Here is a 57671-nt window from a genome sequence, read left to right on the forward strand (position 1 = left end):
ACTGATGTCCCGAAAAGGCGTCGAACGCCGCGATACAATTGATGGTCAGTTCTATACGCCGAAAGATTCCAAAGAACTGCCCCCCATCATCGATGCCTACATCGACCCGACGACACTCCCGGGTCTGGTCATTGATGACGAAAACAACAACGTACAGTTCGTCGGTACCTGGACCAGAGGGGAAGGTCTGAAAGGCTTTATCGGCAACCACTACGTCTATCATGGCAAAGGGAAAAAAGCCGAGATTCACTTTAAATTCCAGGTTGATAAAACAGGAAAATATGAAGTCCGTCTGGCTTATGGTCACCATGAAAATCGTGCTACCAACACTCCGGTTACCGTTCGCTCTCCTCAGGAAACGAAAACGGTGAAAATCAATCAGAGAATCAAACCACCATTAAAGAACGGCTTTATTTCTCTTGGCACCTTTGAATTTGAGAAAGGGCAACAGATTGAGGTCGTCATGTCCAATGAGGGAGTGGACGGGAATGTGCACGCCGATGCAATTCAGGTCCTGCCTGCTGACTGAGCTCATTCTCTGAGTCAGACTGCCGTTGCACCATTGTTTGAAATCAACACCAGAGAATAAACGACTCAGGCAAAGCAGACTGCCTGAGTTGATGAGAACAGGATGACAGACTTACCGCAAGCCGTGAAGCCTCAACGATCGAAACGGCGCGCCAGTCTCTTAAAGTCACTTTCTCTCAAGTTCTACCGGATGGCTCTCCTGATTCTCATTCTCTGTCTGATCAGGGATTACTTTGTGCGGCTGCGCGTCCAGGGCAAGGCTCCCATTGAACTTCAAGAAGTCCAGAAGATTCTACCCGCCGCTCATTCACTGCAGGTTGATCATTCGGACCGGATGGGACTGTTTGTCCTGAACCAGAGTCAGAAGCAAATCGGGTATGCGATTCGTACTTCACCGGTCTCCGATGGCATTATCGGCTACTGTGGCCCTTCTGACACCTTAATCGTATTTAGCCCGCAGACAGACCGCATCGCCGGCATCTCCATCCGCAGCAGCGGTGACACCACCTCGCACGTCAATGATGTCCGTCAGAATGAGTACTGGATGAACCTCTGGCAGGAATATGGCTGGAATAGAATCGCTGAGCTGGATCTCCAGTCGGGGGAGATCGAAGGGGTTTCCGGCGCTACCATGACCAGTATGGGCATCGCCCATGCCATCGCGCATCGGATTCGCATCTCTGAACAGAAAGCACAGGAAGATCCCCCGTTTGTATTCCGAGTGAAAGACGCAACCATTATTGGCTTTTGTATTGCCGCATGCCTGATTACTTTTACGCGTCTCAAGCGGATTCACTGGTTGCGAAAATTTTTCAAACTCGTCGCATTGATTTATCTCGGCTTCTGGACGGGAGACCTGCTGGCGGAATCGCTGTTTGCCGGCTGGGCCCGGTATGCGGTTCCCTGGAGAACGGTCTCGGGACTTGTCGTATTGGCTGCAGTCGCTGTGCTGGTTCCCTGGACGACCCGTCGGAATGTTTATTGTCAGAACATCTGCCCGCATGGGACCGCACAGGAATTTCTGGGAAGACTGCTTCCCGCACGGTCAAAGTGGAAAATCAGACCGGATATCAAACGGGCATTACGCTGGATCCCGGCTTTATTAATCGGGCTGATTCTCATGATTCTTTTTTTAAGAATCCCCGTCGACCTGGCGGAACTGGAAGCCTTCGATGCTTACCTGCTGGCATCGGCAGGCATTGCTTCGATCATTATTGCAGTGGCAGGACTTGTCGCTTCCCTGTTTGTCCCACAGGCTTACTGTCACTATGGCTGCCCCACCGGAGCCATTTTTGAATTTGTCCGATCGCATGGCAGCGCGGATCATTTTAGCAGAAGCGATCTGGTGGCCGGCCTGTTTCTGATTCTGGCAATGGTCTTGAACCAATACGCTGAACAATTACAGCAGTTACTGCTGAACTGACTCTACTCGATATTGATGTTCGAAGCATCGTCTTGAATCTGTTGCCTGATCAACGCTTTGCTGATCACATTCACCAGTTTTTGAGGTTTGTAGGGTTTTTTCAGAAAATGGACGATTTCGGACCCCTGCATCTGTTCCGAAATATCAGTCTCACTCAGTCCACTTGTAAGAATCACAGGGATGTCTACTCCCTTCTTCCTCAGCAGTTCAAAGGTCTCAACACCACTTAAACCTGGCATAGTCATATCCAGAAGAATCACGCTGATCTCGTCACGATGATTCTCATAAAGGTCCAGGCCTTCATTACCTGAATAAGCAGTCATCACGGAAAACCCAAAGCGTTGCAACACGCGATTCACCACTTTACACACTGCCAGGTCATCATCAATCACCAGAATGGAACCGGATTCCACCGGTACTTGCGATTCGGCACTGCCATCATCATCGAGATCGACAGACGCTTCGACTGCCAGAGGTAAAATTACGCGAAAGCAGGAACCTCGATCCGTAATAGACTCAACGTGTAACCCCCCATGGTGCCCTCTGATAATCCCAGAGACACCAGCCAGCCCCAGTCCCCGACCAGTAAATTTGGTTGTAAAAAACGGGTCAAACATTTTTGACTGGCAGTCAGCATCCATACCGCTCCCGTTGTCCTCCACTTCGAGAAAGACAAATCGACCTGGGGTTCCATTTTCACAGAAATAATATTCTGAGAATTCATCCTTACCCAACTCGCTGACACCGGTGCGAATCTTGATCTTGCCTGCTTCTGCCTGGTTTTGAATCGCTTCAGAAGCATTGGTCAGTAAATTCAGAACCACCTGCTCTATCTGACCTGTATCACCATGGATCATTAGTTCTTCAGCAGACAGATCCAGGTCAATGGGTGCATTCGGAGAAACAATCGATTTCATGATCTCTACTGTTTCCTGAATTACGCGATTTAAATTAAAAGTCATTGAGGCAAAGGTACGACGCCCGGAATAGGCCAGGAGCCGCTCGCAGATTTTCGCAGCATGACGCGCGGCCATTTCAATGCTTTTCACGTAGGGAGCCACTGGAGACTCCTCATCCAGTTCCATTAATACGAGATTCGTATTCCCTAATATTGCCAGAAGTAAGTTATTAAAATCATGGGCAACTCCACCAGCGAGTACGCCCAGACTTTCCAGTTTCTGGGCATGCAGCATCTGTGCATGCAGGTGATCTTTTTCTTCCTCAATCTGAATTCGATCTGTGATATCCCGGATAACCTTGATATATCCGGTAATCTGGTTATCAGATCGTCTGAGGGGGGTAACGATCGTCTCCCCCTGAAAACGGGAACCATCGGCACGTCGATACTCAACAATAAACGGTTTTAAAACACGGGTGTTGGGAAAGGAAACCCGGTTGAACTGCTCTTCATACAGACTGGAAGAGACAATAAGTTCGCGAACCGGCCGGCCCAGCAGATCCGCTTCTTGACAACGGAAGTGGATCTGAATCGACTCGTTACACATGACGATATTATGGCTGCGGTCAGTCACAATCATCGCATCTGTCACGGAGTGAAATATGATCTGTAATAAAATCCGTTGCCGATTCAGTTGCTCAATGGTTTTCTTTCGAACCGTCACGTCAATCGCCAGCCCGATACATCCGATAATTTCATCATTCATATTTCGTAACGGCTCGATATGGATATCCAGGTAGGTATTCTCGAACTGTTGTTCGAACCGTACAGATTCCCCTTTCAAGGTTCGCTGATGCATCGCCGTCATATTGACAGAAACATCCTGCGATTTATGGAAATTATAGATGCCTTTCCCCACCGTTTCTGCCGGTTGAATCCCCAACTGGTTCAGCCCTGCTCCGACGATAGATGTATATTGATTATCAAGGTCAGTCGTCCACAGAATCGCAGGGATCTGATCCATAATGATGCGCAGGCGCGCTTCACTTTCCAGACGAATCTGCTGGGAACGTTTCAGATCATCAATATCAATATGGGTACCGATAATCTGCAGAGGAACTTTTTGCGGGCTGTAAGCAGAGATTCTGCCACGTGTAAATACCCATTTCCATGTACCATCTTTTTTCTTGATCCGAACCTCAACATCATAAGAACTCGACTTACCTGAAATATAATCGTTGAGCGCTTTCACTGATGTCACATAATCATCCGGGTGGATCATTTGAGTCCACGCCTGATTGATTGCAGGCTCTAATTCCGCTGGTTCCTTCAGATCCTGCAACCTGGCAAACGCTTCGGGAAATTCGCCGGGACCATAACCCAGCATCGCATACCAGTGCTCATCGAAATAGACCTGTCCTGTCGTCAGGTCATATTCCCAGAATCCGATGGACGAACCCCGGGCAGCCATGGTGATGCGCAATTCACTTTCCTGCAGCTTCTTTTCGGCCTGCGCGCGACTGAGTTCAGCAGCTGCCCGATAAGTATAATTCCTGATGACAGGAAGTTTACACAAATCTTCAAAGACAGGGCGATCTCCCAGCAGCATCAAATGGCCTTGAACCTCTCCATCCTTATCGATCATCGGGAGACTGAAATAAGATTCAATGCCATTTTTGATGAGAAATTCGTCTTGCGGATACTGCCCGGAGACTCCCTGATGTACTGAATAGGGATCCTTCCCAATAGCGTGCTCACAGGGAGAGCCAACGATATCGTATTCAAAATCGGGCCCTGGTTTTCCATCAACAGAAACGCCAAAGGTTTTACATTTAGTACTCTGGTCTCTTTGATGCTGAACCAGACAGACATACTTCATTTTTAAAGCATGAGATAATTCCTGCACCAGACGTTTAAAAAATTCATCGCCGGTGACATCACTTGTCGCTCGAGTCAATCTTTTCAGTAATCGCTCATTTTGCCGCTGCGCGGAAATGCTGTTCAACAACCAAAGCTCTTGTTCCGGGTTGTTCGGCAGCTTGACTTCACACAAATGCTGAATACCATCGGCATGTTGAAACCAGATTTCCGCCTGATCTGGTTCACTGGAATCTGTTTTTAATTCAGCTTCAGTCTGCAATTCAAACAGCCGCCCCAGATTCGCTTCAAATAATTCTGGAGTTTCAATTGAGTTCCCCAGTAACTCTTCGGATCGCTGGTTGATAATCAGCGTTTCGCCCGCGCGGAATACCACCCCCGCGGGAATACTTTCGATTATTAATTTAATAGATGCATTGTCGGATACTTGAGGATAGGATTGTTTTGTTGAATCCGTCCTATTTTGCGTAGTATCTATACGGAACTGTTTAATGTTCCCTCTGGTGGAAGCGAAGTGGAACTTCATTCACTGAGACTCCCTGGAATGTTACTGATGTTCATAATGCTAGGTCATTCCTTACAACCCCTGACTTTGATTTGACATAGGTAGGGGTATGCTACAAAATCATAGTTGTAATCGATATGCCAAACACGCAATCCTGAAGAATTGACTCACAAATTTGCCCTCAGGGTCTCCTGCCTTTAAAAGTTCTAAAAGAAAGCCAACAGCAGTGAAGAAATCTCTAAATATTTTCCTGTGCCTGATCACAGCGATCCTTGCTGTAATATCATCAAACCAGCTCAGAGCAAACGAGCAGAAACTTGAACTGAAACCACACGATCATATTGTTTTCATCGGCAATACCTTTCCGGAACGCATGCAGGACGCAGGTTATTTTGAAACACTGCTGCACAGTCGCTTCCCCGATAAGGAACTCGTTGTCAGGAACCTGGGCTGGTCGGCTGATGAACTGACATTGCGTCCCCGCTCCAAAGATTTTCAGGATCACGGGCATAATCTGGAAGATCACAAAGCAGATGTCATTATCGCCTGCTTTGGTTTCAATGAGTCCTTTGCCGGAAAAGCAGGACTCCCCCAATTCGAAACAGATCTGAAGAATTTCATCGACACAACCCTGGCAGCCAAATACAACGGTAAATCACATCCGCGGCTGGTTCTCTTTTCCCCCATTGCTACAGAAAATCTGAACCGCCCTGGCCTCACAGACGGAAAAGAAAACAACGAACGCATTAAGCTCTACACGGACGCGATGCAAAAAATCGCTAAAGAAAAGAACGTGATCTTCGTCGATCTTTTCACGCCCAGTAAAAAACTGATGGAAGCTGACGACCACGCTTTAACATTCAATGGCATCCACCTGACTGACTACGGCTACCAGCAGCTTGCTCCCGTCATCGACGAAGCACTGTTCGGACCACGAGATACGTCAGGTTCAACCGTGGACATGAAAAAACTCCGCGCCGAAGTTCTGGAAAAGAACAAACAATTCTGGTACGACTATCGCGCCGTCAATGGTTACTATATTTACGGCGGCCGCAAAGAACCTTTTGGCGTGGTTAACTTCCCGTCTGAATTTGCCAAGCTCCGTAAAATGATCGCCAATCGCGACAAACGCATCTGGGCCGTGGCACAAGGGAAAACGGTCCCGGTAAAAATTGATGACAGCAACACTGGTGACTTCGCCGACATCAAGACCAACGTCAAAGACCCGGCTTCCATTAAAATCACTTCGCCTGAAGAATCACAGAAACAGTTCGAATTGCCCGAAGGCTTCGAAATCAATCTGTTCGCTTCCGAAGTCGAATTCCCCGAACTGAAGAACCCTGTGCAGTTCGCCTTCGACAGTAAAGGCCGCCTCTGGGTCTGCACGATGGCATCCTACCCGATGTACCTGCCAGGCAAAGAAGTCGATGACAAAATCCTGATCCTGGAAGACACAAACGGCGACGGACGTGCCGACAAACAGACGGTCTTCGCTGACGGCCTGCATCTGCCCACTGGTATTGAACTGGGAGACGGCGGAGTCTATGTCGCTCAACAGCCGAACCTGGTCTTCCTGAAAGACACCGATGGCGACGACCACGCTGACTACAAAGAAATCGTCCTGCACGGATTCGATTCCGCAGACTCCCATCATTCTATCAGCGCCTTTACCTGGGGACCCGGTGGCGGCCTGTACTTCCAGGAAGGAACCTTCCACCACAGTCAGGTCGAAACCCCCTATGGTCCACAGCGCGTCAAGAACGCAGGCATCTTCCGCTATGAACCGCGTACCGAAAAAACAAGTATCTTTGTCTCGTACAGCTATGCCAACCCCTGGGGGCACGTCTTCGACCGCTGGGGACAGAACTTTGTCGCCGATGCGTCCGGCGGAGCCAATTACTTCGGTACCGCCTATTCCGGTGACCTGGATTATCCTCGCAAACACGCCGGCATGAAACACTTCCTCAAAAAACAATGGCGGCCGACCGCAGGTTGTGAGTTCGTTTCCAGCCGCCAGTTTCCCGATGAACTTCAGGGGAATTACCTGCTCAACAACTGCATCGGCTTTCACGGCGTACTGCAGTACAAAATGAAAGATGATGGTTCCGGTTTCGCAGCTGATCCTGTCGAACCATTGGTCAAATCGACCGATACGAACTTTCGCCCTGTCGACCTGCAGTTCGGCCCCGATGGAGCGCTGTACCTGATTGACTGGTTCAACCCGCTCGTAGGACACATGCAGCATTCGATTCGCGATCCCAACCGCGATGCACAGCATGGTCGTATCTGGCGTGTTACCTATTCGAAAAAACCATTGCTCAAAGATCCGAATATCGCAGACGCTTCAATCCCTGAATTGCTCGACCTGTTAAAAACCTATGAAGATCAGGTTCGTTACCGGGTTCGTCGTGAACTGCGTGTCCGTGACACAAATCAAGTCATCGACGCCTTGAATCAATGGGTTGCCGGCCTGGATCCCCAAGAGGAAAACTATCAGCACAACCTGCTGGAAGCGCTCTGGGTCCGCCAGAGCCTGGATGTCGTCGATGTCGACTTCCTGAAAAAGATGCTGCAATCTCCCGAACCCAAAGCGCGGGCCGCCGCCACGCGTGTCCTTTGCTACTGGCGTGATCGTGTTGACAACTCTCTGGACCTGCTGCAGGTTCAGATCAATGATGAAAACCCAAGGGTCAGACTGGAAGCCATTCGTGCACTCAGTTTTTACAATGATCCGCGTGCACTTGAGATCGCCGTTGAATCACTGATTCATCCGCAGGACTATTATCTTGAGTACGCATTAAAAGAAACGATGGATACCCTCGAAAAACGCATGGAAGCCAACTAGTTTTTCGAGTCACACCTGAAGGAATTAAAAACCATCCCGGAGTCAATCAGTAATCCGGGATGGTTTCCCTCACCCTGAATTCCTTTGATGCCGGGCCACCTGACGGCCTGTCTTATTTTCTTACCTTATGCAGAGTTAGTTCATAATGAGAATTCGATCCCGTATCTTTTCCGCCCTTAGCATTACAGTCATCGCGATGCTGTTGAGTTTATCCTGCTCCGGAGAATTATCAGCCCAGTCCCAGAGTAGTGTCTCTCACATGATGAGACTTCTCAAAAGCGGCCGCATTCCTGCCTCTCGCCAGGGTACGATTATTGAACTGATCTGCCGCAAAGGAAATCCGGAAGAACTCGGTTTTATCTGGGAGCAAATCGTCAACGATAAGTTCCAGGGAGAAGTCAAAGAAAAATCGCTGCTCGCGCTGAAAGAAGCATTTCAGAATCGAAAAATCAAACCCTCTGGTTCCCTGGCTGACATCAGTAAACTGATCGACGCCAAACCGCCCGTCAATCAGATTGCAATCGAGCTGGCAGGTTTATGGAAAGTCTCCGGGGCAGCAGACAAATTACAACAACTGGCTCTCTCTGCCAAAACCGATGAGAAACTACGAACGGCATCCATTGACGCCCTGGTTTCCATTGGAGGTCCAGAGAGCATCAAAGCCATGCAGAAACTGACGGAAGAGAATTCCCCGGCTGATATACGCTACCTGGGTGCAGCCGCCCTGGTCACCCTTGATCTCAAGCAGGCTATCACCGCAGGCATCAAAATCATGGCCTCATCGAAAGCCGGTGATCCAACCCCGTTCATTGAAGCAATCCTCGATACACAAGGAGCCCCCGATCAGCTGGCAGCCGCACTTTCAACTCAAAAAGTTCCGGAAGATGTCGCCAAAAAGCAACTGCGTTACATGTACTCTGTAGGTCGCAGTGATAAAGCTTTGAGCGATGCTCTCAGTAAAGCTGCCGGGATGTCAGGCGAAGATAAAAAACTCACTGAAGAAGAATTCAAACAACTGCTCGCTGATGTCATCGCGCATGGCAATGCCGAACGGGGCGAGCAGATTTTCCGACGCGCCGACTTGAGCTGCATGAAATGCCACTCTGTCAGTAAAGCAGGCGGCGAAGTTGGCCCAGACCTGAGCCCAATCGGCGCCAGTTCTCCCGTGGATTATCTCGTTCGATCGATACTCTATCCCAACCAGGCAGTCAAAGAAGCTTACCAGACCTATGTAATCGTCACGATCGAAGGCAAAATCATTCGCGGAATCATTGTTGATCGCAATGAAGAACGTGTCATTCTCAAAGACGCCAACGGCAAAGAAATCGTCATTCCCGTTGATGACATCGATGATGAAGCGGAAGGCGGATCCCTCATGCCACAGGGCCTCACCAAATTCCTGACACGTGATGAACTGATTGACCTGGTGAAATATCTGTCTGTGCTGGGCAAACCAGGTCCGTATGCGATCCGCTCCAAACCGACGATTCAACGCTGGCTGGCAATGCGGGAGATCCCCAACCTGTTATTGACGAATGAGAACCCGGACGAAGAACTGTTCGAAGAACAGGTTTTGCGAGCATCCACAACGGCATTCGTTCCACAGTATGCGATGGTGGCTGGTCTACTCCCCTTCGAAGAACTCAAAAGTCTGAGCACTGACTCGAAAGTACTGCTGCAGGCTGAACTGGATGTCACCGAAGCGGGCACCGTTGGCATTCGTATCAATTCCGCTCAGGACACCAGCATCTGGATCGATTCACAGCGTCTGAAATCTCAAACAGAAAATGAACTTCAGCTCTCGAAAGGCGTTCATAAACTGACACTGCTGATCGACCTTGCAAACAGGAGTGATCAGGAGGGCGTACAGGCAGAGTTCTTTAAACCTGCCGGCTCCAAAGCATCATTTACGGTAGTCGGCGGTAAGTAATCGCGGTTCGATGGGCCCTACAGCGTCGGCTTAGGGGCTTCGATTGCTTCGTCCTGTTCAGCAGTCACATCCGGGACATACGGATGCGTCTTCTGCCATTCCTTCCAGAAGGGAGCGGCATGAGTATTCCGCCAGAGGGCCAGTGCATTTCCGACGTGACTGTAAAACGTGTATTTCTGCAGAATTTCCGCTTCAGTGTGAGAAGTGGTATTATTAATCACCCACTTCGCAGCTTTCACAATCTGCTCGTGCGGTGGATGCAGTTCTTTCGGAGCGATCGCCAGCCATTCCAGATGATGTCCCGTCGCAATTACATTTTTGTATTCGGGAATCACTTCAGTACTGGTCAATGCGGCCTTGCCTTCCATCCAGTTGGCTGGCCAGTGTCCATCTTCGTACTGACACTCACTGATCAAGTCTCGCACGCGTTCCAGGTAGGAGTACGCTTCAGCCCGTGCAGAATCGGAGAGAATATCGAATTCGTCATCCAGGCGGACCAGCAACATCAGAGAATAAACCCGATGGGTGCCGACACAGACTCCATACTTCTTATGTCCGCGAATCAGTCTCCGTGTTAATTGATCAAACGAAACAGTCCGACCATCGGTCGTCTCCCACTCTTTTACTGGAGGAATCCACAAGCCAAACGCCATGGCCGACCATTCGACTTCACGTTCATCCAGACGAAAATCTCTTAATGACTGCTGAATCACATCATTGATATCCATATTACGTTGAGCGGGCGCAAACACGGGCGCATCCCGATGAATGCCTGCTTCTGTTAAGGAAGCCAACCAGTGATCGTGATGGACAGAACCTCCCACCTGACTCCCCCAGCGAATCGAAATCCCCTGCGGTTGATCAATCAGCAGCGGCGAAGCTTCATCACCCCACGATGCCAGGTAGCGACCGTGGTCGGTGAGAAAATCACACATTTCGGCCCCCGAGACTACACTCGGATCCTGAAACGTAGAATGAATACTCCACGTACGTAAGGCATGTTCGACATGGTTGGGCTTCAGATGTTGGCGCGGAAACTTAGGGCGAACCTGCTTGAGCACAGCCGCCAGTTCCTCATCGGTAACCACAGAAGGATCGTCATACAAGGCGGAAATCCGCAGTGGTTCTTCCCGATCGATTTTCACTTCCGGGTAGTATGTCTGATCCAGAAAGGTGCTGTTAAAAGCCTGGCGGGTATCGCGTGAGCCCAATGTATAGGCTCCGCAAAAAGCGACGACCACCAGAACCTGAACCGCAATCATGGTTTTCGATGACAACTTGCGTGATTTCATGACAGATCTCTATCAATATTAAAATAGGAACAATGTAATTTAGAGAAGCAGCTTTGATGTCGTTTACCGAATCGGGTTGTTTCGTATCAGCACGACGCTACGATCATCTTTGTAACCCACACGCCATGCTCCGTCTCGCTCCAGACGACGCGTCAGGGTATTCCGTCGGGGTAAATCAAGTACCACCGTATTCACTCCGTAACGTTCCAGCAGCTCTTCCGCATCACCTGACGAATTCGCGATTCTGAGGTAATGATCCCAGACTTCGCGAGGCAGCAGATGCACGTGAGAGTCAGCAAAAACAGAAGCGTTCTCCGGTCCATCCCAGAGCAGGTAGTCTCCCAGTTCCATTGAGTTAAACAGCTGGCCTTCAATATTTTTCTCTTTGAGATAATCCGTAGCGCCGATGGGAGTGGAGGCGGAGACGCTCTTTTCGAAATCGACCTGTTTACCGTGCAGGATTTGCGAGCCGATCGGAGTAATCGCAAAACAGATCCAGACCATCCCCACAGAAACAACGGTCCATTTCCCGGCACAATACACCTCTCCTGCATCAGGATCAGCCAGTTGTCTGCGTTTCTGTCCCCAGATTGCTGCACCATGCAACGCCAGGTAATAGGCGGCGACAGGTGCCCACCAGAGAACCATGCGCGAACTCCACATGGCGGCTGCTCCCAGTCCCACCAGCAGCAGAACTTCTGTAGTCCCAATACGTCGCGGAGTAAAACGACTGGCAATCACAATCAGCAATGCCAGTACAGCCGCTGTCTTCCCCTGGAACATACGCAGGGTCAGCGGATTCCACTCGATGAGGGCCTCCAGATTGGGATTGGAAGAAAAGCTGAAGACTTCAGAATATAATTGTATTCCGTAGGGATTGAACAGAACGGCAACTGCTGAAAGCTCCAGCAGCAGAAAATAGCGACGCGTGACACTGTCTCCGAACATGGCTTTCCAGGAACCGGCTTTCCGGCCTACATCCACTGCGCGACCAACCAGAAAACAACCAATCAATCCCAGTCCCACCGGGAATGAGCCATGCAGATTCGCCCACAACGCAAATACCGCGGGAATCAGAAACCAGTAGAAATTGCGCCATTGGCGGGCATTTAATAATGTAAATAATAGAACAAAACTGAGCAGCCCTGCCAGTTGAGGCCTTACGATTCCCAGTTGTTTCCAGTCGCAGACCAGAAAGGCAGACACACAAACCAGCCCCCACCAGAAACTGCTGGTCCGCTTTTGTACGCGAAACAGCAATAGACCCAGGCAGGCTGTAATCGCAGCGGCATACAACAGTTTAATTCCTGCGACACCGAAGATTTCATATGTCTGGAAGGCAAAGATCTGAGTCAGCCAGGCGGTATCAATGAACGGGACTCCTGAAGACAACGGAACCAGAGGCTCCAGCGCAGGAATGCTGCCGGTCTCCCAGATCAGCTGACCATAAGTCAAATGCCCCCAGATATCGGTATGCCAGAGAGGCATCGAACTGAATAACACAAAAGTCACGGAAAGAACACAGACCGTGAAGAAAGTAAATCGCGAAACACGCAGCGCTTCGGGAAAGCGATCGACCAGGACCGCATCTTCAGTCTGTTCTTCTTCAGGATTCTGATTCGTGGAGTCGTTTTGGTTTTCCAAAGCTGTAGCCATAATATACAGATCGATATGAAAAGAGAATTAATTACATCATATGTTGCCCGAAGAGCTCAATCGAGAGAGATCAACAGATTCAACGTTTCTCTCTGCGAAAATACCTGCGGCGCAGCATCACAACAGATTTGTTTACGTAAAGAGTAGGTCAGGCAAGCCGCAGGTAGAAAAATGTCTTGCAGGAATCAGTGATGTCGCCAAAAAACGACATTTCAACTTGACCTTAATGACGGATGTACCAGTTTTAATGATTTTAACAATCAATCAGATCACTGGCGCATTTCACATCAAATACTCGTTCCCACTGCCCTTTGAGACGCTCCAGTAAAACGGGACTCAGCCTAAAGTGTAACACCTTCCACCGCGCTCTGAGGAGAGCGCGGATCAACGGGAGGCGCAGTCAGATCGCGCGGCTGAGGTGCCCCCCGGCGCTCCGTTTCTTTCAAAAACAGAAACTCATTCCCGGATTGATCTGACTTGGGTAAAGACACATCTGCTGACGCCACTGCGGATTGATCCAGTTTAAATCGCTCCAGCCAGGCATCGGATTCATCGCCGAATACTTCTGTGACAATTCCAAGCGCTTTCTGCTTCTGCTGTTCAGAGTTGAACTGTTTCCAGATTAGTCGCGTAATCTCGATCCCTTTATCATAGGAACGATTGCGTTCCAGCGATCGCAGCATGATCTCCCAGGAATGAAACGGAACTCCTTCCGTGCGAAACAGACTGAGTGCCAGTTCTGCCCCGATCTTAGGTTCACCAGGCGACAGTTCCATCCCCTTCTGCAGATAGACAATCTTTTGATTGGGATCGGTTTCATGCCGCGCCAGGTACCAGTAATACTTACCATTCCAGACCGGATGACATACCAGATAAGTACCAGGGATAATCAAAACCTGAGATAAGACAAACAGGAACCGGAGCGTCCCTGCAAAACGGGATCGATTGATGATGACGGCACCCGCCAGGATTCCATAGACAAATCCGGAAAGATGTGCTGCATTCGCAATATTCAGAATACCGAAATGTGTTAATACAAAACACAGAATCAGCCAGCCCAGTCCCCAGTTGACTTCACGATCAGTAAACACTTCAGCGATTTCAGGATGAATGCGGCGGAGCATCATCAGTAACCCGAACATCGCAAATGCGCCCCCCGATAAACCCACGGGATAATGTTCCAGAAAATATTCCGGCAGGAAGGAAACATAGGTCGCCAGGATCAGAAACGCAGCATATATCCAGTGTTTCATTACGGGCTCTATCAGCCGCCCTAAAAACCCGATCGCCAGGCAGTTCATCAGCAGATGCAACACATCGCCATGATGAAAGCCGCTGATCAGAATTCGCCACCACTCCCCGGACCAAAGATCAAAGGGACCACCGGTCGGGTATTCTTTCTCTTCAACCAGGGGATGGTCATGCACAAAGACCAGGGGCTGAACAGCGCCCAGTTTCCATAACGCATCGTCGAAACTTCCCGCGTTGGAGATCCCATGATCGATTCTGTAAATCTGTACCGCTAGAAACAAACCAATCGCAAAGGCGATATAGGCTGCAGTGACAGGATACTTTGAACAGGCTCTTCGCAGTGATTGAAACATGGAAAACGATTGATTTAAACCGGGATAGGAATGAATGACACTGAGAGAATAGCTGATTTGAAGAGCTTTGACACCCGTAATTCAATTTCACTCGAGCGAACTTCATCAAAAAAAGATCGCTCTTTCCTGATCTGCTGATTTACGCTAAAAAACGCCTGTTCGTTTCAATACTCTGAGGTTAAACTCGCAATGATCCATACAGGTATTCGTAGAATTCCATGGTCGATCCTCTGCTGTATCCTGATTCTGATGGGGTGCGGCCTGGCGGGAATTGCGCGCGGAGACGAACTGGTCGGCCAGGGACACTATTTCCAGAAACAATGCATCTGGATCCTGATCTCGCTGACCGCCCTGTTTGGTACGATGCTGTTTCCCTATCGTAACCTGCGTGGCATCAGCTATCCCCTCTTTCTAGGCACACTTCTGTTCCTGATTGCGGTCTTTTTTATTCCCGCAGTCAACGGTTCCCGCCGTTGGATTCCATTGGGCTTTTTCAAATTTCAGCCTTCTGAACTCGCAAAAATCACCTACATCCTTGCCCTCGCACATTACCTGATGTATCGCAAGAACTATCGACGGATTCCGGGACTGATTGTCCCCTTCATTCTAACCTGCGTGCCTGTAGTTCTGATCCTGCGAGAACCAGACCTGGGCACATCGTTGCTCTTCTTTCCCATTCTGTTTGCGATGCTGTTTTCCGCAGGGGCGCGTCCCAGACATCTGATTACCATTGTGATTCTGGGAATCTGCACACTGCCTCTGCTCTGGCTGGAGATGAACGCAGAACAGAAATCGCGAATCGTCGCGTTGTTCACACAACAGGATGGAGGCGAATTACCCAAAGGTGATGGCTATCATCTCTATCAATCCAAGCAGATGCTGGCTCTGGGAGGTGTCTGGGGTAGCGAAATTGCCGGCATGCCCGTCGATGATCCCGCTGCCTATCATCTTCCCGCGGGCCGGACCGACTTTATCTTCTGTCTGGTCGGGGAACGTTTTGGCATGCTGGGCTGTCTGTTTACCGTCCTGGTGTTTGCTGCGCTGTATATTCGCGGGCTGCAGATCGCGACTGCCACGCGCGAGCCCTTCGGACGCCTTGTTGCCGTTGGCATTGTGACGCTACTGGCCTCACAGACGATTATCAATACCGGCATGACAGTCGGACTGATGCCAATCACGGGAATGACGCTCCCCCTGATGAGTTACGGGGGCACCAGTATGCTCAGTACCTGCCTGGCGCTGGGACTGCTGATTAATATCTGCATGCACCCCGGTTACGAAATGAACACCGAACCATTTCGCTTTTAGAGCTCGCTTCTGAATGACAGCTTCTGCAGATCTGCTCCGAACCGCCCGATTTCGTTTTGTACACATTCCCGCACGCTGAAAAACAACTACAATATTCACACAGATACGCAGATTTTTTCAGAGTACGACGACCTGCATTCGCTCTCAGTAAGAAACGCTTATGACCAAAGCAGCCCCCGATTTATCAGCAGCCCAGTCCCGAATCCAGGCGATTTATTCTCCTGAGTTACTGGAGACGGCCAGCCAGACCTTAAGTGAATTACTCACAAACCATGCGCGTACTCTGCAACTTGAGACAACAAACGTCCTCAACTGGGCGCACCCTGCCGATAACTTCAAAGCTGCCCTGCAGCAACTTAACCAGGCCCCTATGAATGATGCGGGGGAAAGGGACATCACTCAGACAGTTGACGCCTTTCGCCAGCTGGCTCAGACCATGCTGGACAAGGGACACAACCTGCAGAACCCCCGCTATATTGGTCATCAGGTCCCTGCATCCCTGCCGCTGGCCGGTCTGTTCGAAGCCATCGTCTCGGTCACGAATCAGGTGATGGCCGTCTACGAAATGGGCCCCTGGGCCACTGCCGTCGAACTGGCTCTGATTGAATCTCTGGGTCGCGAAATTGGATACGCTCCGGGTACATTCGCCGGTCTGGTGACACACGGAGGTTCGCTGGCAAATCTGACAGGATTGCTGGCGGCCCGCAATCTGAAATGCCCTGATCTCTGGTCGCAGGGACCGCAGGCAAAACTGGATGCAGTCCCCGTGATCCTGGTTTCCAGCGATGCCCACTACAGCGTGACCCGTTCCGCAGGCATATTAGGTATCGGAGCAGACAATATTATCAAGGTTCCCCTTGATGAGCGGCGGAAAATGAATCCTGCTGCGCTCCAGCAACTGATTTTCTCCTGCCAGGCAGAAAACAAAACCATCATCGCCGTCGTCGCCTGTGCCTGTGCCACTCCTATTGGTGCTTTTGATCCCCTGAATGACATTGCCGACCTCTGCGAACAGCATGATCTCTGGCTGCATGTCGATGCTGCACATGGTGGACCAACCTGTTTCTCAGAGCGACACAAACATTTAACGGCAGGGCTGCACCGGGCCGACAGTGTGGTCTTTGATGCCCACAAGATGATGTTTATGCCTGCGCTTTGCGCATTTCTGTTTTATAAAAACAAAGCGCATCAGTTCTCAGCCTTCCAGCAACAGGCCGCGTACCTCTTCGATCCTTCTGCTCCTGAAATTGCAGAATATGACATCGGTTTGCGTACCATCGAATGCACCAAACGTGCCAACTGCTACGCACTCTGGGGGATCTGGTCACTGTTTGGTAAAAGCCTGTTCTCCGACCTGGTGGACATCACCTTTACCACCGCCCGGACATTCTATAACCTGCTCCAGCAGGCATCTGATTTTGAACCAGTACATGAACCAGAATGCAATATCGTCGTATTTCGTTATCAGGCCGAATGGCTCAATGCCCTGTCGAGGGAACAACAGAATCTGTTCCATTTCAAGCTGCGACGGCAATTGATTGAATCGGGGGAATTTTATATTGTGCATTCCGTGATTAATGAACAGGCCGCATTCCGGATTACTGTGATGAATCCTTTGACGACAGAAGTGCATCTGAATCAGTTATTAAACACAATTCGACACCGTGCCAGCGAACTGCAAAAGACGTTTGATGCCCCGCCTCTGGTCGATCATTGTGAACAGACTTGACAATTCAGGTTCAGATCGAAAGAATCACCGCTCAGAAAAGACAAGAACACAGTCTCTTGTTATAATTCGACTAATAACCTTTGACGAAAATATATTGTGTTTGAAATCGCCACCGGGCGAATTTAGATTCGAAATGGAGAAGCAAGATTATGAGCGGCCCGATTGTTCGAACAGGTACGACTCCCAAATTCTGGGAAAATTATGACAAGATCTTCGGCGATCCAGCCAAAAAAGGCACCAAAAAGAAAGCGGCAGCAAAAAAAGGCGCAAAGAAGAAAACTGCAAAAAAAACAGCAGGCAAAGCCCCCGCTGCAAAATCTTCTGCTAAAAAAGTGACAGCCAAAAAAACCGCAACGAAAAAAACCGCAACAAAAAAAGCAGCCAAAAAGAAAACGCAGAAAAAATAATCTGATTCCGGAACAGACTCCCAGATACTGATCCGGCAGGCGCTATTCCGGTTGACGTCTGATGGCTAAACAAGGTGCTCAAGTTCAGTGAATCCTGAATCCACAGCGACTAAGATACCGTTTCCAGCCATACTCATGATATTATTGATTGGCGGATCATTTGCCGCCGATTCTTTCCTGCGATTCCCGGTTCCAGGCACAAACGAACCACATTACCTTACCAAGGCACGCCATTACTGGAATCCACAGTGGTGCGCCGATGATTTTTTTCTCGAATCATCCAACGCGCACCTCTTTTTTTTCCAGACTGTCGGCGCGATCACACAGGTACTGTCACTTGAGCAGACAGCAGTGCTGGGCAGAATCATTGGATTCCTGTTACTGGCTGTCGGCTGGTACCGCCTGATCAGCGTTTTATGCACCGGCTTCTGGTCTCCTTTAATCACGGCCTGGCTCTATCTTGCGCTGGCAGCGATCGGGAACTTCTCCGGGGAATGGATTATTGGCGGTATCGAATCCAAAGTCTTCGCATACGGTTTCCTGTTCCTGGCACTGGCAAACGCCTGTGAACAAAACTGGAACCGAGCAGGTATCTATGCCGGGCTAACCATAACGTGGCATCCTGTCGTCGGAATCTGGGCGCTGGCCTGCAGTCTGTTTGCCCTGCTGATCCTGGGATTCCTGAATCGAAAACACATCGATAGGGCTATGATCACAGGCAGCACTAAAACCGCGATTCCTGCCTGCGGATACCTTATTCTCTGTTCGCTGCCGGGGTTAGTCCCCTCCCTGGCATTGCTCACGCAGGGGAGCCCCCAAGACAGTTTCGCGGCAAATTTCATCCAGGTCTTTTATCGACTGAAGCACCACCTGGACCCCATGGATTTTAATCTTTTCAGTTACCTCTTGTATGCGCTACTGCTGGTAGCCTGGTTGTTTCTGGCTCGTAAGCAGAGCACTTCGTTTACCATTCGCTTCTTCCAGTTTTTTATCATCGGTACCATCGGTCTGGCCTGCATCGGAATTCTAATTGGTGCCGGCCCCAGACCTGCCAGCGAAATGCCATATTACGCATTTCGCATGTCGCTCCTCAAATTCTATCCCTTTCGTCTGTTTGACGCCTTACTCCCGCTGGCGTTTTCCGTTGCCATACTTCATCTGATCCAGCAATATTTGATTAACAGCGCAACAGAAAAACCCAAACCTGCCTGGCTCACGCTTTCCCTGCGTAAAGCGATTCTGGCTGTGCTCTGCCTGGGAATCTTTACCGGCACACTTTATTCAGCCTGGAACCATCGACCAGTCCACAAGATGTCTCCCGCTCAACGTGCTGACTGGATTGACGCCTGTGAGTGGATACGAAATCATACTCCCGATGATGCGCTCTTTCTGACGCCGGCGCATGCAACCGATTTCAAATGGTATGCCCAACGACCGGAATATGTGACCTTCAAAGACTGCCCCCAGGACGCCAGTGGCATCGTAGAATGGAATCGACGCCTCAAGTACCTTCGAAAATGGGGCCAGAAATACTATAATAAGGGCTTTGATGATCGTGCCTTACAGGCTTTGCAGCAGAAGACCGGCATTACGCATCTGCTGGTAAAACGTCTGGGCCCCTTTACAACCATCGACCCGATCTATCAAAATCGAACTTATAAAGTCTACCAACTTCCCTGACCTCCTGCCTTTGACTGGTTTACTGATGAAAGCAACAGACTCACTCATGAATCATCTCAACCGAAAAAACTGTTTCAGCGTCTGTCTGGGAATGGTGTTACTGCTGACCCTGTCGTTACCCACGCCCCAGACAGGCCAGCCAACGGCGTCTCTCTTTGCTCAGCCTCCTGCTGACAAAACAGGTGACTGGCCTTACTTTCTCGGTCCAGAACAGACGGGTGTCTCAGCAGAAACCAATCTGATCGATGACTTCCCCCAGTCAGGCCCTCCCCTGCTCTGGGAAAAAAGTATTGGCACCGGTTACAGTGCTCCTTCAGTTCTGGGCAACCGCCTGGTGATCCACCATCGCCCTGAAAAAGGTGCGGATGAGGGAAAGGAAGTCATTCAATGCCTGGCAGCAGACACCGGAAAAGAAATCTGGAAATACGCCTACGACTCTGATTTCCGTGACCCCTATGGATACAACAATGGTCCCCGCTGCTCTCCCCTGCTGACCGAACAATTCTGCTATACGTTTGGTGCACAGGGAAAGTTGTACTGTCTCAATATCAAAGATGGCACGCTGGTCTGGCATCATGACTGCCTGCAGGAGTTCGATGTGCCCCCCGGTTTCTTCGGCATCGGCGCCACCCCCATTCTGGAAGGCAATAAGCTCATCGTGATGGTTGGCGGCAAACCAGATTCCGGGATGGTCGCCTTCGATGCGAAGACGGGCAAAACACTCTGGCACAATGTTGGAAAAGAGGTCTGGAATGGTACGTCGACAGGTTGGGAGAGAATGCCGGTCTACAAATGGCGCGGCAATGAAAAAATATCCAGCTACTCCTCTCCCATCGCCGTTACCATTCACGGGAAACGACATCTGCTCTGCCTGATGCGGCAGGGGCTGGTCTCCCTCAATCCCGAAGATGGCTCACTCAATTTCAAATACTGGTTCCGGTCCATGATCAACGATTCGGTCAATGCCGCCCGACCGGTGGTCATCGATGATAAAATATTTCTCTCCGCCGCCTATCAGGTGGGCTCGGCGTTACTGCAGGTAGAACCGAACGGCAAAAGCTATAAAGAACTCTGGCGTAATCCTACTAATATGCTGACCCACTGGTCAACGACCATTCATCACGATGGATACCTGTATGGCTTCAGCGGTCGCCATGAGCGTGAAGCAACGATGCGGTGTGTCCGCCTGTCAGACGGCAAGGTGATGTGGGAAACTGATGGTGCTGCGCCAGTCGTCGACAAAATCAAACGCAACGCGCTCACCGGTCAGTTCCTGTGGATCGATTCCGGCAAAACAGCCCCCTGGCCTTTATATGGCCGCGGCTCCGCGATTCTGGTGGACAACAAATTTATTGTGCTGGGAGAAAAAGGCACTCTGGCGATTGTCAAAATCGATCCCAAAGAATTTCACGAAGTCTGCCGCACATCGTTTCCGCAAATCAATTACCCTGCCTGGGCAGCCCCGGTACTCGCTCATAAAAAGCTGTATCTCAGGAGTGAATCGCATCTGATTTGCCTGGACTTTGCCAAACAGCAGTCCGAAAAGAAAGAATAGCCGCTCAGACTGATTTCCCGGCAGAAGCGAAATCAGTCTTCGTCTGCGTGATCCTGTGAAGACGTCATGCTCTCAGAATTATGCTGACCGGTATTTTGATTCCAGTGCGGCCCGGTTAAAGCAGCAAGCAATTCTGAATGACTGGGACGACTTTCACCGTCTGTCAGTTTCAGACTGTCGGGCATGTTTTGTGGCTCGTCTCTGACACGCTCGACATGCGCGCCCAGCGAGATCAGTTTCTCTTCCAGACGTTCATAGCCACGATCCAGATGATAAATCCGGCGAATCACTGTCTCACCTTCGGCAGCCAGACCGGCTAAAACCAGCGCGGCACTGGCACGTAAATCAGAAGCCATCACACAGGCACCACTTAAACGAGACACACCATTCAGAATCGCACTGGCTGACTCACGGCGGATATTCGCCCCCATGCGTGCCAGTTCGGAAGCGTGCATAAATCGATCCGGAAAGACCTTGTCGGTGACGATGCTGATGCCAGGAATACACGCCAGCAATGACATTAGCTGCGCCTGCACGTCTGTCGGGATGCCTGGGTACGGTAACGCAATGCAGTCGATTGAGCGGAGAGGTTGAGTCACCTGCACAGTGACAGACTGTTTTTTTGCCGGCTGATCGGGAAATTCGAGTTGTACTGTCACACCAATTTCCCTGAGTTTTTCAATCACCGCTGTAATATGATCGGGTCTCACTTTGTTCAAACAGACATCGCCTCCGGTGATGGCAGCGGCAATCATTAACGTGGCCGCTTCAATGCGATCCGGGATCACTTCATGTTTCACGCCATTGAGTTGTTCAACACCCTCAATGGTCAGGAACGGTGTTCCCAACCCTTTGATTTTCGCACCCGCTGCATTCAGGAAGTTGCCGACATCGACAACCTCCGGTTCACAGGCTGCTGATTCGATGGTGGTCGTCCCTTCTGCCAGAGCGGCAGCGATCATCACATTGCAGGTTCCCGTGACCGTACTCCCGAAGGCGCCGCCCAGAAAGATATTGGCCCCGCGCAATCGATCCGCTCTCGCAATAACATAACCACGGTCAACACGGATCTGGGCTCCCAATGCTGAAAGTCCTTTCAGATGCAAATCAATTGGTCGATCACCAATATTACATCCGCCAGGCAATGAGACACATGCCATCCGACGTTTGGCCAGCAAAGGTCCCAGCACACACACACTGGCCCGCATGCGTCGCACCAGTTCATAATCGGCGATACAGGATGTCTCATCCACGGTCTTCAGACTCAGCGCGCCGTCTGGATCGCGGTTGACATCCATTCCGAGGGAACCCAGGACCTGCGACTGAGTTTTGACATCGACCAGATCAGGGATGGAGCAGAGGGTGGTCTCACCTTCACAGGCCATAGCGGCTGCCATCAGTGGTAATGCGGAATTTTTCGCACCACTGACAGAAACGCTACCCGAAAGCCGCTCGCCTCCGCGAACGATAAACATATCCATCCCTGGATCTCCTGATGTAGATTAAACGTAGATTTGCTGACGCAGTATAGAAAATCCGTTCATTTTAAGATAGGCAATTTTTGCCCGATTATCACCCGAGCCCGCCCCGCCAGATCCGCTTTTACCCTTACGTCTGTATATTTACCAGTCGCCTTAAACAGAGTCTGTAAATCCGTTTCCTGCTCTGGTGAAAACTCCAGCATCAGCAACCCGTTATCTTTTAAGTAGCCTCCCGCCTGCTGAATGATTCTGCGATAGAAATCCAGGCCATCTTTGCCACCTGACAAAGCCAGTCGCGGCTCATGCTGTTTGACATCGTTTTCCAGCTGTTCGATTTCCGCATCAGGTATATAAGGCGGATTACTTACGATAATATCGAATAATGTTCCCGCCGGGATCTGATCGAAACAGTCACTGAGCAGAAATTGAATCTGGTTTGACAGTCCATTTGAAGTGGCATTTTTTTGAGCAATTTCCAGCGCAGGTTTACTGATATCCGTTGCCAGAAATTTCGCATTATGACAATTTGCAGCGGCGGAAACTGCGATGCAGCCACTCCCGGTGCACAAATCCAGAATGGAAGGATTCGTGAGTTTCTGCGCTTCATCGACCAGTTCAATGACCAGGGTCTCCGTATCAGGGCGCGGAACCAGCACATTCTTATCGACATAAAAATCGAGCCCGAAAAATTCGCGATTCCCGACCAGATAGGCAACCGGTTCGGAATTCGCACGTCTTTGTACCAGTTGCCGCATCAGGGCGCGTTCCTGCTCTGTGACGACGTCTTCGTAATTCGTATAGAGGCGAATCCGTTCACAGTTCCGTGCATGAGCCAGCAGAACTTCGGTATCCAGACGCGGAGAATCGCTGCCGTGTTTCTCTAAATGGGCAGTCGTCCAGTCCAGTATACGTCGGACTGTCCAGGGTTCCGATGCAGTGTTAGAAGTGCGATCCGGTGATGGTGAGTTCTCATTCACGGCACGATCCATCGTAGTTACAGCTAACCGATTATCGGTAGATAGTCGAATTTATTTTTTTGAGCCGTCGCCCAGTAAACGCTCTTCTCGGTCAAACTGTAACAGGGCAGTGACCAGATCATCCAGGTCACCCTGCATGATCTGATCAATTTTGTAAAGTGAAAGGTTGATGCGATGGTCCGTCACGCGACCTTGCGGGAAGTTATATGTTCGAATTCGCTGGCTGCGGTCTCCCGAGCCAATTAAGGTCCGACGCTGGTCGGCACGTTCATCGGCTGCTTTCTGCTGCATCTGCTCCAGCACGCGACTTCGCAGCACACGCATGGCTTTGGCTTTATTCTTGTGCTGACTTTTTTCATCCTGGCACTGCACCACGGTGCCTGTCGGTAAGTGAGTGATCCGCACAGCGCTTTCTGTTTTATTCACTTTCTGACCACCGGGACCACTCGCATGGAATGTATCGAGGCGAATATCGTCCGGTTTGATATCCACTTCCACTTCACTGGCTTCAGGAAGTACGGCAACCGTAGCGGCACTCGTATGGACGCGGCCCTGTGTTTCTGTCTCAGGAACCCGCTGCACACGGTGTCCGCCGCTTTCAAACTGCAAGCGGTGATAGGCGCCTTCACCGGCAATCGAAAACGTGACTTCCTTCAAACCACCCAACTCGGTGGCACTCATGTTCAACACTTCTGTTTTCCACCCCTTTTGGGCTTCCACATAATGCATGTACATATCGAAGAGTTCGCGTGCAAACAGGGCGGCTTCATCACCGCCTGCTCCAGCACGAATTTCCATGATCAAACCGCCACGCGTGATGGAATCGCCGGCGACCACTAGATCTTCGAGCTCTTTGGTATGCTTCTCATGCTCTTCACAGAGGTCGTCCAGTTCCTTCTGCGCATATTCTTTAGCAGCAGGATCGGTTTCCTCTTCCAGCATCTCCCGGGCGACTTCAATGTCTTCGGCCCGGGTATTAAACTCGCGGACTGCTAACGCAACCTTCGCCAGGCCACCGTATTCACGCTGGATTTCAACCAGCTTACTGGTATTAGCCAGTATTTCCGGATCCTGGAGTTCTTTTTCCAACTCCTCATAACGATCCAGTTTTACCTGCAGGGTGGGAAACTTCATTTACCCAAATCCACGTAGAAGCCTGTCTGTGGTGTTTGGTTTGTATCTCAATTCAATGTTGAAATTCAAACCCAGACATAAAAATAGAAAAGTGACGACCATGCATTAAACGAGGCTCATACGGATCGTCCGTAGAGCCTCAGTTTTAGACAATAGAACATTGTGCTACTGGTCTTCTTTTTTGTCGCCTTCTTCTGCACCTTTGCGTTTGTCCCAGTTGTATTTCTTCTGGAATTTCTCCACGCGACCGGCGCTGTCAACAAACTTCATCTTACCGGTGTAGTAAGGATGAGATTTAGAGCTGATTTCCACGGCCACCAATGGGTAAGTGTTTCCATCTTCCCATTCTACTGTGGCTTTAGAAGTAGCTGTTGACTGGATGAGGAATGAATCACCTGTTGAAGTATCCTTGAATACAACAGGATGATAGTCGGGATGAATGTCTTTTTTCATTTTCTCAGCTTCTTTATTACCTGAAAACCTTAATCGATTTCACAGACTGTCCGCTGCCAGTCTTGTGGATCGGGACTCCGAAAGCACTTCTTGCCGTGTGCTGTCCCTGACTCTGCTTTATAACCGATGTTAACCACCGGACCGTTTTGCCGGAATGATCTCTCAAACAAAAGCGTCTGAGTCCTCAGATTCCTAAAATTAGAAAACAAAACAGCTTATAGAAATATCTGCTTCACGAAACATCACAGTTTACGTTCCTCTACACGAATGAGCAAGCGCAAAGGCCTGCAAAAACAATTAGACGCAACTCTTTATATAGATATCACATACAGCGTTTTGAGACCTTCTGAATTCAAACAATTCGAGCATTTTTTCATATTTTCCTGACCTGGGCTTCAATCTGCACGCACTCAATTGAAATCAGCTTGAGTATAACGGTCCATTTCAGGATGTCCGCCCGCACACGGAGTCCACTTTTTATCAATAGAGGGCAGCACTCTGTATCTGTTTTGAAAATCAAATGTTAAGTAACTTGGCCTGCCGCAGTCGACAGTTTAGAGTGAGATAAAAACAAAGGGCTATTGTCCCCATCACATATCAATTCGCTCAGGAACAACATCATGGATCATCCTTTAAACTGGAACAGTCAGAATCTGACGCACGGCTGGCAACGGGGCGTCACCGCATTCTACTACGGGTTGGGTTTTTCGGATGAAGATTTTGACAAGGCCCAGATCGGGATTGGTGTTCCGTTACTGGATGGCAACCTCTGTAATGTGCACGCCTATGAACTTGCGAAAGAAATTGCAGAGGGATGTCAATCCGCTGAGATGATTGGGCTTCCCTTCGGAGTTCCGGCCGTCAGTGACAACATCACCCAGGGACAGGAAGGAGGCAATGCCAGCCTTCCCTCTCGCAATATGATTGCGAACGCGGCGGAATGCGTCGTTAGTGCGCACTCGTACGATGCATTGATTGGCCTGCACAACTGTGACAAAAATGGACCAGGCTTTGCCATGGCATTGGCGCGGCTTAACTATCCGGGTCTGGTCGTCAGTGGTGGCAGTATTATGCCGGGCTGCCATAAAGGTCAGGACATCTCGATTCTGGATGTCTACGACTCTCAAGCAGCAGCAGCCGTCGGTGCCATGGAAGAAGAGGAAGCTGAACAGATTCTGAAAACCGCCTGCCCGGGCCCGGGGGGATGTGGGATCGCTGCTTCCTTCAATACCTGGGGCATCGCACTCGAAGCTATCGGCTTGATGCTCCCTTTCAGCAGTTCGACACCGGCCATTGATAACGCCAAAAAAACAGAATGCCTGAATGTCGCTTCCGCCGTCCGAAACCTTCTGCAGAAGAATATCCGGCCACGCGACATTCTGACTCGCAAAGCATTTGAAAATGCCGCTACTACCATTGCAGCCGTCGGCGGATCCACGAATGGGATCCTGCATCTTCTCGCGCTGGCTCGCGAGGCGGGAGTCGAGTTTCATCTACAGGATATTCAGGAAATACTCCGAAAAACGCCCGTCTATTGCAGTTTTGCACCTCGCGGTAAAAAAACTATGGTCGACCTTCATCATCTGGGTGGCACACCGGTTCTCATGAAACATCTGCTCAAAGCAGGCATCATTGATGGCAGTTGCCTGACTGTCACAGGAAAAACACTGGCTGAAAACCTGGCAGACATCGGCGATGTCCCCGCTAACCAGGAACTGATCGCCCCGCTCGATCAACCTTACAAAGATTATGCCGACATGCAGGTCTGCTTCGGTAACCTGGCGCCGGGGGGCATAGTCTTCAAAGTCTCCAGCATGCAGGAATCACATTTCACAGGAACTGCGTGTTGCTTTGATGAAGCAAAAGGGGTGGTCGATGCCGTTGAAGCCGGTAAGATTAAGCCAGGCAGTGTCATCGTATTACGAAACCTCGGACCGGTCGCGTCCGGCATGCCTGAAGTGCTTGTCGCGACAGCTGCCCTGACCGTGCCGGAACTCGACGGTAAAGTAGCTTTCATCTCGGATACACGCGTATCAGGCGTTTCACACGGCGCGATCGGCGTGCACTGTTCTCCGGAAGCTGCCGTCGGAGGTCCCATTGGCCTGGTACAGGATGGAGATCAAATCTCGTTCGACCTGCTCAAAGGAGAAATCCGTGTTGATGTCTCGGATCAGGAATTTCAGCAACGCCGAGAGAATCAGCCACTACAACCCGTCAGACACTCCCGCGGCTATCTGGCTGACTTTTCAGCCACGACCTCACAGGCTCATCATGGCTGTGTGAGTAATGCCCTGCTGCCGGATTGCGAATAACCCCGGAATCCCCAATCAATTATAAGGGAACCAGAAAATATGACAGCTCCCGCATCCTTTCCAGAGGATCTTTACCAGACGTTAGCAGGCTTTCAGCAAACCCATCTACTTACGTGGTGGAATGACCTGAGTGAACCGGATCAGTCCAAACTGTTAGCCCAAATCCAGGCAATCAACTTCGCGCAGATCCAGCGACTGTATGCCCCCGGAGAAGCAACCCAAAAGACAGAATCGGCAGCGCAAAAAGCAGAACGCGCCACTCGCCCTGCCACTGTTGTCCGACTGGAAGAGCGCAGCTCATCTCCCACAGAATCTGATAAAGCAACCGAGCAAGGCAGAAAGCTGCTGGAAGCAGGCAGAGTGGGTGCGATTCTTGTAGCGGGGGGACAGGGTTCACGACTGGGCTTCAGCCATCCTAAAGGCATGTATCCCATCGGACCTGTCAAACAAACTTCCCTGTTTCAGATTCTGGTGGAACAGTTGCGTGCCCGCGCACGCCAGGCTGGAAAACCAATCTGCTATTTCATCATGACCAGCGATGCCACTCACGATGAAACAGTAGAATATTTTCAACAGCATCAGAATTTTGGACTCGCGGATGACGAACTCTACTTCTTCAAACAAGGCACGATGCCCGCGGTCGATGCGGATTCAGGGCAAATTCTCCTGGAAGAAAAACACCGCATTGCTGTCAGCCCGGACGGACATGGGGGCATGCTGGCAGCCCTCAAGAACAACGGTATGTTTGAAGTGATGCAGAAAAAAGGGATCGATACACTCTATTACCATCAGGTCGACAACCCGACTGCCATCGTCTGCGATCCCGAGTTCCTGGGTTACCATGATCATGCCAATGCAGACGTATCGGTCAAAGTGGTCTCAAAACGTTCGCCCGATGAAAAAATGGGGATCGTCTGCGATGTCGATCAGAAAACTCAGATCATCGAATACAGTGACCTGCCAGATCATATCGCCGCACAGACGGACGATGATGGCAACCTGCTGCACTGGGCAGGCAGCACCGCGATTCATATCTTCAATCGTGATTTCCTGGAGCAGATCGCCAATGACGATGCGCGGCTCCCGTTTCATCAGGCGAATAAAAAAGTGCCGCATATCGATGCATCAGGCTCTCAGGTCGCTCCTGAAAAACCCAACGCGATTAAGTTTGAACGATTTATTTTTGATGTGCTGCCGGAAGCGGACACCGTACTCGTCTATGAAATCGATCGACAACGAGAATTTAATCCCGTCAAAAATGCGGAAGGCCAGGATTCTCCAGAGACCGCCCATGAGGCACTCATTCGAATCTTTTCCGGCTGGCTGAAGTCCTGTGGCGTTACGCTCCCCGCAGAAGCGACAGTGGAGATCAGTCCGTTATTCGCCGTCGATGAAACAGAGTTAAAACAGAAAATCTCAGCTGATGCGGAATTTACATCTCCCGTGTATCTGGGAGAATAGAAGTCGGCTGCGGATCAGACAGTTGCAAATACAGCTTTCATTCAGATGAAACAGAAACACATTTCCTTTCGGAGAAACAAGCTTCATGCTACATACAGTTGTCATGGCAGGTGGCAGCGGAACACGCTTCTGGCCTCAAAGCCGTAAAGCAATTCCCAAGCAGCTGCTGAAACTCGTGGGCCAACAGACCATGATTCAGGAGACGGTGGCGCGGTGTCGCGAACTTTCCGATGAGCAACATATCTGGATTGCCACGAACAGCACACTTTCACCTGAAGTCAAAATCCAACTGCCTCAGCTGAACCCGAAACACATGCTGGTTGAGCCAGTGCCACGCAATACCGCTCCCTGTATTGGACTGGCAGCGATCCACCTGCTCCACATTGATCCGGAAGCCATCATGCTTGTGGTCTCGTCTGATCACGTGATCCAGCCTGAATCGGGATTTGTGAATACCATCAGGCAGGCGGTCACACTGATTGAAGCCAAACCGGAAACCCTCGCGCTCATCGGCATTTCACCTGCTTATCCTGCCACTGGCTATGGCTATATTCAGACGGGAAATTCGGTCACAGCTGACCTGCCTGGTTTAAGCGTCCAGGAGTTTAAGGAAAAACCAGATCTGCCGACCGCGCAGCAGTATTGCGACAGCGGTGACTACCTCTGGAACTGCGGTATTTTTGCCTGGAAGGCGCAAACGATTCTGGACGCGATTGCTCAATATGAACCAGAAATGTATGAGCTACTGATGCAGGTTGCGGCCGTCATTGATAAACCGGAATATATGAACGTGCTGGAGCAGACTTTCCCCAAAATGAAATCGACTTCCATCGATTACGCAGTCCTTGAGCACTCTCGAGAACAGCTGGCGGTGATCCGTGCTGAGTTTGATTGGGACGATGTTGGTAACTGGAACACGCTGCAGAAATATTTTCCGACTGATGATGAGGGCAACACCGTGCTGGGACCGCATTGTGGCCTGGATACTTCCAACAGCATTATCCGCACGACGGACGACCATCTGATCGCCACGTTTGGGGTAGAGAACTGCCTGATCGTGCACACTCCTGATGCGACATTGATTGCTCCCAAAGACGATGAATCCGCCATCAAAAAACTGGTTACCCTGATCGAGGAGCGCGGCTATGAGCAATACCTCTGAAACAGGGCAACCCTTTGAAGCGGAATTCCCTCCTGAAGGGCGACTGCTGGGACTCGACTATGGCACAAAACGCGTCGGTATTGCGATTTCCACGTTTGAGCAGAATATCGCCAGCCCGCTCGATAACTATCACCGACAAAACCTGCAGCAGGACCAGAAGCACCTCTCCAAAATCATCACAGAATATCAATGTAAAGGACTGGTCGTAGGTCTCCCCGTGCATATGAGCGGCGATGAAGGACAGAAAGCCAAAGAGGCGCGTCAGTTCGGTAACTGGGTCAGTCAGTTTGCTGAGATTCCCGTCTCTTACTGGGACGAACGCTATTCTTCCGCGACGGCTGAAGAATTTCTGGCCAACCTGAATATGAGCCGTAACAAACGGAAAGCCTACCTGGATAAACTCGCGGCCCAGATTATTTTGCAGGCATTTCTGGACAGCCCGAACCGAAATCAGATTCCTGGTTCTTTTTGAATCGTTTTTGCGGCTCATGCTGTATAATGAGAACAGTGCGGCAGATAAGCATACTGCCATTTTCCGAACTCCCTGAATTCGAATCCAACTCAATGACACAAACGCCTCTGGATCGTGAAGAATATATCGAACAGACTTACTTCTTTCGCAATTACCGCGAGAGACTGGAAGATGCGATCCCCTCGCAGGTCGTACTATCAACGATCTATGAAGAAATTCTGGCCACGACCAAACTCCCGATGGCGATCGACTTCCTCAAAGGCGAATTAATGCTCACCGGTCGGATCTCCGACGGAATGCAAAAGCTCTCGCACTATTTCACGCCATTCCAGACTTACATTATGAAAAATGCGGAAGATGATAAGTCAAAATTTGACCAGAAAATTGCGTTAAAAATTCTGGAACGCGAAGCAAAATATCGTACCGAAAGTCCCAGCAGCGCAGGAATGTTCATTTATCAGTTTGAATGTATTTCACGCAACCGGCTGGGATATCATCATGGCCTGGAAGCCATCTCCCGCGATACTCAATATAACACAGACTGGTCAGAATGGATCCGCAAGCTGAAACAGCAACTGGGATCAGTTGATTTCTCGGACTTGATCTACCTGCGTTCTCAACATTTTGTCGATGAACAATGCAAAAAGCCCGGAAATGCTGAATTTCAGCCTCGATTTCCGGTTTTATTCAGCAGTCAGGATGGGCGCATCGCCAAAGCCAATCACAATCGTGATCCCCTTTACATGTTCGCAGCCCTGCAACGACAACTGGGCTACCCTGAAGTCCCAAGAAACCAGCCTCAAACGGGTAAATCAGTATTCCACCCAGCTCTGGAGGCCCGATTACATAAGATTGAAGCGCGACTGCAGTTGATTGACTCAGAACTCAAAGGGAATCTGGACCTGAACCAGTTCCTTGTGAAAGACACCAGGCTCGATAATCTTGACTCACATTAGTATTCGCATGTATCATTTTTCGGTAATTCTGGAAATCAGACTTGTCAATCCTGCTGTTAATCCCCTACCATATGTCTAGCAAAAGCCTGTTCTAACACAGGCCATGAATCATTCATTCTTCTCATCCAGAAAAGTCTGTTGATTCATTAAAAATTAACCTGTTGTCTTTGTGATATTCAAATTCAGGAGGTAACATCCCGCCAGTTAAACTTTACGTTCCCGCCTTACTTTAAAGATGAAACGCCTTATTTTCCCACCCCTTACCTACACCCACCTTAAGTAGGAACAACAGAAAGGCTCAAAGATGTCCACGATAACCATCGACGCGCCCGAATCGCGCTCCAATTATCCTTCCACACTCACTATCGAAACATATACACAGACCGTAATCAGAATGTTGACCTGGGTCCTGGGTTCAATCGTCTTCTGCCTGGCAATGGTTGACTTTTATGCCCAGACCTATGCTCATGAGACCGAACTGGCATTGCTGCAGGCTCAGACTGAAATGCTTGAGCAGAATAATGATCTGCGGATGTCTGATGTGAATCAATACATTGCAGGCACCCCGAGTGTTCTGACACGCCCTGCCGACAACCATACCCAGATGTGTAAAAAAATGAAGGAGTATACCTGGAAAGGTTTCTTCAGAGACTACACGATTCTGGTATACGTAGGCCTGGGGGAAAACCCCTCGATTGATTTTGTCCACGGACCAGGAGAGATGATTAAAGACTTACCGGCACATACTCTGGGAAAAACTCTGTAACAGATCGGCTTAAGCCAGAATCTTTCGCCACTGGTTGAACATCAGCCTTGAGCAGACTATAACGTCTGCTCAAGGCTTTTTTCTTTTGATATTTTGAATGTCATACTCCCGAGCATAATACGTACATCGGCAAGAAAGAAATATGGAAACGATCAAAGGGCACCTGTACGACTATCCCAAATATTACGATCTCATTTTTGGTGATGACTGGAAAGCAGAGTTCGATTTTCTACAAAGCTGCTTTAAGAAGCACGCTACCCGTAAAGTAAAACGTCTGTTTGAACCAGCCTGTGGAACCGGTCGCCTGCTGATCAAACTGGCTCAGGCAGGCTATCAGGTCTCGGGCAACGATCTCAATCAACATGCCATTAAATACTGCAACGACCGACTGGAACGTTTTAGTTTTCCCCGCTCCGCTGTCCTGGGAGACATGTCAGACTTCAAACTGAAAAAACCCGTCGATGCCGCTTTCAATACCATCAACAGTTTTCGTCATCTGCCTTCCGAAACTGCAGCAAAAAACCACTTGAAATGTGTGGCTGATGCGCTGGCTCCTGGCGGGTTGTACATTTTGGGACTGCACCTGACTCCCACTGTCGGTGAGCCGATGCAGAGTGAAAGCTGGTCAGCCCGGCGGGGAAACCTGCAGATCAACTCTCATATGCAGTCGATCTCAACAGATCTGAAGAAACGCAACGAACATCTGGAAATGACGTTCGACGTCTATACTCCCTCACGACAGTTTCAGCTGTTTGATACGATGGACTACCGCACTTATACGGCGCCTCAATTTAAAGCGCTGCTGAAAAAGGTCCCTGAATTCGAAGTTGTAGAGCTATACGACTTCATGTATGAAATGGATTTCACCATCGAGCTCGATGCGCAGACCGAAGATGTTGTCTTCATACTTCGCAAAAAATAATCGGGAAGTGGCTCAGTTCAGCTCTCTGTGCGCGATTCGACAGTTGGCAGCACGCGGGTACCAATGTTTTCACCAGCCACTGCTTTTTCAATATTTCCTGTTTTACGGAAATTGAAAACCAGAATTGGAATCCCGTGTTCCATACAATGATGCAGCGCCTGCGCATCCATTACCTGCAGATTCTTATGCAGGACATCCCGGTAACTGATCTCAGAAAACCGGACGGCATGTGGATTTTTCTCTGGATCATCAGAATAGATCCCATCTACTTTAGTTGCTTTGAGCAGAATATCCGCATCGATTTCACGCGAACGCAAGGCAGCAGCAGTATCTGTCGTCACAAAAGGACTCCCCGTTCCCGCAGCCAGAATGACCACGCGCCCCTTCTCCAGATGACGAACGCAACGTCGACGGATGAAGGGCTCTGCCACACCTTCCATGCGGATTGCCGTCTGCAGGCGAGTTGGTACACCCGCGTTTTCCAGGGCATCCTGTAAGGCAAGACCGTTGATGACTGTCGCCAGCATCCCCATATAATGTGCGGTAGCCGGATTGATAGAACCACTGGAAGAAGAGAACTGTTTGCCTCGCAGGATATTGCCACCGCCACAGACGATGGCCAGCTGAACTCCTGAATCAACCAGCCGTTTAATCTGAGCGGAAATCGACTCAAGCTCAGACATGCTGATGCCACCTTCACCATCTCGGCAGAAAACTTCGCCACTTAATTTGAGTAAAACACGCTCATAAGCAGGCTTAAGCAAAGGGGCAGGAGAATCGGTCATCCGTGGTATCCTCAATAGTCAGTCAGGAGTTGAATTAAAAACAGAGCACTCAGAGTCAATATAGAAAAAAACGCACGCGCACTGAATCAGTACGCATGCGTCACAGTTTACTATTACTTAACCGCCAATTGCACAACGGGTAAATGAAACTGCTTCCAGGCCTTTTTCGGCCAATGCCTGGCTGACAGTTTTGGAATCATCAACCGCATAAGGCTGATAATTCAGTACTCCCTGTTCTACAAAAAATGTTTTCATGCGGCCATCTACAATTTTTTCAATAATATTATCTGGCTTGCCTGTCGCTTTGGCTTCTGCAATCAGACGATCGCGTTCCTCCTGAACAACAGCAGGGTCCAGATCTGATTCATTGACGGCAACCGGTTTCAAAGCAGCGATGTGCATGGCCACGCCGCGAAGCAGTTCGGCATCAGCTGTCTCACCTTTTGCCTGAAGCAGCACGCCGGTTTTGCCATCATGGTGCACATAGCTGCCAGTTGGCCCCTGTGACCGGGCAATGCGGGTGACGACGATTTTTTCACGGATCTTGTTTAACATATCCATGAAATCATCATTCAGAGTTTTTCCCGGGGTCTTTTCGGAAGGCAGCGCCAACAGACCTTCTACCGTATCGACTCCTGGATTTGCGATCAGCTGCGCGACACAGGTGTTGGAAAAGTTAACCAGGTCTTCTCCACTGGCAACGGGGGCAGACTCACAGGCAATTTCCAGCATGACTGTTTCTGAACCATCTTCGCTGGACAGGACCGTAATTCGACCTTCTGAAGTGGCATTGTCGCTCCGCTTCAGCTGGATCTTGCCGGCTTCTTCCCGCAGAATATCGATTGCCTTTTCCTGATCGCCGCCTGCTTCCTGCAATGCTTTTTTGCAGGCCATCATGGGCAGGTCGGTAATTTCACGTAATGCTTTCACGGCTGCTGCTGTGATTTCAGCCATCTCAGTAATCTCCTTCGAAAGCAATTGCTTCATCAATCGCTTTAATTTGATATTCCGATTTGTTTATGTCTTGAAGTGACTCCGCTGACTGGCTGGATCACCAGTCGGCGAGAGACACTGTCGCCATCTCAATTTGCCATCTATCTCTTACAGTGAAGGGACGGGCTTGAATTCTTCTTCAGCACCAGCTTCACCACTGTCATCTTTTTTACCGGCATCAGGCAGTTTGCCTTTGCCTTCCATGATGGAAGAAGCCAGCTGGTTCATTACCAGACGAATCGAGCGGATGCTGTCATCATTACCGGGGATCGGCAGATCGACTTCATCAGGATCGGAGTCGGTATCAATCAGACCAACCACTTTAATTCCCAGAATGTGTGCTTCGTGAACCGCATTCTTTTCCTTGGTCGGGTCAACCACAACCAGTGCTTCGGGCAGACGGTTCATGGTACGAATACCGTTCAGGTTACGGAAGACTTTTCGCTTTTCACGCAGCAGTGTGGACTGCATCTTCTTGGAATAAGAATGAATTTCACCGGTTTCATCAAATGATTCCAGCTCTTCCAGACGTTTCAGGCGGTTACGTACGGTGCGGAAGTTGGTCAACGCACCACCCAGCCAGCGTTCTGTCACATAAGGCATACCACAGGCATTCGCTGCATCGCGAATCGGCCCTTGAGCCTGCTTCTTGGTACCTACGAACAGGATCAGACTTCCCTGTGAGGCGACCCGTTCCAGATAACGTTTTCCACGAATAATGCCGCGGACAGTCTCTTTCAGGTCGATAATATGAATCTGGTTACGACGACCATAAATGTAAGGTCGCATCTTAGGGTTCCAGCGGCTGGTCTTATGGCCGTAGTGAACACCCGCTTCAAGAATATCCTTGACTACCAATTCCGACATTTTTCACTCCTCTTTGTTAATGGGCACATGACCTGCCAGGGGCCACGTTCTTAAAGAATTACAATCAATAGACTTATCTATTGAAGGCGTCAAACAGCATCTACAAATTCTCTCTGCGCAACTTGAGCTGAGAACACTGCAAAGTGCGGCTGGGTGGATCGTATCTGAGTTAATTGCGCCCGTCAAACCTCGCGACCGTTAATTCAGAGAATTGGATCGAATTTGAAGCGTCTCTGATCCAAATTGGACTCATCCTGAGATCCCGGAATCGATATACTCAAACAGGGCGATTTTGTAATAAGAATGAGCCCTGACTGGCGAATCACAGACTGTAACATCATCCATTCCTGAACTCAAATATCCTATGTCCACCACGCTTCACAAATTTTCGCATACGATCCACCAGTTGCGGAACCATCTGCAGTCTCTGGCAGCACAAACCAGTCAGCTGGAAATTCCCAGCCTCAGTGGCCGGGAATGGTTTGATATTCTGGAACGTAAACTGATTCCCCAGCTGACAAATGAGATGTATCTGGTCGTCGCAGTCGTGGGGGGAACCAATATTGGCAAGAGCGTCATCTTCAATCATCTCGTTGATCAGCAGACCAGCGCCATCAGCCCCCTCGCCTCTCAGACACGCCATCCGGTTTGCCTGGTGCCACAGCACTTTGAACAGCAGCACGACTTACGCAAAGTTTTCCAGGGATTCGAGCTGATTCTCTGGTCATCGGCGGAAGACCCACTCCAACAGGACGAGCGGCATCTGCTCTTCTGGAAAAACTGTGATACCCTGGCTTCGAATCTCCTCGTGCTGGACACTCCCGATATCGACAGCGATGCCGAAGTCAACTGGGAACGCGCAGAACGGATCAGGCAATGCGCAGATGTGCTGGTCACCGTCTTAACACAACAGAAATACAACGACGCCGCGGTGAAAAAATTTTTCCGGGAAGCAGCCCGGGAAGACAAAGTCATTATCACCGTCTTCAATCAATGCCAGTTACCCGACGATGAAGCATACTGGCCTTTGTGGTTAAACACATTCTGTCAGGAGACCGGAGCACATCCGGAACTGGTGTTTATCGCCCCGAACGATCGGCGTGCGGCAACCAACCTGGAACTCCCTTTCTACCCGCGTCAATTTGAACCGGCTTCGGCAGATTCACATCCCGAGGTCAATGACAGTCCGCCTCAAACAGATTCCGCTGTGAATCTAATGGAAGTTCTGTCACAGATGCAGTTCGGCGAGATCAAAGTTCAGACGCTACGGGGCGCATTGAAGTATCTCATCCAGCAGGAGACAGGTGTGCCCTCTTATCTACGGGAAATCAAATCGCGCAGTCAGGAATTCCGTTCGGCGGCGGAGTTACTTTCAGAGCATGAACTGGCCGAGATCGAAAACTGGCCGCTGGTTCCCAATGCCGTGCTCGTCGCCGCCGTTCGTAAATGGTGGCAGGAACAACGGGAAGGCTGGTCAGCCCATGTGCACGGCTTCTACAACTCACTTGGCAAAGGAGTCCTCTGGCCGGTCCGTTACCTGCATTCGCTCACCACAGAAGAAAAACGACCACCGATGGAAGTTTACCGCGACCAGGAATGGACGGTAGTCCTGCAGACAGTCGAGGGGATCTACGATCGGCTGACACTCGTCAGTGAACTGGGTAACGAACTGCTGACCAATCGCCTGAAAACCCTGTTAAATGGAACATCACGTGAAGCCCTTCTGAAGACGTTGCATGAGGAGCACTCCCGCTTCGATTTCACGACTCAGTTTGAAGACCTGGTCAACAAAGAGATGACCAGTTTCAGATCGGAAAGTCCGCAGTATTATGCGTTGATTAAGCAGATCGACCGGGCCGCTGCCGTAGGACGCCCGGTCCTCAGCGTCGGATTATTCTTTGTCGGCTTTGGCGCCGTCGGTGATGTGGGAACACAAATCGTCACCGATACCATGATTCAGTCGGTCGTCAATGTAGCCGGTGATGTGGCCGGAGGTGCCGCCGCCACGACCGTCGGAGAGACAGCCGTCAGCAGTTCCGCTGCATCGGGCATGGGATACCTCGAAGCAAAAATCAGACGATTTCACGCCGTCTTTGCACAGAGACGAACCGAGTGGCTCGCGAATGCCGTTCGAACTCATTTATTGAAAACACTTCCGGAAGAACTGAAGTCGGCTGTCGCACTGCCAGACTCCGAACATTACCATGCGGTTCAACAGACCGTCAACGAGCTGGAACAACAGCTGAATCAACTGCAGATTACGCTCTAAACCCCTCCATAATATGGGGAACAGTGTCAAACCTTACCCGAGACATGAGACCAGAAACAAAGACAGAAACCATGCCTACATCCGAATTAGCACAAATTGAACTGCTGGCAGCTGTGGACAACCTGATTCATCAGCTCAAACACTGGGGTGAGCAGCAAACACACTGGAAGACTGCACAACAATGTCAGGCGGTAATCCAGCAGCTCCTGCCACGGCTGGGCATGCTCCGCGTACGCCTGGAATCTCCTCTGGTCATCGCCACCTTTGGCGGCACCGGAACAGGAAAAAGCAGCCTCGTCAATGCTCTGATTGGATCGTACTGCACCACATCTGGAAGACAGAGACCGACAACGACCAAGCCGGTCCTGATTGCACATCCGGAGACCGACCTCGATCGACTGGGGCTGGACCTGAGTCAGTTTCATGTTGAACAGAAAAAACTGGATCAGTTGCAGAACATCATTCTGATCGACTGCCCGGACCCGGACACGTCTGAATCCAACTTCGAAGAAAATAACCTGACCCGCCTGCAGCACATCATCCCACTGTGTGACATCTTGCTCTACACCTCGACCCAGCAGAAATACCGCTCCGCGCGGGTCTCCGAGGAACTGATTGAGGCAGCCATCGGCCGACGACTGATCTTTGTACAGACACATGCCGGCCTGGATGAAGACATTCGCGAAGACTGGAAACAGCAACTTTCACAACAGTTTGAAGTACCGGAAATCTACTTTGTCGATTCGGTCAAGGCGCTGGAAGATCAGCTGGCAGACCGCACTCCCGACCCGGAATTCGCTGCTTTACAGAATATTTTGAGTGCCCAGCTCGGCAAGTCAGAACGCCTCCAGGTCCGCCGCGCCAACCTGCTCGAGTTAATGCAAAATGCCATCGACCACTGCGCAGGCAAAATCGAAAACGGATTGCCTGCAGTCCATGAACTCGAAGCATTTTTGAAACAGCAACAGGTTGTACTCACCGGACAAATGTCACAAGAACTACGGTCGGAATTACTCGTCAGTCGCAATCTCTGGGAACGCAGACTCCTTTCCTGTGTTTCCGATTCCTGGGGCTCGAGTCCGTTTTCCATGATGCTCCGCCTGTATAACGGATTAGGAAATCTGGTCGCCTCAGCCAGTCTGTTTCGTGCCAGAAATTCAGCACAGGTCGCATTGATCGGTGCCTTGCAGGGCGCCCGCTGGCTGGGAAATCGCCATCAGGAACAGGCGGCGGATGACCGCATTAAACGCATTGGTTCATTTGGCCTGGATGATAATAAACTGCGCGAATCACAACTATTGATTGACGGCTATACACAGGCGGCAGGTCTCACCCCTCCGCCAGGACACCAGATCGGGTCACTGGAATATCTGCAAACCGAAGCAGCGCATGTCGAGGAACAGTTCCTGAATGATGCAGGCACAAAAATCGACAGCATCATTACCCGTCTCGCGCATAAAAACTCCGGCTGGTTTACACGCTGTGTGTATGAAACCCTGTTTCTGGCATTGGTCGTTTATGCACTGGTCCGTATTGGAAAAAACTTTTTCTACGACTCGTTCCTGGACGAATCAAATATCCTGGCGATTGATTTTTACGTCACTGCAGGAGTCATTTTTCTGATCTGGACCGGGTTCCTGGTGATGATGTTTACCCGCAAACTGAAGCGAGGACTGGAACAGGAGATCAATCAGCTGGCAGACCATCTGGCCAAGACCAGACTTTCACACGGACTGTTTCCACATCTGGAACGCGAGTGTCGCCAGGTCTACTCTCAACAGCATGCACTGGAACGCATGCGGGGAGAGGTACATCAACTCCGCTCAGAAATCGCAGGCTCCAGGATCTTGGGGTCCTGGAAAGTAAATGAGCCGACAAAGCACGTCGGCTCTCAAGCAAGGCAATAAGTCAGAACACTTCCCTGTTTCACCAGGGGACCTCTTACCTTACGAGACTCAAGGCTTAAAAAGCTGGGATTCTGCAGACAAGATGATCACAGACTATTTGCGATTGTAGAACATCTCAGCAATGCTGTAGGCATTCAATGAACCAGATCGACTGACTTCTTTGCCGTCGACAACCAGGATCAGCGTCGGCAAGGACTGCACGTGATATTTTTCTGTCAAATCTGCGTGCTGGTCGACATCAATCACTCGAATGTGACTTGATTCTGATTCACTGATTTCCCAGTTCTGCCTTTTGAGCGCGGGAAATTCATTGTTCTTCATCTGCACACAGGCAGGACACCAGCTTGCTGTAAACAGTAACAGTTGATGGCTGGAAACGTCTTCTTCCATTTTAAAGAGTTGAATGACGTTTTCGGGCAACGCAGGCACTTCCACTGACTGGGCTGGTGCTAAGGAAAGAGATAACACCAATGTTGCTGGGATGAGTGTATTCATTGTGATCCATTACAATTTAAAGACATTTAGAAATCTCATTTACAATAGGCAACAACCATAGCGACTCAAGCTAACCCGTTCAACCGTTAAACTCGACTCAAATTGACAAGATTCCGATTCCTCGTTATAGAGTCTCTGCAAGAGACTCTAATGATTTTCATCTAGATGCAACATGTATCACTATTTGTAATTCCAATCATTATTTGCACTTACATCACTTCAGACTCCACAGGATTGTAACTCCGAAAAATTGTCTTCATCAATCCACATTGATCAGTTCCTACGCTGGTCGAAGTCAATCGCTTCCCGTTTCCTTGAAAAGATGTCCCCATGACCTGGTTAAAAATGATACTGCTGTCCATCATTCAGGGTATCAGCGAATTCCTGCCGATCAGCTCTTCCGGGCACCTGGTAATCGTGGAGAGCCTGCTGAAGATCCAGGCAGATCAGACCGATGTGAATATCGTGTTGCATGCGGGAACACTGCTCTCGATCCTGATCTTTTATCACAAAACGATCTTTCGGCTATTAAGCCGGGACATGCGTGTCATTCCACTGATGATTGTGGGCACACTGCCAGTTGTCGTGATTGGACTGGCGGCCAAAAAATATGCAGAGCACTATCTGGAAAGCCCTCTGCTGGCAGGCTGCATGTTGCCTGTGACCGGCCTGCTCCTGCTGCTGATTCCTCGCATTCCACATCACGACCAGAGCTACACAAAAATCACTTACAAGCAGGCAATTCTGATTGGACTGGCGCAGGCAATTGCCATTCTGCCGGGAATCTCCCGCAGTGGAAGTACCATCGTTGCAGGACTGCTCACGGGGATGTCGCGGCAGTCGGCAGCCACCTTCTCTTTTCTACTTGCCATCCCGGCGATTTCCGGCGCCACCATACTGGAGACGGCGGAAATCATTTCGAGCCAGCACCTCAGCACGCCCCTGAGTCTGTTACTCATCGGCGCCCTGATCGCGGCAGTCGTAGGACTTGTGTCACTCTGGCTGCTCGTGCGCTGGCTGGAAAAAGGCAAGCTGCACTACTTCGCCTACTGGTGCATTCCACTGGGAATTGTAATCGTCATCATGCAGTTGATCTGATCATCAATCTGCTTATTTACGACCACTCCGACGGACATAGCAACGCAGTGAGCGTGGCGGCAGGACGGCAACACGAGGATACAACGTCGCTCCATCCCGTTTGGGGAAAATATCCATCGGAGAACGGGCTGAAGTATCGATAGTCAGGTTCCACTCCTTAGGTTTGATTCCAACAGGCAATTCAAATGCCTGCGGATCATGTGAGGAATTAACCAGAATCATCAAGTCAGAACCATCGCGCACCCTGCGTGAGGTGTGTCTTGCACCCAATATGCACAACAGGCAGTTCTTATCATGGCGCCAGTCGACAGATTGTCCCATGACGTTATACCAGCTGACATCGGGCAGTTTCTCAACACCATTTGATTGACCGGTGAGAAAATTCCGCTGTCTCAGGGTTGGCTCACAAAGCCGAAAATGGATCAGTTCTTTACAGAATCGATACAGACCTTTGTACTTATTGACCAGCGACCAGTCAAACCATGAAATGGCGTTATCCTGACAGTAGGTATTGTTGTTCCCCCGCTGAGTTCGGCGGCATTCATCACCAGCGAGCAGCATCGGGACACCCTGGCTCAAAAAGAGCGTCGCCAGCATATTCTTGATCTGTCGCTCACGCATCCCGATAATGGCAGGATCATCAGTAGGACCTTCAGCGCCGAAATTCATGCTGATGTTGTTATTTTCGCCATCCTGATTATCTTCGCGGTTGGCATAATTGTGCTTGTGTTCATAGCTCACCAGATCATTCAGCGTGAAACCATCATGTGCGGTAATAAAGTTCACGCCATGAAATGGTTCGCGTCCCGTCTCCTGATAGAGATCGCTCGACCCTGAAAGCCGGGTAGCATAATCGCCTAGCGTAGGAACATCACCTCGCCAGAATCGACGAATATCATCCCGGTAACGGCCATTCCACTCCGCCCAGCGAATGTGTGAAAAGGAGCCGACCTGATATGCGCCGGCAGCATCCCAGGCTTCTGCGATCAGCTTGGTATCTGCAAGCAAGGGATCTTCTGCGATCGCTTCCACCAGGGGAGGACTGGGGACGAGATTACCACTACGATCACGGCTCAGAATCGAAGCTAAATCAAAACGGAAACCATCAATATGATAATTGCAGGTCCAGTGCCGCAGACAATGGAAGATCATTTCCCGAACAACCGGATGGTTTCCATTAATTGCGTTTCCACAACCGGAATAGTTTTTATAGTATTTTCCACCTTGATCCAGATGGTAATAAACCTGGTTTTCCAGTCCACGGAATGAGAGGGTTGGACCATTCTCATTTCCTTCCGCAGTATGATTGAATACTACATCCAGAATCACTTCGATGCCGGCTTTATGCAGTGCTCGCACCATCTCTTTGAATTCGCGTACCTGCCCCCCTGGTTCTGAACTCGTCGCAAAACCACGGTGCGGTGCAAAGAAGGCCAATGTTTCATATCCCCAATAGTTTTGATGGTCTGTGAAAGTACCATCGGCCTCATTCATCGGGAATTCGTGAATGGGCATTAACTCGACCGCGGTGACGCCCAGGTCAATCAGATAAGGAATCTTTTCAATGACTCCCAGATAAGTGCCGGGATTCTCCACTCCACTGGAAGGTGAGTTGGTAAAACCACGCACATGCATTTCATATATGACAGTATCAGCCAGATGGTGACGGACATGCCGATCTCCCTGCCAGTCAAACTGATCATCAACAACCACACATTTAGGAGGCCGCACGATACCATCTAATGCAGGCTGAAAATTTCCTGCTAGCGCTTTCGCATAAGGGTCAATCAGTCGCGCCCGCTTATCAAATCGCTGGCCGATTTCCGGCTGAAAGGGACCATCTGCCTGAAAGTGATAAAGCTGGCCTGGACCAATGCCGGAGATGAATGCAGTCCAGATATCTCCGAGGCGTCCATATTCCTGATTGAAACGGATGACTTCCGAAGGCTCTGTATCATCAACATGATTATACAGTAAAAGCCACATTGATGTGGCTGATCGACTGTAAACGGAAAAAAGCACCCCGTTATCCTGCGGCACCGCGCCGTAGGAAAAAGTATGCATTGAATGAATCGGGGAGCTGAGAGAGTGTACCAATTCGCGACCCATTGCTGACCTGTTCCTCACAATGACTGCATCAAACGTTTAAATGTGAAAATAATTGAATCTTCTCCTGAGCGCCAAAAAAAGAAATCAGAACTTTCCGTCTAACACAGTTACATATCTTTAAATATTTCAAAACGGCTGTCAGCCTCATGCCACAGAACAGAGGCAACCGCCATTAAATTCTAACCATTATCCCTAATTCTATACTTCGACGTCCCTGCCAGTAATTGATCATTCTTTTTTTTTCTGAAATTGAGAACTTTAAAATCAGTATCTGATTGAAGCTATGACCGAGAGAAAGATCGCTGAGTACTTTATTCAATCAACACTCAGTTTATACATAAATTAACTGAGAGGTGTAGATAGTTTAACAAGTAAAACAACTTTACCCAGAACAATTTCCCAAAAATGACAACTGAGCTGCTGGAACGTTCCAGCAGCTCAGTGCTTGCATAACCACATTTTTCATCCTGTAGTTTTGAACCAGTTTTCCAGTGAAATATACTTTACTCTTAAGGGAAAAATGGATCATTTCGGATGGAATTAGTAGATGCTGGTACAGACGTCCGGTATACGGGCTGGGTTACCGGGCGGTAAGCCGGGTATTGCTGTACACCGTTAAACCCTGTTCCGCGGTACCCGGTATAGTTCTGGGTAGGATAACGGTATTGAGTCAAGTTACAGTTACCACCAGGGCAGTTGGCTGTACCGTAAGGCGTTCCGCAGTTCCCACCGGGGCAACTGGCAGAGCCATATCCGGTTCCACAATTACCCGAGGCACAGGGACTGGCGTAATTGCTGGTGAAGTTACTGGTGGGGGAACAGACACCATTAACACAATTCGTCCTGCCATAAGAAGCTTGGCCATAAGATGTCTGACCATAATAGGGACGATACGTCTGCTGTGCAGTCCGATAGCTGACAGGTCTGGTTAACGCACGAAAAGGCGAGGTAATCACATCGACCACACCACCGGGACGAGGTTGAAAGAAAGCTGTCTGAGTTTCAGCAGCTTGAGAGTCGTCAGACAGCATCACAACAGCCGCAGCGCAAATAGCTAAAGTTGTAAGGAAACGTTTCATTGAGATTTCTCCACATTTGAAAAAACGAGTTACTGTTATCATTTAAACCACATCGTGGCAAATAACAGCTAATGCACTCGCCGTGCCAAACTACAACAACCACCATCAACACATCACACTATACCATTACAATACAACAACTTATACACATACAACTAAAGCCAAATAGATCATTTTAGCAACACACCAGATCAATATTTGTAACAATTACGACATCATTTCTACAAACAGCCATCACTTAATCTGATTAATATTAAAACAGGTAGGATTTTCGGCTAACCTGTAGTGATCAGTTAAATTTAAACAACGTTTACAGGCATTCCACCCGCCCCAACATGTTATCAAATTGATTAGCTTGTTTTTCGTTCTGGCAGTCTGGTCTGGTTATTCTAAATAGACGCTATTGCCGATATCCCATATAACTCCTCCCCCCAGCTCAGCAGACCTTTTCATTGGGATGTATTTTTCACAGATCCCATTTGCAGTGATGAGAACCATGAATCGGTACACCAAAAAAATCGACCAGTTTGCAGCAGCCCCCATGTTCTGCTGTTCTATTCTGTTTCTCGCTTTTTTCGCGGGCACGCTACATCTCTTCAATCTGGAATCGCCGGGAATCGCACTGGATATCTGCAACTGGTGCCTGTTCCTGCTCTACCCCTGCTTCGTCGTTGAAGCCATCACACATATTGCACTGGGAAGTCCCCGCTGGAAATTTAATCTGCTGTACTGCCTGGCTCCCCCTCTCAGAATTTGCGCACGAGACCAAATGACGGGACGCGCGATCTGGTTTCCCATTCTGGCGTGGCGGGAAGTCAATAAAGCATTTCTGGAACGTGTGAGAAAATCCTTTTCCGTGCCTATGCTGGTGATCGCCCTGCTGGTGCTCCCACTGTTTGCGCTCGAACATTACTGGCAGAAACAGATTGAAGCCAGCCCCCTGATGGCGGATATCACTGCTTTAGCAACCGGGTTCATCTGGTTTGCATTCACGCTTGAGTTCATTGTAATGATCTCGATTGAACACAAACGCGTAGACTACTGTCGCAAACACTGGATCGACCTGGCCGTCATCTGCCTGCCGATGATTGCCTTCCTGCGGGCGTTTCGCATGGCTGGGCTGCTGAAGTCCGCGCGGGTGTTTCGCTTAAAGAGTCTGGTAATGAAGCTCTACCGTGCACTCCTCATGCTGGAGGTCATTAACCGATTACTACAACGAAATCCGGAAAAACGGATCACACGCCTGGAAGCCCAGCTCCTTGAGAAAGAACGCGAAATCAATGAGATCAAAACCGAAATCGCGATGCTGTCAGACAGGATTGCCTTGAAATCTCTGTCAATCTGCGAGGTTACCTGCCAGGATGAAACCCAACAAAAAAGAGCAGCCTGACAGTAATTACCCTCAAAACACGGTAGCGCGATTACTCATCCCGATCATAACGGGGACGGCGATCAGACCAGTCACCAGGCAGCTTTTTCAGGTGCTTATCCAGAAACTTCAGGATATCCAGTTCAAGCCCCAATCGCTTGCCGATCATATCAGTACCTCGCAATTTGCCTGGGTACTCCTTGAAGTACATGCGCTCTTTGGAATCCTGTGCGGAGGACAATAGCGTATAGAGCTTGTTGGCAGACCCGCGATCCAGGGAGTCGCTGGCACCAGTGCACACGAAAAAACTGACCCCTAATATTGGTTCCTTGACCTTGACTGCAGCGCGCGAGGCAGAGACTCCAGGAACACTCGCATCAGGTGAAATCAGTACCAGTGCTCTCACAGTCTGGCCTTTGGGGGTTTTGGCTGCCAGCACAGGCGCGTCATCATAGGGAATTTTACTCCAGTCATATAGAGCATAATTCAAGACAATCGGCACACTCATGTCCGACGCGATGACTGCTGTTTTCTGCATGTTTAGATGTTTTTTCTGATGTTCCTCGTACAGAAACTTCCAGACCGCTTCCATATCCAAACCGACCATCGCCCTGTAATCCAGAGCGGAAAGCTTATCCCGGGAACTTCCTTTCTGATTCTGATTGCCTCCTGCATCTGCGGCAGTCAACTGACTTTTGCCATGCTTTCGCAAATCAACAGAGACAACTGCATACCCATTCTGCTGCAGTATGGGCGCAAACTGCTGATCCCATACCCGTTTACTTCCTCCCTTACCATGCAACAGAACAACAACGGGCGACTCAGAAGCATTACTGGATTCAAAGTAGGTAATCGCAATCGGCCAACCACCCTGTGCCGTTAAGGTCATCTCCTGAGGTTTAGGCGGACCTTTAGTATCTTTAGCCTGTGCAAAGACAGCACTGCTACTTATCAACGAAATGGAAACCAACGTGAAGACCGAATAAATCAGGTGACTTGTTTTCGTACAGTGTAAAAGATTTCGCACGGAACCCCCTCAACGTTGGAATAAATTCTTTGTGGCTGTAAGCTTGATGATGCAAACGGTCTGGGATATGCAATATTTCTATTGAACTATACTTTTATTCTATGAGTTATTCATAGTGAGGTCAATTAGTGTCCTCGCTTTTCAGGATCTTCTCTCTCCCGATTACTGTATTTTTCAGTATATTTTATCATTCTTCAACGCGAGAACAGATTGTCAATGCAGGACCAGGAAACCAACGAAACCCCCTCACGACCATTTCTTGGTCTGCAACGGGATGATCAGTATTTCCTGGGGATCCTGTTCACCATCATCCTGCTCCTTGCGCTGATTCATTTAATTCAGTTGTCGCATTGGGGAACGAAATCCATTGTAATCGAACGGCTGCCACATCTCCCCTACGAATATCAGGTTGATATCAATCAGGCAACCTGGGTGGAGTTTGCTCAACTTGAGGGTATCGGCCCTTCTCTGGGAAAACGGATTGTAGCCTACCGGGAAGCCAATGGTCCCTTCGCTTCCCTCGATGACTTGAAAAACGTCAACGGAATCGGCGAAAAGAAACTGAACGCCAACCGGAAACACCTGATTTTGGATTCCACCTTGAAGACCTCAATCCATTGAGGTCTGGTTGCGTTCAGGCTTGTACAGCCTCTGAAAGCTGAAGACTGCTGATTCCCTGTTAAAAACAGCAGTTTTTCAATATCTTTGCCGCTCCCGTTCTGAAGTCAGTTGATTCCATACCCGAATCACGGTTGAATAGTCTGTTCAATCATTGATTCAGATCCAGTCTTTCTGGCTGATCTTGCCCGAAATAGCGTTTCATCTAAAGGGTTTACTTCTTATGGCAGGTTTTGATCATGGCTCCCATGAGCCAGATGAACAGGAGAGTCTTGAGACCATTTCGCGAAACACGCGTCTGGGTCTCAAACTCTTCGTAGTCTATCTGGTGTTGTATGGTGGATTTGTATTTCTAAATACGTTTTCGCCTGCCCAGATGGAAGTGGTCGTCTTTGCCGGCTTGAACCTGGCCATCGTCTATGGTTTCACCCTGATTATTGCCGCGTTTCTGCTGGCCCTGATTTATGGCTGGTTGTGCCGCAATGAGATTAACTCCCCGTCTGCAGATAATGGGGAGGCAAAATCATGATTTATGAACCATCACTAATGGCCGTTTTAATCTTCGGTGCCATCGTCGCTGTAACCCTCGGACTCAGTTTCTGGCTGGGCGCCAAAGCCAAATCGGCAAAAGGCTACTTCGCCGCTGGTGGAGGCATCCACTGGTTTGTGAACGGGGTTGCCTTTGCCGGCGACTACCTGTCAGCCGCTTCATTCCTGGGTATCTGCGGCATGATTGCCTTTTATGGATACGATGGGTTCCTGTATTCCATCGGATATCTGGCAGGCTGGATCGTGGCTTTGTTCGTGATTGCAGAACCACTCAAACGTATGGGCCGATTTACCTTCGCCGACGCGCTCGACAGTAAATTTCAATCTCGAGGTATCAAGCTGGCTGCTGCCATCAGTACTCTGGTAGTCAGTATTTTCTACTTGATTCCCCAGATGGTCGGCGCCGGCGCACTGATTACCCCTCTGCTTGGATTCCCGCACTACGTCGGCGTATTGATGGTCGGGACCATCGTCATTCTGATCGTCGTGACAGCAGGCATGGTCAGTACAACCTACGTGCAGTTTTTGAAAGGCTCATTGCTCGTCATCTTCAGCACTATTCTCACCGTTCTGATTCTGCAGCGTGGTCTTTCCACCGAACCAGTGAACGATGGTAAAACAACTCACCAGTTCCAGATCCTGGGCCCCGCTGCGGTGAATGATCTTCAGCAATGGAGATCAGAATTGAAACTCACCGATCAGGACAATCTGACTCCCCTCGATCAGGGAGCCTGGGCGAAAAAAGGATTCCTGCGACTGATACAGGACGGCAAAACATCTTATTGGAAGATTTCTGAAAATGAAGAACAGCAGTATTTTCTTTCCGAAACCCAATACAAACTGACCACATCCCAGGGCGCTGTCATCATCAATGGCTTGCCACAGGGTACAGGCGAAGGAGAAACCGATTTCTATCCCGTCGGTCGCGTCAGCAAACTGCCCGGCGATAAAACAGAGACGGGTCCGCTGGGACTGACCAGTTTTTTAAGTACCATTCGCGAAAGCGAAATCATCCTCTGGGGGTCTGAATCCATTAAAGAAGAGGATGGTTCAGCGTTGACGATTTATTTTCCTCAACCCACGTCGGGTGAAAAAGTTCTCAGTCCCGGTAACCATCCTAAATTTGCCGGTATCCGTGGTGATAAATTCTCCGAAAAACTCAACTTCCTCTCATTGATGCTGGCTCTCTTTTGTGGAACCGCATCGCTGCCACACATTCTGATCCGTTACTACACCGTGAAGGATCAGGCCAGTGCCCGGAAAAGTACAATCGTCGGCATCGGCAGTATTGGTTACTTCTATATCTTAACCCTGTTTATGGGGCTGGGAGCCATGACCAGTGGCGCCATGGACGTGACCAACTCTAATATGGCTGCTCCCCTGCTCGCAAAGAGTATCGGCGACTGGCTGTTCGCCATTATCTCCGCGATTGCCTTCACCACAGTACTCGGAACTGTCAGCGGTCTGATTATCGCTTCCAGTGGCGCAGTCGTGCACGATCTGATGTCGAGCTTTCTGAAAATCGAAATGAATGATTTCGCTAAAGTGCGCATCGCCAAGATTGCATCAGTCGTCGTAGGTGTGATTGCCATCATTCTGGGTATCCTGTTTGAAAAGTTTAATGTGAACTACCTGGTTGGCTGGGCCTTCAGCGTGGCCGCGTCCGCGAATCTGCCGGCACTGGTGATGCTGCTCTTCTGGCCTAAAACGACCAAGCAGGGAATTACCGTCGCGATCTTCACCGGGATGATCACTTCACTGGGTTGGATCCTGTTGAGTGCCGACTCGTATAAAGGCATCTATGGATGGGAACCTGCAGATGCGATCGTTCCCTTCAGTCAACCTGGACTGGTGACCATACCGCTGGGCTTCATTGTTCTGATCGTCGTCTCATTAATGACGCAGCCCAAATCACAGGAGTCAGTCAATTGACAGAACAACCACATGAACCAGAACAGGAATGGCTCACGGCAACTGCTATGGAGGATGAATACTCAGTCCTCTTTCGCCTCCTGCCGGAAATCCCACAGGATATCAGCACGGCTGATTTTCCCGCCCGGGTTGAAATCATCTGGTCGTACACATCGCCCAACGCTACAGGCATGCCAGGTCCGGAAGATCAGCAGCAGATGAATCAGTTTGAAGAACAACTGGTCGAGATCTGGCTGAAAACAGGCTTGGGACACCTTACCATGTTGATCACCGGAAACCAGATCTGTGAATGGCAGTGGTATCTGCGTGATGCGGAGCTGGCGCTGCAGGTATTGAACGAGGCACTTGCTGACGCAGCACCACTGCCGATCGAGTTCCATACGGAAGCCGATCCCGACTGGTACGCCTACTCAAACTTCATGGAACAGGTCACCGCCTGATCAGAATTCAGGCTCCCTTTTCTGTCTGATTACCGAAGCGATCCAGGATTTCGTTGACAGTTGAACGAATGGTGATACACAGACCATCCAGATCAAGGTCGTCTTCGTCCAGCCCGAACGGTTCTTCCACGGAGTGCGCAATTACTTCAATCCCGATCATGAAGTAAGCCATGATCACCGTCAAAGGCACTGTCCAGAATTCGAAGTCATCGACCAGTCCCCAGGGAAGTGTACACAGATAAAGCGTAATACAGTGTCGCACGAACAGACGATACGAAGGAGAAAGCCGCGTTCTGCGGATTCGCTCACATCCACCACAAATTTCCATCAACTCCCGTACCTCGGTATCAATGATTCGCATTTCGTCGCCGTCAATCAGACCGGATCGTTTCCAGCCAATCACGCGGCGATAAATCAGGTCAGCGATATAAGCCGGTATATGCCGTGGCGGAGGATCGATCTGTTCGAGTTCCGGGAACATATCGAAGTCATCATCTTCACGCAGGTGATCGCGTAATGCTTCTGGAAAAGCCACGATCATTCCTGCCAGTACCCGCAATTCTTCGCGGTCAAAATTGGTGAATTCCCGAAATTTAATTGCCATGTTACGAGTTACATTAACCAGGCGTCCCCACAACTTGCGGGCTTCCCACCAGCGGGAATAAGAACTGTTCGTCCGAAACACCAGCAAAAGTCCGAGTACCAGCCCGAGGATTCCGTGCAGACTCGATGACAGATCACCAAACTTGTGAATATCTTCACTCAGCGTCTCGGACAGACCAAAATCATGTAACCACCCCGGGTTCTCTTTGATCACAGGGATCAGACTGTAAACGCCGACCAGGCCGGCATAGAGAGAAATACGTCCAAGTGTTCCCAGTTTCTTCTCGATAAACGTGAGATTCAATTCTGGATCAGCTGCCATAAAACCAAAAACCCTGCATTAAAACCAGACAAACTTATCCTGTCAGTTCGCTTCAAATAATTACAGGGACTCTAGTTTTTTCGCTCTAATAATACAACTGAAGTATCATCATGCCTGCCAGATCCGTCTGTAAAAGCATTGGAATCTCGAAACAGATTTTCGAGCGACTGTTCCAGATTCACGCTCCGCGATGACTGCAATGATTGCATGATTCCGGGAATTCCAAATTCGCCAAATGACTCTTTTTCGCCGGGAAATGCTTCTGCCAGGCCATCCGTAAAAATCAGCAGGCGACTGTCAGGCGGGACAAAAGATGTGTGAATATCATATTCTGCATCAGCTACGATTCCCAGTGGCAGTCCCCCATCGTTGATGGTCCCCAATTCGTGAACCTGATTGGTTTCCAGTTCTTGAATCATCGGTATTGGTGCACCGGCGGAAGTCCATTGAAATTCATTGGTCTTGGAATTCAAGATCCCGTAGAGCAGCGTGATAAAACCTCCATCATCATTTACGATGGCCTGATTACATAATCGGTTATTCACATCCTTCACGAAGGCAGCCGTATCCAGATATTTGTTGGAACGAATCATTCCCACCAGCGTATGCATGGTCATGATCGACATGCAGGCTTTCATGCCATGCCCCGAAGCATCGCCAACCAGTAATACCAGATTATCATCATCCAGCATAAAGACATCGTAATAATCCCCTCCTGCCAATGTCACAGGCTGACCACCGAACACACGAATCTGTGAAGATTCATACCGCGCGGTGACATCAAACCGGTCGGGTGAGATCAGGTTCGTCGGGATAATTGATTCCTGCAGTTTACGTACGGACTCCACTTCTTCGCGCAGGCGTTCCGCCACAAAACGTTCGCGTTCCGCGCGGACTGAATCGACTACGCTCTGTAATGTGGTTTCCAGCAGGAACATGAAGTCCCCGCCTTCATCGCGGATAATGTAAGCCCGCATGCCCGCCGTTAAGAAGCGGGCGACGTGAAAGGTTCCCTGTGTGGGACACGCTCCTACAACGGGGGTATCCAGATGCTTCTGCCGTATCTGCTCAAAATGATCAAAGGCGGTTTGCGGATCCGGTGACATGATCGACATCAGAATGATGTCCCAGTCATGCTGCTCGAGCACCTGCGACATGAAGTCTTCAGGTGTCGCACAGATTATCAGTTCATTTTCACTCACTCCCAGATACAGAGATATGAGTTCGCATTCATCGGGATTATCCCACCCAATCAGAATTCGCATATGTGGCCCCATTAAAATCGAATTCATAATAAATTAACTGATCTATCATATAATTTTTATCATCAGATATCGACACAAATTACCGGCAACAATGTGTTTAGAGAGAGATAACTCATTCAAATCAACAGCTGTGTACATTCTCATATCAACAGAGATTCACTCACAATCTGCTCCCTCCGAATGCTGAAAATACTGAACTTGATCCTCCCGCGCCGTGGTGCAAACTACGACGTTGTGAGTCGCGCGCGTGTACCGCATTTGCAGGTGATCATCAGGAACCGGGCTCAGATCAACACGATCAAAGCCACTGGTTTCAGCACGATTTTCCCAGTCAGTGCTCAAAAGTCATCTGCGGGTCGACACAAGTCGGATTACTTCACCAGACTGTGGGCACAAATCAGCATGATACCATAGCACTTCACACTGGTCTCGCCACCTGCTTTTATGAGTCAGTCTTGACGGTCTGGTGTCTCTGACGAGAATGGCGACATTGAAACAATTGGAAGAATCATAAATCAGGGGAACACTCCAGCTTCTATTCAAAACGGTTCGTACAGGCGGACCTCCGCGCCCCCGTTTCCTGTTTCCTGCACAGTCCCGTTTCCCCTTGGATTTTACCTGAAGTCATTTCGAGTCGTGAGATGAACACGCTGCAGTGATACACTACGATCCCTTAGAGATAGTAAGCATTCATTTTGAATTTTTGAAAATTCCAACCTGCGGCGCGTCACTCTGAGCTGGATGCCGACGACCAGCGAATCGCCGAAACTCACAGGCAATATCAGAATCCTGACGAGCTGACATGAATAAATCAGTTTCACTAAAGAACTCAGAATTCTCCGAAAAGCCTGTCGGCTCATTGACTCTCTCCAAACCCGGAAGTGATAATTGATAACAGGAAAGCCTGTCAGAGAAAATCGCTCCTGCAAGCTTCCCTCATTCAATGACTTCCCCTTTCTACCAGTTAACTGCCATTTTTTTTCTGATTTATGAATCATGCAGCAATCACCGCATGCTGCCCCATCAGAGTCACTACCAGAATACGCTGACAGCTTGCTGCAGGAGACGGAAAGTAACAGAGTAAAAGACAATTAATGTACTTCGCATAACAGGCTCACCCTGATTGCCATAATACCGTTCCCAATGCGGACGCTCTCGCAAAGGACCAATCGAATCATCATGCACCAGAATCGAAAGTCACATCATGCAACCCGCCGCCGGAATCGGCCTGGTTTGCTGCTCCTGCTTGGCCTGCTTTTACCCTGTGTATGGGTAGCACCTTGTGCGGCTGAGCCCCCCAACATCGTCCTGATCATGGCCGACGACCTCGGATTTTCAGACCTGGGTTGCTACGGTTCGGAAATCCGGACTCCCCATCTGGACCAGTTGGCGAAAGACGGCCTGCGATTCTCTCAATTTTATAATGCCGGTCGCTGCTGCCCCACGCGTGCTTCCCTGATGACGGGCCTGTATCCACATCAGTCGGGTATGGGCTGGATGAACCGAAACGACAAACTGCCCGGCTATCAGGGTGAACTGAACGAACACTGTGCCAGCATTCCCCAGGTCCTTTCGCCAGCAGGCTACCAGTGCTATCACGTCGGCAAATGGCATTTGACGTATCGCATGAAAGAATCCAACGAAAACTGGCCGCTGGGACGAGGCTTCACCCGCGCCTATGGCACCGGGGGAGGTGGAAACTATTTTGCTCCCCGACCACTTTATGAAGACAATCAGCATATCAAGCCTCCGCAGCAGGACTACTACGTCACCGATGCCTTCAGCCAGCGCGCAGTCGATTGCCTGAAAGATCATGCACAAAAACAGCTGCAACAACCCTTCTTTATGTACCTCGCTTATACGGCTCCGCATTTTCCGCTCCATGCCTGGCCCGCAGATATCGCAGGCTATCGAGGAAACTATCTGAAAGGCTGGGATCAACTCCGCAAACAGCGCCATCAGAAAATGCAGGAGTTCGGACTAATCAACAGCCCGCTCTCCCCGCGCGACCCCGATGCCAAAGCGTGGGAATCACTCTCGAAAAAGGAACAGCAGGAATGGGATCTGCGGATGTCCGTCTACGCCGCCATGATCACCAGCATGGATCGAGGCATCGGACAGGTACTCAAACAGCTGGATGAGATGGATGCTGCGGACAATACCCTGGTGCTCTTTCTGTCTGATAACGGTGCCAGTGCCGAGTACATCGATCGCGGACACCAGCCAGGCGCAGTCACAGGCACACGCGAATCCTTCCGCTGTGCCGAAGTCGGCTGGGCCAATACCAGCAACACCCCGTTCCGCTTCCATAAAATGTGGATGCATGAAGGGGGCATTTCAACACCCCTGATTGCCCGCTGGCCTCTTCAAATCAAACAGACTGGTGATTGGACACGACAGACCGGACACGTCATTGATCTGCTGGCCACCTTTGTTGACATTACCAAAGCGGAATATCCCAGGACGCGCAACGGTAAACAGATTACTCCGCTGGCAGGCAAGAGTCTGTTGCCCACTTTTCAGCATCCGGAACAGACAAAACCACGCACACTCTTCTGGGAGCATGAAGGCAACCAAGCCATTCACCAGGGAAACTGGAAACTGGTTAAAGAACATCAGCATGACTGGGAACTTTACGATCTGAGCCAGGATCGCAGTGAACTGCATAATCTGGCAAAATCACAACCGGAGCGCGCTGCCTCCCTCGCAGATACCTGGCAGACCTGGGCTGAAAAAGTGGGAGTCGTCCCCTGGGAGCAACTGCCGGCTCCGGGATATCGTAGCAAGGGTCCCGATTTTTATCGTAAAAAGTAAACCACGCATCTCGTCGCTTTGGGAGGATCATTATATGAAGCTGAAATCACTGCACCAGAGTCTGTTATTCGCCGTGTGTTTGCTGTCAATTCCTGAAACCATATTGCAGGCAGAACAGAAGGCCTCTGCTTCCCGACCGAATATTGTGTTCATCCTGATTGATGACATGGGCTGGCCCGACCCTGTCAGTTACGGAAACCAGTTTCACGACACGCCCCATATCGATCAACTGGCCAGCGATGGCGTGCGCTTCACCGATTTTTATGCTGCCTGCCCGGTCTGCTCTCCCACGCGGGCCAGTATCCAGGCAGGTCAATATCAGGCACGACTGCATCTGACTGATTTCATCCCCGGACATTGGCGTCCGTTCGAAAAACTGATTGTCCCTGAAAATGCACCCCATCTGCCTCTGGACATCGTCACACCTGGCGAGCTTCTGCAATCGGCAGGCTACAATACCGCCTACTTCGGAAAATGGCATCTGGGGCCGGAATCACATAACCCGGACCAGCAGGGATACCAGACTTCACTGGTAACAGGCGGCCGTCATTTTGCGCCCCGCTTCCGTACGACACCTCCCACAGAGGTTCCCGACAAAGCCTATCTCGCCGATTTCCTGACCGATAAAACGATTGAGTTTATCAAACAAAACAAATCAGATCCTTTCTTCGTCCAGTTGTCGCATTATGCAGTTCACATCCCGCTGGAAGCCAAACAGCAAATGATCCGGAAATATCAGCAGAAACCCAAACCGGCTTCCGGCATTAATAACCCTGTTTACGCCGCCATGGTCGCCCATGTGGACGACAGTGTGGGCCGCATCGTCGCTGCACTGAGGGAACTGAATCTGACTGATAATACCGTGGTGATCTTCACCTCGGACAATGGTGGTCTGCGACAAAGTTTTTCTGGCGGTGATATCGTTTCCACAAACGCCCCACTCCGAGATGAGAAAGGCTCACTCTATGAAGGGGGCATTCGGGTGCCGTTGATTATCAAATGGCCGGGAGTTGCTGCCGCGGGTAAAACGTGTGCCGAGCCCACCATCAGCGTCGATTTCTGGCCTACTTTTGCAGAGATTGCACATGCAAACCCTTCCGGACACCAGACCATCGACGGGCTGAGTCTGGTTCCTCTCTTAAAAGATCCCGCCAACCATCTCAACCGCGATGCGATCTATTTTCATTATCCGCATTACCATCACTCGACCCCGGCAGGTGCCATTCGCGCAGGAGACTGGAAGCTGATTGAATTTTTCGCAGATGGCAACCTTGAACTCTATAACCTGAAACAGGACCTGTCCGAGACCACGAATCTGGCTGAAAAGAATCGGGAAAAAGCGGTGGAATTGCAGCAGAAACTGGCAGACTGGAGAGCCAGCACGGGCGCCGCCCTGCCTGTCATAAATCCTGAATACAATCCTGCGCGGGCCTCTGAATTCTGGAATCCTCGCACAAATCAACCGGTTCCCGCACGAAAAAAGACGCGTATTGACCAGGCAAACTGATGGATGACTGATCGCTCCCTTGATTCTGCAGTCACAAATCGAGATATTCTATGATAGGTCACCTGAACTTTTCAGAGTTCAGCAGGAAACAGTCCGGATCGTCATCTGAGTCAACTGCAAGTCCTTATTATCTCTCAATTAGATCGTTAAACGAATATGTCTGCCGTCGCCCACTCCCCGCTGTTAAAATTACATCCTGATGACAATATCGCCATCGCACGCAATGCGGTCGGCGAGAATCAGGAGTGTGAATTATCAGAAACGGAAAGCGTCACCACCCGGGAAGACA

At 49.9% G+C, this 57671-nt stretch carries 44 protein-coding genes (2 of these 44 running past the window's edge); 27 read left to right on the forward strand and 17 right to left on the reverse strand.

Annotation, left to right across the window (positions count from 1 at the left end; genetic code table 11):
• Both Pan161_RS31290 and Pan161_RS17645 read left to right on the forward strand, forming a co-directional pair.
• Positions 1 to 529, forward strand: partial view of an FAD-dependent oxidoreductase gene (locus Pan161_RS31290; RefSeq protein ID WP_145229300.1) — the 3' portion only. 1769 nt of this gene lie to the left of the window's left edge; 529 of the gene's 2298 nt are visible here — the last part of the coding sequence; its start codon lies off the left edge, out of view; its stop codon occupies positions 527 to 529.
• A gap of 102 nt (positions 530 to 631) precedes the next feature.
• A complete protein-coding gene (locus Pan161_RS17645) occupies positions 632 to 1951 on the forward strand; it encodes an FMN-binding protein (RefSeq protein ID WP_145229302.1) in 1320 nt (439 codons plus the stop codon).
• 2 nt (positions 1952 to 1953) lie between these two features.
• On the opposite strand, the gene Pan161_RS17650 is transcribed toward Pan161_RS17645, so the two are convergent.
• The gene (locus Pan161_RS17650) at positions 1954 to 5103 is read right to left on the reverse strand and encodes a PAS domain-containing hybrid sensor histidine kinase/response regulator (protein ID WP_197995380.1); all 3150 of its coding nucleotides are present in this window, start codon (positions 5101 to 5103) and stop codon (positions 1954 to 1956) included.
• 355 nt (positions 5104 to 5458) lie between these two features.
• Here Pan161_RS17650 and Pan161_RS17655 point away from each other — a divergent pair, with 355 nt between their 5' ends.
• A complete protein-coding gene (locus Pan161_RS17655) occupies positions 5459 to 8077 on the forward strand; it encodes a PVC-type heme-binding CxxCH protein (protein WP_145229306.1) in 2619 nt (872 codons plus the stop codon).
• Between the two features lie 259 nt (positions 8078 to 8336).
• The gene (locus tag Pan161_RS17660) at positions 8337 to 10007 is read left to right on the forward strand and encodes a HEAT repeat domain-containing protein (RefSeq protein ID WP_197995381.1); all 1671 of its coding nucleotides are present in this window, start codon (positions 8337 to 8339) and stop codon (positions 10005 to 10007) included.
• 17 nt (positions 10008 to 10024) lie between these two features.
• Here Pan161_RS17660 and Pan161_RS17665 read toward each other — a convergent pair whose 3' ends face one another.
• The 3 genes from Pan161_RS17665 to Pan161_RS17675 all read right to left on the reverse strand — a co-directional run bounded on the left by Pan161_RS17665 (position 10025) and on the right by Pan161_RS17675 (position 14559).
• Positions 10025 to 11299, reverse strand: a complete 1275-nt coding sequence (locus Pan161_RS17665) for a hypothetical protein (protein WP_145229310.1) — start codon at positions 11297 to 11299, stop codon at positions 10025 to 10027.
• Between the two features lie 63 nt (positions 11300 to 11362).
• On the reverse strand, positions 11363 to 12955 hold the full coding sequence (locus Pan161_RS17670) for a hypothetical protein (protein WP_145229312.1): 1593 nt from the start codon (positions 12953 to 12955) through the stop codon (positions 11363 to 11365).
• 341 nt (positions 12956 to 13296) lie between these two features.
• Positions 13297 to 14559: a rhomboid family intramembrane serine protease gene (locus Pan161_RS17675; RefSeq protein ID WP_145229315.1), complete on the reverse strand. Its 1263-nt coding sequence runs from the start codon at positions 14557 to 14559 to the stop codon at positions 13297 to 13299.
• A gap of 189 nt (positions 14560 to 14748) precedes the next feature.
• Here Pan161_RS17675 and Pan161_RS17680 point away from each other — a divergent pair, with 189 nt between their 5' ends.
• From Pan161_RS17680 to Pan161_RS17700, 5 genes are all read left to right on the forward strand, one after another.
• Positions 14749 to 15867 (forward strand): FtsW/RodA/SpoVE family cell cycle protein, encoded by a 1119-nt coding sequence (locus tag Pan161_RS17680; protein ID WP_145229317.1) that lies wholly within the window; start codon positions 14749 to 14751, stop codon positions 15865 to 15867.
• 160 nt (positions 15868 to 16027) lie between these two features.
• Positions 16028 to 17596 (forward strand): pyridoxal phosphate-dependent decarboxylase family protein, encoded by a 1569-nt coding sequence (locus Pan161_RS17685; protein ID WP_145229319.1) that lies wholly within the window; start codon positions 16028 to 16030, stop codon positions 17594 to 17596.
• Between the two features lie 149 nt (positions 17597 to 17745).
• A complete protein-coding gene (locus Pan161_RS17690) occupies positions 17746 to 18003 on the forward strand; it encodes an RNA polymerase subunit sigma (protein ID WP_145229322.1) in 258 nt (85 codons plus the stop codon).
• Between the two features lie 135 nt (positions 18004 to 18138).
• Positions 18139 to 19683, forward strand: coding sequence for a DUF6798 domain-containing protein (locus Pan161_RS17695; protein ID WP_145229324.1), 1545 nt, complete (start codon positions 18139 to 18141; stop codon positions 19681 to 19683).
• 46 nt (positions 19684 to 19729) lie between these two features.
• Entirely contained in the window at positions 19730 to 21238 is a 1509-nt protein-coding gene (locus Pan161_RS17700; RefSeq protein WP_145229326.1) for an outer membrane protein assembly factor BamB family protein, read from the forward strand.
• A gap of 32 nt (positions 21239 to 21270) precedes the next feature.
• On the opposite strand, the gene murA is transcribed toward Pan161_RS17700, so the two are convergent.
• The 4 genes from murA to Pan161_RS17720 form a co-directional block, all read right to left on the reverse strand.
• Positions 21271 to 22719: a UDP-N-acetylglucosamine 1-carboxyvinyltransferase gene (gene murA, locus Pan161_RS17705; protein ID WP_145229328.1), complete on the reverse strand. Its 1449-nt coding sequence runs from the start codon at positions 22717 to 22719 to the stop codon at positions 21271 to 21273.
• A gap of 59 nt (positions 22720 to 22778) precedes the next feature.
• Positions 22779 to 23696, reverse strand: a complete 918-nt coding sequence (gene prmC, locus Pan161_RS17710; protein WP_232103290.1) for a peptide chain release factor N(5)-glutamine methyltransferase — start codon at positions 23694 to 23696, stop codon at positions 22779 to 22781.
• A 51-nt stretch (positions 23697 to 23747) separates the two neighbouring features.
• On the reverse strand, positions 23748 to 24830 hold the full coding sequence (gene prfA, locus Pan161_RS17715) for a peptide chain release factor 1 (protein ID WP_145229332.1): 1083 nt from the start codon (positions 24828 to 24830) through the stop codon (positions 23748 to 23750).
• Positions 24831 to 24995: 165 nt separating this feature from the next.
• Positions 24996 to 25283 (reverse strand): type B 50S ribosomal protein L31, encoded by a 288-nt coding sequence (locus tag Pan161_RS17720; protein ID WP_145229334.1) that lies wholly within the window; start codon positions 25281 to 25283, stop codon positions 24996 to 24998.
• A gap of 620 nt (positions 25284 to 25903) precedes the next feature.
• On the opposite strand from Pan161_RS17720, the gene ilvD reads away from it, so the two are divergent.
• The 7 genes from ilvD to Pan161_RS17755 all read left to right on the forward strand — a co-directional run bounded on the left by ilvD (position 25904) and on the right by Pan161_RS17755 (position 33334).
• Positions 25904 to 27595 carry a dihydroxy-acid dehydratase gene (ilvD, locus tag Pan161_RS17725; RefSeq protein ID WP_145229336.1) on the forward strand — a complete coding sequence of 564 codons (1692 nt, stop codon included), beginning with the start codon at positions 25904 to 25906 and terminating at the stop codon, positions 27593 to 27595.
• 39 nt (positions 27596 to 27634) lie between these two features.
• Positions 27635 to 29056 (forward strand): UTP--glucose-1-phosphate uridylyltransferase, encoded by a 1422-nt coding sequence (locus Pan161_RS17730; RefSeq protein ID WP_145229338.1) that lies wholly within the window; start codon positions 27635 to 27637, stop codon positions 29054 to 29056.
• An 85-nt stretch (positions 29057 to 29141) separates the two neighbouring features.
• The gene (locus tag Pan161_RS17735; RefSeq protein WP_145229340.1) at positions 29142 to 30218 is read left to right on the forward strand and encodes a mannose-1-phosphate guanylyltransferase; all 1077 of its coding nucleotides are present in this window, start codon (positions 29142 to 29144) and stop codon (positions 30216 to 30218) included.
• Positions 30202 to 30690 carry a Holliday junction resolvase RuvX gene (ruvX, locus tag Pan161_RS17740; protein ID WP_145229342.1) on the forward strand — a complete coding sequence of 163 codons (489 nt, stop codon included), beginning with the start codon at positions 30202 to 30204 and terminating at the stop codon, positions 30688 to 30690. Before Pan161_RS17735 ends, ruvX begins: the two co-directional genes overlap by 17 nt.
• A 92-nt stretch (positions 30691 to 30782) precedes the next feature.
• The gene (locus Pan161_RS17745) at positions 30783 to 31646 is read left to right on the forward strand and encodes a hypothetical protein (protein WP_145229344.1); all 864 of its coding nucleotides are present in this window, start codon (positions 30783 to 30785) and stop codon (positions 31644 to 31646) included.
• Between the two features lie 304 nt (positions 31647 to 31950).
• Entirely contained in the window at positions 31951 to 32412 is a 462-nt protein-coding gene (locus Pan161_RS17750; RefSeq protein WP_145229346.1) for a hypothetical protein, read from the forward strand.
• 142 nt (positions 32413 to 32554) lie between these two features.
• Positions 32555 to 33334, forward strand: coding sequence for a class I SAM-dependent methyltransferase (locus tag Pan161_RS17755; protein ID WP_145229348.1), 780 nt, complete (start codon positions 32555 to 32557; stop codon positions 33332 to 33334).
• 17 nt (positions 33335 to 33351) lie between these two features.
• On the opposite strand, the gene pyrH is transcribed toward Pan161_RS17755, so the two are convergent.
• From pyrH to rpsB, 3 genes are all read right to left on the reverse strand, one after another.
• On the reverse strand, positions 33352 to 34119 hold the full coding sequence (pyrH, locus tag Pan161_RS17760; RefSeq protein ID WP_145229351.1) for a UMP kinase: 768 nt from the start codon (positions 34117 to 34119) through the stop codon (positions 33352 to 33354).
• A gap of 117 nt (positions 34120 to 34236) precedes the next feature.
• Positions 34237 to 35073, reverse strand: a complete 837-nt coding sequence (tsf, locus tag Pan161_RS17765) for a translation elongation factor Ts (RefSeq protein ID WP_145229354.1) — start codon at positions 35071 to 35073, stop codon at positions 34237 to 34239.
• A gap of 147 nt (positions 35074 to 35220) precedes the next feature.
• Positions 35221 to 35979, reverse strand: a complete 759-nt coding sequence (gene rpsB / locus Pan161_RS17770; RefSeq protein WP_145229356.1) for a 30S ribosomal protein S2 — start codon at positions 35977 to 35979, stop codon at positions 35221 to 35223.
• Between the two features lie 364 nt (positions 35980 to 36343).
• Here rpsB and Pan161_RS17775 point away from each other — a divergent pair, with 364 nt between their 5' ends.
• Positions 36344 to 38248: a GTPase gene (locus Pan161_RS17775; RefSeq protein WP_145229358.1), complete on the forward strand. Its 1905-nt coding sequence runs from the start codon at positions 36344 to 36346 to the stop codon at positions 38246 to 38248.
• Positions 38249 to 38319: 71 nt separating this feature from the next.
• The gene (locus Pan161_RS17780) at positions 38320 to 40155 is read left to right on the forward strand and encodes a GTPase (RefSeq protein ID WP_197995382.1); all 1836 of its coding nucleotides are present in this window, start codon (positions 38320 to 38322) and stop codon (positions 40153 to 40155) included.
• Between the two features lie 93 nt (positions 40156 to 40248).
• Here Pan161_RS17780 and Pan161_RS17785 read toward each other — a convergent pair whose 3' ends face one another.
• The gene (locus Pan161_RS17785) at positions 40249 to 40650 is read right to left on the reverse strand and encodes a thioredoxin family protein (protein ID WP_145229361.1); all 402 of its coding nucleotides are present in this window, start codon (positions 40648 to 40650) and stop codon (positions 40249 to 40251) included.
• A 330-nt stretch (positions 40651 to 40980) separates the two neighbouring features.
• On the opposite strand from Pan161_RS17785, the gene Pan161_RS17790 reads away from it, so the two are divergent.
• Positions 40981 to 41748 (forward strand): undecaprenyl-diphosphate phosphatase, encoded by a 768-nt coding sequence (locus tag Pan161_RS17790; protein WP_145229363.1) that lies wholly within the window; start codon positions 40981 to 40983, stop codon positions 41746 to 41748.
• A 12-nt stretch (positions 41749 to 41760) separates the two neighbouring features.
• On the opposite strand, the gene glgX is transcribed toward Pan161_RS17790, so the two are convergent.
• Together glgX and Pan161_RS17800 are read right to left on the reverse strand one after the other, a co-directional pair.
• Positions 41761 to 43857, reverse strand: coding sequence for a glycogen debranching protein GlgX (gene glgX, locus Pan161_RS17795; protein ID WP_145229365.1), 2097 nt, complete (start codon positions 43855 to 43857; stop codon positions 41761 to 41763).
• A 509-nt stretch (positions 43858 to 44366) separates the two neighbouring features.
• Entirely contained in the window at positions 44367 to 44936 is a 570-nt protein-coding gene (locus tag Pan161_RS17800) for a hypothetical protein (RefSeq protein WP_145229367.1), read from the reverse strand.
• Positions 44937 to 45432: 496 nt separating this feature from the next.
• Between Pan161_RS17800 and Pan161_RS17805 the strand changes: the two genes are divergently transcribed.
• Entirely contained in the window at positions 45433 to 46326 is an 894-nt protein-coding gene (locus tag Pan161_RS17805) for a hypothetical protein (protein WP_145229369.1), read from the forward strand.
• A gap of 31 nt (positions 46327 to 46357) precedes the next feature.
• Here the strand turns inward: Pan161_RS17805 and Pan161_RS17810 are convergent, their stop codons facing one another.
• Positions 46358 to 47332, reverse strand: a complete 975-nt coding sequence (locus Pan161_RS17810; RefSeq protein WP_145229371.1) for an alpha/beta hydrolase — start codon at positions 47330 to 47332, stop codon at positions 46358 to 46360.
• A gap of 216 nt (positions 47333 to 47548) precedes the next feature.
• Between Pan161_RS17810 and Pan161_RS17815 the strand changes: the two genes are divergently transcribed.
• The 4 genes from Pan161_RS17815 (at position 47549) to Pan161_RS17830 (ending at position 50871) form a co-directional block, all read left to right on the forward strand.
• A complete protein-coding gene (locus Pan161_RS17815) occupies positions 47549 to 47953 on the forward strand; it encodes a ComEA family DNA-binding protein (protein ID WP_145229373.1) in 405 nt (134 codons plus the stop codon).
• A 220-nt stretch (positions 47954 to 48173) separates the two neighbouring features.
• A complete protein-coding gene (locus Pan161_RS17820) occupies positions 48174 to 48479 on the forward strand; it encodes a DUF485 domain-containing protein (protein WP_145229375.1) in 306 nt (101 codons plus the stop codon).
• A complete protein-coding gene (locus Pan161_RS17825; RefSeq protein ID WP_145229377.1) occupies positions 48476 to 50431 on the forward strand; it encodes a sodium/solute symporter in 1956 nt (651 codons plus the stop codon). The genes Pan161_RS17820 and Pan161_RS17825 overlap by 4 nt, the downstream gene beginning before the upstream one ends.
• A complete protein-coding gene (locus Pan161_RS17830) occupies positions 50428 to 50871 on the forward strand; it encodes a DUF695 domain-containing protein (RefSeq protein ID WP_145229379.1) in 444 nt (147 codons plus the stop codon). The genes Pan161_RS17825 and Pan161_RS17830 overlap by 4 nt, the downstream gene beginning before the upstream one ends.
• Positions 50872 to 50878: 7 nt before the next feature.
• Here Pan161_RS17830 and Pan161_RS17835 read toward each other — a convergent pair whose 3' ends face one another.
• Both Pan161_RS17835 and Pan161_RS17840 read right to left on the reverse strand, forming a co-directional pair.
• Positions 50879 to 51796, reverse strand: coding sequence for a bestrophin (locus tag Pan161_RS17835; protein WP_145229382.1), 918 nt, complete (start codon positions 51794 to 51796; stop codon positions 50879 to 50881).
• Between the two features lie 71 nt (positions 51797 to 51867).
• Positions 51868 to 53061 carry a PP2C family protein-serine/threonine phosphatase gene (locus tag Pan161_RS17840; RefSeq protein WP_145229384.1) on the reverse strand — a complete coding sequence of 398 codons (1194 nt, stop codon included), beginning with the start codon at positions 53059 to 53061 and terminating at the stop codon, positions 51868 to 51870.
• Positions 53062 to 54240: 1179 nt separating this feature from the next.
• On the opposite strand from Pan161_RS17840, the gene Pan161_RS17845 reads away from it, so the two are divergent.
• The 3 genes from Pan161_RS17845 to Pan161_RS17855 all read left to right on the forward strand — a co-directional run.
• Positions 54241 to 55875, forward strand: a complete 1635-nt coding sequence (locus Pan161_RS17845; RefSeq protein WP_197995383.1) for an arylsulfatase — start codon at positions 54241 to 54243, stop codon at positions 55873 to 55875.
• A 34-nt stretch (positions 55876 to 55909) separates the two neighbouring features.
• Positions 55910 to 57382: a sulfatase gene (locus tag Pan161_RS17850; RefSeq protein ID WP_145229389.1), complete on the forward strand. Its 1473-nt coding sequence runs from the start codon at positions 55910 to 55912 to the stop codon at positions 57380 to 57382.
• Between the two features lie 156 nt (positions 57383 to 57538).
• Positions 57539 to 57671, forward strand: the 5' end (the start) of a protein-coding gene (locus tag Pan161_RS17855; RefSeq protein WP_145229390.1) for a UxaA family hydrolase. It continues 1424 nt past the right edge of the window; 133 of the gene's 1557 nt are visible here — the first part of the coding sequence; it begins with the start codon at positions 57539 to 57541; its stop codon lies beyond the right edge, outside the window.

This window comes from Gimesia algae (assembly GCF_007746795.1).
GTDB lineage: Bacteria > Planctomycetota > Planctomycetia > Planctomycetales > Planctomycetaceae > Gimesia > Gimesia algae.

Bases quoted from the DNA above. Each gene is read 5' to 3' on its own strand.
- Pan161_RS17850 (WP_145229389.1), top strand. From the start codon at position 55,910: ATGAAGCTGAAATCACTGCACCAGAGTCTGTTATTCGCCGTGTGTTTG.
- Pan161_RS17645 (WP_145229302.1), top strand. From the start codon at position 632: ATGACAGACTTACCGCAAGCCGTGAAGCCTCAACGATCGAAACGGCGC.
- Pan161_RS17665 (WP_145229310.1), bottom strand. From the start codon at position 11,299: ATGAAATCACGCAAGTTGTCATCGAAAACCATGATTGCGGTTCAGGTT.
- Pan161_RS17825 (WP_145229377.1), top strand. From the start codon at position 48,476: ATGATTTATGAACCATCACTAATGGCCGTTTTAATCTTCGGTGCCATC.
- rpsB (WP_145229356.1), bottom strand. From the start codon at position 35,979: ATGTCGGAATTGGTAGTCAAGGATATTCTTGAAGCGGGTGTTCACTAC.
- Pan161_RS17750 (WP_145229346.1), top strand. From the start codon at position 31,951: ATGTCCACGATAACCATCGACGCGCCCGAATCGCGCTCCAATTATCCT.
- Pan161_RS17805 (WP_145229369.1), top strand. From the start codon at position 45,433: ATGAATCGGTACACCAAAAAAATCGACCAGTTTGCAGCAGCCCCCATG.
- Pan161_RS17660 (WP_197995381.1), top strand. From the start codon at position 8,337: ATGATGAGACTTCTCAAAAGCGGCCGCATTCCTGCCTCTCGCCAGGGT.
- Pan161_RS17840 (WP_145229384.1), bottom strand. From the start codon at position 53,061: ATGCGAATTCTGATTGGGTGGGATAATCCCGATGAATGCGAACTCATA.
- Pan161_RS17775 (WP_145229358.1), top strand. From the start codon at position 36,344: ATGTCCACCACGCTTCACAAATTTTCGCATACGATCCACCAGTTGCGG.
- prfA (WP_145229332.1), bottom strand. From the start codon at position 24,830: ATGAAGTTTCCCACCCTGCAGGTAAAACTGGATCGTTATGAGGAGTTG.
- tsf (WP_145229354.1), bottom strand. From the start codon at position 35,073: ATGGCTGAAATCACAGCAGCAGCCGTGAAAGCATTACGTGAAATTACC.
- Pan161_RS17780 (WP_197995382.1), top strand. From the start codon at position 38,320: ATGCCTACATCCGAATTAGCACAAATTGAACTGCTGGCAGCTGTGGAC.
- Pan161_RS17790 (WP_145229363.1), top strand. From the start codon at position 40,981: ATGACCTGGTTAAAAATGATACTGCTGTCCATCATTCAGGGTATCAGC.
- Pan161_RS17690 (WP_145229322.1), top strand. From the start codon at position 17,746: ATGAGCGGCCCGATTGTTCGAACAGGTACGACTCCCAAATTCTGGGAA.
- Pan161_RS17815 (WP_145229373.1), top strand. From the start codon at position 47,549: ATGCAGGACCAGGAAACCAACGAAACCCCCTCACGACCATTTCTTGGT.
- Pan161_RS17720 (WP_145229334.1), bottom strand. From the start codon at position 25,283: ATGAAAAAAGACATTCATCCCGACTATCATCCTGTTGTATTCAAGGAT.
- ilvD (WP_145229336.1), top strand. From the start codon at position 25,904: ATGGATCATCCTTTAAACTGGAACAGTCAGAATCTGACGCACGGCTGG.
- Pan161_RS17785 (WP_145229361.1), bottom strand. From the start codon at position 40,650: ATGAATACACTCATCCCAGCAACATTGGTGTTATCTCTTTCCTTAGCA.
- Pan161_RS17745 (WP_145229344.1), top strand. From the start codon at position 30,783: ATGACACAAACGCCTCTGGATCGTGAAGAATATATCGAACAGACTTAC.
- ruvX (WP_145229342.1), top strand. From the start codon at position 30,202: ATGAGCAATACCTCTGAAACAGGGCAACCCTTTGAAGCGGAATTCCCT.
- Pan161_RS17800 (WP_145229367.1), bottom strand. From the start codon at position 44,936: ATGAAACGTTTCCTTACAACTTTAGCTATTTGCGCTGCGGCTGTTGTG.
- Pan161_RS17675 (WP_145229315.1), bottom strand. From the start codon at position 14,559: ATGTTTCAATCACTGCGAAGAGCCTGTTCAAAGTATCCTGTCACTGCA.
- glgX (WP_145229365.1), bottom strand. From the start codon at position 43,857: ATGGGTCGCGAATTGGTACACTCTCTCAGCTCCCCGATTCATTCAATG.
- Pan161_RS17700 (WP_145229326.1), top strand. From the start codon at position 19,730: ATGAATCATCTCAACCGAAAAAACTGTTTCAGCGTCTGTCTGGGAATG.
- Pan161_RS17845 (WP_197995383.1), top strand. From the start codon at position 54,241: ATGCACCAGAATCGAAAGTCACATCATGCAACCCGCCGCCGGAATCGG.
- Pan161_RS17695 (WP_145229324.1), top strand. From the start codon at position 18,139: ATGATATTATTGATTGGCGGATCATTTGCCGCCGATTCTTTCCTGCGA.
- Pan161_RS17680 (WP_145229317.1), top strand. From the start codon at position 14,749: ATGATCCATACAGGTATTCGTAGAATTCCATGGTCGATCCTCTGCTGT.
- pyrH (WP_145229351.1), bottom strand. From the start codon at position 34,119: ATGACCGATTCTCCTGCCCCTTTGCTTAAGCCTGCTTATGAGCGTGTT.
- murA (WP_145229328.1), bottom strand. From the start codon at position 22,719: ATGGATATGTTTATCGTTCGCGGAGGCGAGCGGCTTTCGGGTAGCGTT.
- Pan161_RS17755 (WP_145229348.1), top strand. From the start codon at position 32,555: ATGGAAACGATCAAAGGGCACCTGTACGACTATCCCAAATATTACGAT.
- Pan161_RS17670 (WP_145229312.1), bottom strand. From the start codon at position 12,955: ATGGCTACAGCTTTGGAAAACCAAAACGACTCCACGAATCAGAATCCT.
- Pan161_RS17730 (WP_145229338.1), top strand. From the start codon at position 27,635: ATGACAGCTCCCGCATCCTTTCCAGAGGATCTTTACCAGACGTTAGCA.
- Pan161_RS17685 (WP_145229319.1), top strand. From the start codon at position 16,028: ATGACCAAAGCAGCCCCCGATTTATCAGCAGCCCAGTCCCGAATCCAG.
- Pan161_RS17820 (WP_145229375.1), top strand. From the start codon at position 48,174: ATGGCAGGTTTTGATCATGGCTCCCATGAGCCAGATGAACAGGAGAGT.
- Pan161_RS17735 (WP_145229340.1), top strand. From the start codon at position 29,142: ATGCTACATACAGTTGTCATGGCAGGTGGCAGCGGAACACGCTTCTGG.
- Pan161_RS17835 (WP_145229382.1), bottom strand. From the start codon at position 51,796: ATGGCAGCTGATCCAGAATTGAATCTCACGTTTATCGAGAAGAAACTG.